The organism is Rhodococcus sp. WS3 (genome assembly GCF_003797085.1).
Classification (GTDB): domain Bacteria; phylum Actinomycetota; class Actinomycetes; order Mycobacteriales; family Mycobacteriaceae; genus Rhodococcus_F; species Rhodococcus_F globerula.
In genome coordinates this window covers 57,672-115,342 of record NZ_RKMA01000002.1, presented here as the reverse complement: position 1 = coordinate 115,342, position 57,671 = coordinate 57,672, and the positions used below count along the sequence as shown (strand labels likewise).

At 62.6% G+C, this 57,671-nt stretch carries 52 protein-coding genes and 2 tRNA genes (2 of these 54 cut by a window edge); 25 read left to right on the top strand and 29 right to left on the bottom strand.

Going from position 1 to position 57,671, the window contains the following annotated elements:
* The 3 genes in view from EEB13_RS14715 to pafA are tightly spaced (at most 43 nt apart) and all read right to left on the bottom strand, a layout consistent with a single transcriptional unit that may run on beyond the window.
* Window positions 1-427, bottom strand: partial view of a helix-turn-helix transcriptional regulator gene (locus EEB13_RS14715; RefSeq protein ID WP_045067826.1) — the 5' end (the start) only. Its footprint begins 551 nt before the window's first position; only the first 427 of its 978 coding nucleotides appear in the window; the start codon lies at window positions 425-427; its stop codon lies beyond the left edge, outside the window.
* A complete protein-coding gene (locus EEB13_RS14710) occupies window positions 427-1,437 on the bottom strand; it encodes a helix-turn-helix transcriptional regulator (protein ID WP_033231959.1) in 1,011 nt (336 codons plus the stop codon). The genes EEB13_RS14715 and EEB13_RS14710 overlap by 1 nt, the downstream gene beginning before the upstream one ends.
* Window positions 1,438-1,480: 43 nt before the next feature.
* Window positions 1,481-2,839 (bottom strand): Pup--protein ligase, encoded by a 1,359-nt coding sequence (gene pafA / locus EEB13_RS14705; RefSeq protein WP_181317503.1) that lies wholly within the window; start codon window positions 2,837-2,839, stop codon window positions 1,481-1,483.
* 143 nt (window positions 2,840-2,982) lie between these two features.
* Here pafA and EEB13_RS14700 point away from each other — a divergent pair, with 143 nt between their 5' ends.
* On the top strand, window positions 2,983-4,404 hold the full coding sequence (locus EEB13_RS14700) for a phosphatase PAP2 family protein (protein WP_181317509.1): 1,422 nt from the start codon (window positions 2,983-2,985) through the stop codon (window positions 4,402-4,404).
* A 10-nt stretch (window positions 4,405-4,414) separates the two neighbouring features.
* Here the strand turns inward: EEB13_RS14700 and prcA are convergent, their stop codons facing one another.
* From prcA to dop, 4 genes are all read right to left on the bottom strand, one after another.
* Complete coding sequence (gene prcA / locus EEB13_RS14695) at window positions 4,415-5,203, bottom strand: proteasome subunit alpha (protein WP_045067829.1); 789 nt, start codon at window positions 5,201-5,203, stop codon at window positions 4,415-4,417.
* The gene (gene prcB / locus EEB13_RS14690) at window positions 5,200-6,078 is read right to left on the bottom strand and encodes a proteasome subunit beta (protein WP_033231955.1); all 879 of its coding nucleotides are present in this window, start codon (window positions 6,076-6,078) and stop codon (window positions 5,200-5,202) included. The genes prcA and prcB overlap by 4 nt, the downstream gene beginning before the upstream one ends.
* Window positions 6,075-6,269 (bottom strand): ubiquitin-like protein Pup, encoded by a 195-nt coding sequence (locus EEB13_RS14685; RefSeq protein ID WP_033231954.1) that lies wholly within the window; start codon window positions 6,267-6,269, stop codon window positions 6,075-6,077. Before EEB13_RS14685 ends, prcB begins: the two co-directional genes overlap by 4 nt.
* Window positions 6,270-6,413: 144 nt before the next feature.
* The gene (gene dop, locus EEB13_RS14680; RefSeq protein ID WP_033231953.1) at window positions 6,414-7,913 is read right to left on the bottom strand and encodes a depupylase/deamidase Dop; all 1,500 of its coding nucleotides are present in this window, start codon (window positions 7,911-7,913) and stop codon (window positions 6,414-6,416) included.
* Between the two features lie 57 nt (window positions 7,914-7,970).
* Between dop and EEB13_RS14675 the strand changes: the two genes are divergently transcribed.
* The gene (locus EEB13_RS14675) at window positions 7,971-8,543 is read left to right on the top strand and encodes an NUDIX hydrolase (protein ID WP_033231952.1); all 573 of its coding nucleotides are present in this window, start codon (window positions 7,971-7,973) and stop codon (window positions 8,541-8,543) included.
* Window positions 8,544-8,712: 169 nt separating this feature from the next.
* Here the strand turns inward: EEB13_RS14675 and arc are convergent, their stop codons facing one another.
* Complete coding sequence (gene arc / locus EEB13_RS14670; protein WP_033231951.1) at window positions 8,713-10,488, bottom strand: proteasome ATPase; 1,776 nt, start codon at window positions 10,486-10,488, stop codon at window positions 8,713-8,715.
* A 192-nt stretch (window positions 10,489-10,680) separates the two neighbouring features.
* Between arc and EEB13_RS14665 the strand changes: the two genes are divergently transcribed.
* Window positions 10,681-11,199 carry a hypothetical protein gene (locus EEB13_RS14665; protein ID WP_033231950.1) on the top strand — a complete coding sequence of 173 codons (519 nt, stop codon included), beginning with the start codon at window positions 10,681-10,683 and terminating at the stop codon, window positions 11,197-11,199.
* Window positions 11,200-11,270: 71 nt separating this feature from the next.
* On the opposite strand, the gene EEB13_RS14660 is transcribed toward EEB13_RS14665, so the two are convergent.
* Window positions 11,271-12,284, bottom strand: coding sequence for a tRNA (adenine-N1)-methyltransferase (locus EEB13_RS14660; RefSeq protein ID WP_141485639.1), 1,014 nt, complete (start codon window positions 12,282-12,284; stop codon window positions 11,271-11,273).
* A gap of 87 nt (window positions 12,285-12,371) precedes the next feature.
* Here EEB13_RS14660 and EEB13_RS14655 point away from each other — a divergent pair, with 87 nt between their 5' ends.
* Together EEB13_RS14655 and EEB13_RS14650 are read left to right on the top strand one after the other, a co-directional pair.
* Entirely contained in the window at window positions 12,372-13,262 is an 891-nt protein-coding gene (locus EEB13_RS14655) for a RecB family exonuclease (RefSeq protein ID WP_187328561.1), read from the top strand.
* Complete coding sequence (locus EEB13_RS14650) at window positions 13,262-14,071, top strand: thioesterase family protein (RefSeq protein ID WP_141485638.1); 810 nt, start codon at window positions 13,262-13,264, stop codon at window positions 14,069-14,071. Before EEB13_RS14655 ends, EEB13_RS14650 begins: the two co-directional genes overlap by 1 nt.
* 208 nt (window positions 14,072-14,279) lie before the next feature.
* Here the strand turns inward: EEB13_RS14650 and EEB13_RS14645 are convergent, their stop codons facing one another.
* The 11 genes from EEB13_RS14645 to metH all read right to left on the bottom strand — a co-directional run bounded on the left by EEB13_RS14645 (window position 14,280) and on the right by metH (window position 27,878).
* The gene (locus EEB13_RS14645; protein WP_033231948.1) at window positions 14,280-14,867 is read right to left on the bottom strand and encodes a GTP-binding protein; all 588 of its coding nucleotides are present in this window, start codon (window positions 14,865-14,867) and stop codon (window positions 14,280-14,282) included.
* Entirely contained in the window at window positions 14,848-15,222 is a 375-nt protein-coding gene (locus tag EEB13_RS14640; RefSeq protein ID WP_033231947.1) for a DUF742 domain-containing protein, read from the bottom strand. Before EEB13_RS14640 ends, EEB13_RS14645 begins: the two co-directional genes overlap by 20 nt.
* Window positions 15,223-15,227: 5 nt before the next feature.
* On the bottom strand, window positions 15,228-15,644 hold the full coding sequence (locus EEB13_RS14635) for a roadblock/LC7 domain-containing protein (RefSeq protein ID WP_033231946.1): 417 nt from the start codon (window positions 15,642-15,644) through the stop codon (window positions 15,228-15,230).
* Complete coding sequence (locus EEB13_RS14630) at window positions 15,641-18,448, bottom strand: ATP-binding protein (RefSeq protein WP_261984554.1); 2,808 nt, start codon at window positions 18,446-18,448, stop codon at window positions 15,641-15,643. Before EEB13_RS14630 ends, EEB13_RS14635 begins: the two co-directional genes overlap by 4 nt.
* Before the next feature lie 340 nt (window positions 18,449-18,788).
* A complete protein-coding gene (locus EEB13_RS14625; protein ID WP_033231944.1) occupies window positions 18,789-19,583 on the bottom strand; it encodes an MHYT domain-containing protein in 795 nt (264 codons plus the stop codon).
* A gap of 993 nt (window positions 19,584-20,576) precedes the next feature.
* Window positions 20,577-21,428 (bottom strand): ATP phosphoribosyltransferase, encoded by an 852-nt coding sequence (gene hisG, locus EEB13_RS14620; RefSeq protein ID WP_033231943.1) that lies wholly within the window; start codon window positions 21,426-21,428, stop codon window positions 20,577-20,579.
* Window positions 21,429-21,500: 72 nt separating this feature from the next.
* Window positions 21,501-21,764 carry a phosphoribosyl-ATP diphosphatase gene (locus EEB13_RS14615; RefSeq protein ID WP_003944933.1) on the bottom strand — a complete coding sequence of 88 codons (264 nt, stop codon included), beginning with the start codon at window positions 21,762-21,764 and terminating at the stop codon, window positions 21,501-21,503.
* Window positions 21,765-21,822: 58 nt separating this feature from the next.
* The gene (locus EEB13_RS14610; protein WP_141485637.1) at window positions 21,823-22,737 is read right to left on the bottom strand and encodes a pseudouridine synthase; all 915 of its coding nucleotides are present in this window, start codon (window positions 22,735-22,737) and stop codon (window positions 21,823-21,825) included.
* A 4-nt stretch (window positions 22,738-22,741) separates the two neighbouring features.
* Window positions 22,742-23,602 carry a rhodanese-related sulfurtransferase gene (locus EEB13_RS14605; protein ID WP_045067834.1) on the bottom strand — a complete coding sequence of 287 codons (861 nt, stop codon included), beginning with the start codon at window positions 23,600-23,602 and terminating at the stop codon, window positions 22,742-22,744.
* A 15-nt stretch (window positions 23,603-23,617) separates the two neighbouring features.
* A complete protein-coding gene (locus tag EEB13_RS14600) occupies window positions 23,618-24,316 on the bottom strand; it encodes an HAD family hydrolase (RefSeq protein ID WP_045067835.1) in 699 nt (232 codons plus the stop codon).
* Window positions 24,309-27,878 carry a methionine synthase gene (gene metH, locus EEB13_RS14595; protein ID WP_072782539.1) on the bottom strand — a complete coding sequence of 1,190 codons (3,570 nt, stop codon included), beginning with the start codon at window positions 27,876-27,878 and terminating at the stop codon, window positions 24,309-24,311. Before metH ends, EEB13_RS14600 begins: the two co-directional genes overlap by 8 nt.
* Before the next feature lie 51 nt (window positions 27,879-27,929).
* Between metH and EEB13_RS14590 the strand changes: the two genes are divergently transcribed.
* From EEB13_RS14590 to EEB13_RS14555, 7 genes are all read left to right on the top strand, one after another.
* Complete coding sequence (locus EEB13_RS14590) at window positions 27,930-28,877, top strand: PAC2 family protein (RefSeq protein ID WP_033231939.1); 948 nt, start codon at window positions 27,930-27,932, stop codon at window positions 28,875-28,877.
* Window positions 28,874-30,055, top strand: a complete 1,182-nt coding sequence (locus tag EEB13_RS14585) for an MFS transporter (RefSeq protein ID WP_045067837.1) — start codon at window positions 28,874-28,876, stop codon at window positions 30,053-30,055. The genes EEB13_RS14590 and EEB13_RS14585 overlap by 4 nt, the downstream gene beginning before the upstream one ends.
* Window positions 30,056-30,202: 147 nt before the next feature.
* Window positions 30,203-31,288: a helix-turn-helix domain-containing protein gene (locus EEB13_RS14575; protein WP_033231937.1), complete on the top strand. Its 1,086-nt coding sequence runs from the start codon at window positions 30,203-30,205 to the stop codon at window positions 31,286-31,288.
* A gap of 33 nt (window positions 31,289-31,321) precedes the next feature.
* The gene (locus tag EEB13_RS14570; RefSeq protein ID WP_141485635.1) at window positions 31,322-32,830 is read left to right on the top strand and encodes a TIGR02677 family protein; all 1,509 of its coding nucleotides are present in this window, start codon (window positions 31,322-31,324) and stop codon (window positions 32,828-32,830) included.
* On the top strand, window positions 32,827-34,257 hold the full coding sequence (locus tag EEB13_RS14565) for a DUF2398 family protein (RefSeq protein WP_033231936.1): 1,431 nt from the start codon (window positions 32,827-32,829) through the stop codon (window positions 34,255-34,257). The genes EEB13_RS14570 and EEB13_RS14565 overlap by 4 nt, the downstream gene beginning before the upstream one ends.
* Window positions 34,254-38,432, top strand: coding sequence for a TIGR02680 family protein (locus EEB13_RS14560; protein ID WP_141485634.1), 4,179 nt, complete (start codon window positions 34,254-34,256; stop codon window positions 38,430-38,432). Before EEB13_RS14565 ends, EEB13_RS14560 begins: the two co-directional genes overlap by 4 nt.
* A gap of 104 nt (window positions 38,433-38,536) precedes the next feature.
* Window positions 38,537-38,941 carry a hypothetical protein gene (locus tag EEB13_RS14555; RefSeq protein ID WP_095887865.1) on the top strand — a complete coding sequence of 135 codons (405 nt, stop codon included), beginning with the start codon at window positions 38,537-38,539 and terminating at the stop codon, window positions 38,939-38,941.
* 57 nt (window positions 38,942-38,998) lie between these two features.
* Here the strand turns inward: EEB13_RS14555 and mshC are convergent, their stop codons facing one another.
* Complete coding sequence (gene mshC, locus EEB13_RS14550; protein ID WP_033231934.1) at window positions 38,999-40,240, bottom strand: cysteine--1-D-myo-inosityl 2-amino-2-deoxy-alpha-D-glucopyranoside ligase; 1,242 nt, start codon at window positions 40,238-40,240, stop codon at window positions 38,999-39,001.
* A 10-nt stretch (window positions 40,241-40,250) separates the two neighbouring features.
* Window positions 40,251-42,380, bottom strand: a complete 2,130-nt coding sequence (locus tag EEB13_RS14545) for an MMPL family transporter (RefSeq protein WP_033231933.1) — start codon at window positions 42,378-42,380, stop codon at window positions 40,251-40,253.
* Between the two features lie 87 nt (window positions 42,381-42,467).
* Here EEB13_RS14545 and EEB13_RS14540 point away from each other — a divergent pair, with 87 nt between their 5' ends.
* Window positions 42,468-42,911 carry a MarR family winged helix-turn-helix transcriptional regulator gene (locus EEB13_RS14540; RefSeq protein ID WP_033231932.1) on the top strand — a complete coding sequence of 148 codons (444 nt, stop codon included), beginning with the start codon at window positions 42,468-42,470 and terminating at the stop codon, window positions 42,909-42,911.
* A gap of 11 nt (window positions 42,912-42,922) precedes the next feature.
* Here EEB13_RS14540 and EEB13_RS14535 read toward each other — a convergent pair whose 3' ends face one another.
* The 4 genes from EEB13_RS14535 to EEB13_RS14520 are packed head-to-tail and all read right to left on the bottom strand — an operon-like array spanning window position 42,923 to window position 45,986.
* Window positions 42,923-43,729, bottom strand: a complete 807-nt coding sequence (locus EEB13_RS14535; protein ID WP_033231931.1) for an SCO1664 family protein — start codon at window positions 43,727-43,729, stop codon at window positions 42,923-42,925.
* Window positions 43,730-43,732: 3 nt separating this feature from the next.
* Window positions 43,733-44,332: a DUF3090 domain-containing protein gene (locus EEB13_RS14530; protein WP_033231930.1), complete on the bottom strand. Its 600-nt coding sequence runs from the start codon at window positions 44,330-44,332 to the stop codon at window positions 43,733-43,735.
* A 54-nt stretch (window positions 44,333-44,386) separates the two neighbouring features.
* A complete protein-coding gene (locus tag EEB13_RS14525) occupies window positions 44,387-45,082 on the bottom strand; it encodes a histidine phosphatase family protein (protein ID WP_033231929.1) in 696 nt (231 codons plus the stop codon).
* 58 nt (window positions 45,083-45,140) lie between these two features.
* Window positions 45,141-45,986, bottom strand: a complete 846-nt coding sequence (locus tag EEB13_RS14520; protein WP_080711626.1) for an undecaprenyl-diphosphate phosphatase — start codon at window positions 45,984-45,986, stop codon at window positions 45,141-45,143.
* Between the two features lie 242 nt (window positions 45,987-46,228).
* On the opposite strand from EEB13_RS14520, the gene EEB13_RS14515 reads away from it, so the two are divergent.
* From EEB13_RS14515 to EEB13_RS14495, 5 genes are all read left to right on the top strand, one after another.
* Window positions 46,229-47,164: an aldo/keto reductase gene (locus EEB13_RS14515; RefSeq protein ID WP_033231928.1), complete on the top strand. Its 936-nt coding sequence runs from the start codon at window positions 46,229-46,231 to the stop codon at window positions 47,162-47,164.
* 94 nt (window positions 47,165-47,258) lie between these two features.
* Window positions 47,259-47,942, top strand: coding sequence for a heme oxygenase (biliverdin-producing) (locus EEB13_RS14510; RefSeq protein WP_033231927.1), 684 nt, complete (start codon window positions 47,259-47,261; stop codon window positions 47,940-47,942).
* Window positions 47,939-48,949, top strand: coding sequence for a hemin ABC transporter substrate-binding protein (locus tag EEB13_RS14505; RefSeq protein ID WP_141485633.1), 1,011 nt, complete (start codon window positions 47,939-47,941; stop codon window positions 48,947-48,949). The genes EEB13_RS14510 and EEB13_RS14505 overlap by 4 nt, the downstream gene beginning before the upstream one ends.
* Complete coding sequence (locus EEB13_RS14500) at window positions 48,946-50,031, top strand: FecCD family ABC transporter permease (protein WP_033231925.1); 1,086 nt, start codon at window positions 48,946-48,948, stop codon at window positions 50,029-50,031. Before EEB13_RS14505 ends, EEB13_RS14500 begins: the two co-directional genes overlap by 4 nt.
* A complete protein-coding gene (locus tag EEB13_RS14495; RefSeq protein WP_141485632.1) occupies window positions 50,028-50,921 on the top strand; it encodes a heme ABC transporter ATP-binding protein in 894 nt (297 codons plus the stop codon). Before EEB13_RS14500 ends, EEB13_RS14495 begins: the two co-directional genes overlap by 4 nt.
* On the opposite strand, the gene EEB13_RS14490 is transcribed toward EEB13_RS14495, so the two are convergent.
* Window positions 50,902-51,303, bottom strand: coding sequence for a hypothetical protein (locus EEB13_RS14490; RefSeq protein ID WP_033232184.1), 402 nt, complete (start codon window positions 51,301-51,303; stop codon window positions 50,902-50,904). The two genes, EEB13_RS14495 and EEB13_RS14490, sit on opposite strands and share 20 nt — an antisense overlap.
* A 187-nt stretch (window positions 51,304-51,490) precedes the next feature.
* On the opposite strand from EEB13_RS14490, the gene EEB13_RS14485 reads away from it, so the two are divergent.
* From EEB13_RS14485 to EEB13_RS14475, 3 genes are read left to right on the top strand one after another with little or no spacing between them, the layout of a single operon-like run.
* Window positions 51,491-52,516: a lipoprotein gene (locus EEB13_RS14485; protein WP_033231924.1), complete on the top strand. Its 1,026-nt coding sequence runs from the start codon at window positions 51,491-51,493 to the stop codon at window positions 52,514-52,516.
* A 2-nt stretch (window positions 52,517-52,518) separates the two neighbouring features.
* Window positions 52,519-52,788 carry a DUF5703 family protein gene (locus EEB13_RS14480; RefSeq protein ID WP_033231923.1) on the top strand — a complete coding sequence of 90 codons (270 nt, stop codon included), beginning with the start codon at window positions 52,519-52,521 and terminating at the stop codon, window positions 52,786-52,788.
* A gap of 44 nt (window positions 52,789-52,832) precedes the next feature.
* Window positions 52,833-53,903: a quinone-dependent dihydroorotate dehydrogenase gene (locus EEB13_RS14475; RefSeq protein ID WP_033231922.1), complete on the top strand. Its 1,071-nt coding sequence runs from the start codon at window positions 52,833-52,835 to the stop codon at window positions 53,901-53,903.
* A 51-nt stretch (window positions 53,904-53,954) separates the two neighbouring features.
* Here the strand turns inward: EEB13_RS14475 and EEB13_RS14470 are convergent, their stop codons facing one another.
* Window positions 53,955-54,491 carry a YbhB/YbcL family Raf kinase inhibitor-like protein gene (locus EEB13_RS14470; RefSeq protein WP_045067848.1) on the bottom strand — a complete coding sequence of 179 codons (537 nt, stop codon included), beginning with the start codon at window positions 54,489-54,491 and terminating at the stop codon, window positions 53,955-53,957.
* Window positions 54,492-54,534: 43 nt separating this feature from the next.
* The gene (locus tag EEB13_RS14465) at window positions 54,535-55,887 is read right to left on the bottom strand and encodes a M20/M25/M40 family metallo-hydrolase (protein ID WP_045067849.1); all 1,353 of its coding nucleotides are present in this window, start codon (window positions 55,885-55,887) and stop codon (window positions 54,535-54,537) included.
* Between the two features lie 117 nt (window positions 55,888-56,004).
* Between EEB13_RS14465 and EEB13_RS14460 the strand changes: the two genes are divergently transcribed.
* The 4 genes from EEB13_RS14460 to EEB13_RS14445 form a co-directional block, all read left to right on the top strand.
* Window positions 56,005-56,090 (top strand) — tRNA-Leu (locus tag EEB13_RS14460).
* Between the two features lie 105 nt (window positions 56,091-56,195).
* On the top strand, window positions 56,196-56,717 hold the full coding sequence (locus EEB13_RS14455; RefSeq protein WP_141486170.1) for a hypothetical protein: 522 nt from the start codon (window positions 56,196-56,198) through the stop codon (window positions 56,715-56,717).
* A gap of 97 nt (window positions 56,718-56,814) precedes the next feature.
* Window positions 56,815-56,900, top strand: a tRNA-Leu gene (locus EEB13_RS14450).
* Window positions 56,901-57,081: 181 nt separating this feature from the next.
* A protein-coding gene (locus EEB13_RS14445) for an SDR family oxidoreductase (RefSeq protein ID WP_033232183.1) crosses the window boundary here: on the top strand, window positions 57,082-57,671 show its 5' portion. It continues 853 nt past the right edge of the window; only the first 590 of its 1,443 coding nucleotides appear in the window; its start codon is at window positions 57,082-57,084; its stop codon lies off the right edge, out of view.

Sequence of the window (57,671 nt, the reverse complement as noted above, 5' to 3'; positions counted from 1 at the left end):
CATCCACTTCCGGTTCGGCCTCATGCCCGTTACCCGTGGCGCGCGCTGCCGCAGAGCCTGCCGCCGCTTCGATCTTGGCAATTGCTCGTTGCGCCGCGGACGGATCGACCATGCCCGGCATCTCCACCAGCGAGCGCAACGCGATGAGCAACGCGGTCGCTTCGGTCGACGTCAACCGAAGGGGGCGGTCGATACCAGCCGAGAAAGTGACGTCGATGCTCTCCTCGGAAAATGACAGGTCGATCAGATCGCCCGGGCCGTACCCGGGCAGCCCGCACACCCACAACTGATTGAGATCGTTCATCAACTGCGTTGTGCTGACACCGAGTTCGGCAGCAGCCTCCGCGGCGCTCATTCCAGGGTTCGCGATGAAAAACGGAACAAGATTCAGCAATCGAGCAAGCCTCGACGACAGGCGATTGTTCATCAGTGAGTTTCCTTCTGCTCGGCAATCTCCGAGCGTGCCGCAGCACCTTGAAGTTTGGTGATCACGTCAGCCCGCAGGTCCGGCGGATCAAGCACCAACGCATCTGCCCCGTGTCCGGCGATCAATCTGGCAGTCCACTCCCACGATCGAACCGGGATCGACAGAACGCTTCCCTCGCGTTCGGTCAGCGTCCGATCCGTCATCGACGACGCCAACCTGCGCAGCTCGTGTGCGCGGTTCGCCGCCACCCAGACAGTCGCGGTACCGGTCACGACACCGGATCCGGTTACTCGGTCCACAACCTCGCGAAGATCAAGACCCTCCGGTTTGTGCACCGCGCCGGCTGGGCCGAATTCGCGAACATCGTCACCGATGCGGGACAGGCGGAACGTGCGGACAGCGTCCCGATCGACATCATGACCGACCAGATACCACTTGCCGTTATGCGTGACCACGCCCCACGGCTCCACTGTCCGCTCGATGAACGGTTCGTTGAGCGCAGCGCGATGCTGGAAATGAACGGCCCGGCCCGCGTCGACTGCGGCGAGCAGCTTCCCGAGAGCCGGTTCGGAACCACGTGAGCGAGCCGGAATCGCGGTAATCGGCGCGGCGGAAACATCCCCGTCGACCTGTACACCGGCAGCACGCAGTTTGAGCAAGGCACTCTGTGCGGCGGAAATCAGCTCGGGCGATTCCCACAGCTGCACGGCAACGGCAACGGCCGCCGACTCTTCGCTGGTCAAATCGACATCAGGAAGCTCATACGCATTGCGATTGATCCGATATCCCTCGACCGTCGAAAACCGCCCAGCCGGTCCCGTCTCCAACGGAACTCCGAGGTCACGAAGCTCGTTCTTGTCCCGCTCGAACATCCGGGAGAACGCTTCGTAGTTGGCGGAATCGCTGTAACCGGCTACTGAATCACGGATTTTCTCCGCAGTGAGGAACTGCCTGGTGGAGAGCAATGCAATCACCAAGTTCATCAACCGCTCGATTTTCGATGTCGCCACGCCGAAATCCTAGTGGCTCTGCGGTTGCCGACACGTCAGCGCACTACATCGACGCGATGAGTCGCTCAACTCTCTCGTCGACCGAACGGAACGGGTCCTTGCACAGGACTGTTCGCTGAGCTTGATCGTTGAGCTTGAGATGGACCCAGTCGACGGTGAAGTCACGCCCCGCGGCCTGCGCTGCAGTGATGAAATCGCCGCGAAGTTTCGCGCGTGTCGTCTGGGGTGGGTTGTCGACGGCGTCGTCGATCGTTTCGTCCTCCGTGACGCGCTTGACCAAGCCCTTCTTCTGCAACACGTCGAACACTCCGCGCCCACGCTTGATGTCGTGATACGCAAGATCGAGCTGCGCGATCTTCGGGTCCGACAGATCAAATCCGTGACGATCCTGGTAGCGCTGGAACAACTTACGCTTGATCACCCAGTCGATCTCGGTGTCGACCTTCGCAAAATCCTGGGCTTCGACGGCGTCGAGCATGCGGCCCCACAAATCGACAACTTGCTCTACCTGCGGATCCGGTTCGCGATTGCGCAGGTGCTCCACAGCCTTCGAGTGATACTCACGCTGGATGTCGAGTGCACTGGCCTGGCGGCCGCCGGCCAACCGGACCGGACGCTTTCCGGTGACGTCGTGGCTGACCTCTCGGATGGCACGAATCGGATTGTCGAGGGCGAAGTCGCGGAAGGAGACTCCAGCCTCGATCATCTCGAGCACCAAGGCGGCAGAGCCGACCTTCAGCATCGTGCTGGTCTCGGCCATGTTGGAGTCGCCCACGATGACGTGCAGGCGACGGTACTTCTCGGCGTCGGCATGAGGTTCGTCGCGGGTGTTGATGATCGGACGCGAACGTGTGGTGGCCGACGAAACGCCTTCCCAGATGTGCTCGGCACGCTGGGAAAGGCAGAACGTGGCTGCCTTCGGCGTCTGCAGAACCTTCCCGGCTCCGCAGATCAATTGACGCGTCACGAGGAACGGCAACAGCACGTCGGAGATGCGGGAGAACTCGCCAGCTCGCGCGACCAGGAAGTTCTCGTGGCAACCGTACGAGTTTCCGGCGGAGTCGGTGTTGTTCTTGAAGAGGTAGATGTCGCCACCGATTCCCTCTTCTGCCAACCGCTCTTCCGCATCGATGAGCAGTTCCTCGAGAACTCGCTCACCGGCCCGGTCGTGGTTGACCAGTTGGATGAGGCTGTCGCACTCGGCGGTTGCATACTCCGGATGAGAACCAACATCCAAGTACAGGCGCGCTCCGTTGCGGAGGAAGACGTTGGAACTACGACCCCACGACACGACACGACGGAAGAGGTAACGAGCAACCTCGTCGGGGCTCAGTCGCCTGTGCCCGTGAAAGGTGCAGGTAACGCCGAATTCCGTCTCGATACCCATGATTCGTCTCTGCACACTTCGACAGTACAACCAGAATGCCCGCTTCACCCGTGTTGACGAACTCCCGTGGCGTCACGACTCGACAACATCTCGAGTCGGCATAGTGTGGCGGGGTGAGCTACCTGCACCGAAAACTTGTCCGAACCGACGTCAAATGGATGGAAAGCACTGGCGCACTGAAGCCTTCCACGCTCGATTCCGTGATGCGGCGGCTCTCGCGAGCAGCCAACCACGGGTTCCTGTGGATGGCTATCGCCGGTGTCCTCGCGCTGATCGGCGGACAACCGCGCCGCGCGGCTGCCCGCGGAATGCTCGCATTGGCCGGATCGAGCGCACTGGCAAACGGTGTGTTGAAACCGCTTTTCCCCCGTCGGCGCCCACCCGTTCGCGCGTGGATCAACCCGAAGCGCGGAGTCGAGTTCCCGACGTCCTCGTCGTTCCCGTCGGGTCATAGCGCCTCCGCAGCCGCATTCACTACCGCGGTAGCAATGGAATCTCCGACAACCGGCGCAGTACTCGCTCCATTGGCCGCGGCCGTCGCCTATTCACGCGTGCACAACGGGGTCCACTGGCCTTCGGACGTGTTCGCCGGAATAGCCGTCGGAGGTGCCGTGGCAGCGGGAACGCGCAGGTGGTGGGCAGTACGCGACGAAGAACCCGCGGATCTTGGTCCCGAGTGTGTGGTACCTGCGCTGCCTGGAGGCGACGGACTGGTTGTCTTCACCAATCCCGGATCCGGCAGCGAAGACGACGGCATCGTGGATGCGATCCGGGAAGCCCTGCCCGCAGCAGTCATTATCGAATTCAACCCGGACATAGATTTCGACAAGCAGATCGAAGCGAAGCTTCGTGAGTCGAAACCGCGAGCGGTAGGTGTGTGCGGCGGCGACGGCACCGTCGTCACGGTCGCGGACGCGGCAACACGACACAATCTTCCGCTCGCAGTTTTCCCAGGTGGAACCCTCAACCACTTTGCCCGCGACGTCGGTGTCGCGGACGTTGCTGAAACGGTGACGGCGGTCGAGTCCGGACAAGCAGCGTTTGTCGATCATGCCGTGGTGACAACCGATACCGGGGTTACCGCTCGTTTTCTCAACACAGCCAGTCTGGGCGGCTATCCGGATGCGGTACGGCTACGTGAAAAGTGGGAACCGCGATTCGGCAAGTGGCCGGCGGCCGCCGCGGCGATGATCCGCGTGCTAGCCGCCGCAGAGCCGATGAGTGTCACCATCGACGGCACCAAGGCCAGTATCTGGATGCTCTTCGTCGGAAACGGCCGGTACTCCCCCGGCGACCAGGTCCCGATGTCGCGGCCCGAACTCAACCGTGGGCTGCTCGACGTCCGATACTTGCGAGCCGACCGGAAATTCTCCCGCGCCCGGTTGCTGTTTGCCGCTGCCACAGGAACATTGGGCAGCTCACCGGTCTACATCCACGCCCTGGCGCCGACGCTCTCGGTTCAGGTGAATGCCGAGTCTGTAGCGATTGCCACCGACGGTGAAGTTGTGGCAGACGCGCGCCGGTTCGATTTCAGTACCGAACCGGCCGCGGTTGCCGTCTACAGAATCTCGAAGGACTGAAAAACAGTTGCTATTGGGGTGCGTCGCCGTTTGACGGCGGCGCATCCTCAGTCTTCTCAGCCTTACTCTGGGGCTCTGCTGCCGATGGCAGCATGGCTTCGAGTGCTGCTCCCGAGATTCGCTTGAACGCACGGCGCGGACGGTTGTTGTCGAGAACTGCAACTTCCAGTGCCTCGACAGTCAGCACCCTGGGCTCGGCCTCGGTTGTTCCGACGGGCGCCGGCCCACCCTTCTGCAATGCTCCAACTGCGATACGTATAGCGGACTCCAGATCGAGGTCTCGCTGATACGACTCGCGCATCGCGGTAACGATTGGCTCTGTGGTGCCGCCCATGACCACAAATTCCTGCTCGTCGGCAATCGAACCGTCGTACGTGATCCGATACAGCTGAGCCGGCGTGTTGCTACCGAAGCGGCCGATTTCCGCAACGCAGATCTCGACCTCGTACGGTTTGGGTTGCTCGGTGAAAATTGTGCCCAGAGTCTGGGCGTACGCATTGGCGAGCGAACGGCCTGTGACGTCACGACGGTCGTACGAGTACCCACGCATGTCCGCGTGCACAATGCCCGCACGACGGAGATTTTCGAATTCGTTGTACTTGCCGACGGCCGCAAAACCGAGACGGTCGTACAACTCACTGACCTTGTGCAAAGCCGTCGACGGATTCTCCGCGACAAACACCACACCGTCGCGATACGTCAGTACGACGACGCTTCGTCCACGGGCAATTCCTTTGCGCGCCAATTCCGAACGATCACGCATGATCTGTTCGGCTGATGCGTAATACGGCATCGTCATAGCGCAGAACCCCCTTCCGGATTACCGAGCGCCGTACGCGCCGCAACAATGTCCCTGGCGATTTCGGCCGCCCGCTCCGTGGACAGTTCCACGGCTCCTGCTGCGGTGATCGTGACTGCGGTCGGATAAATTCCGCGCGTGACGTCTGGTCCACCCGTCGCCGAATCATCGTCGGCGGCGTCGTACAGAGCCTCTACCGCCAAGCGAAGCGCAGTGGCCTCGTCGATGCCCGGTGAATACAACTTCTTGAGCGCCGACTTCGCGAACAATGATCCCGATCCGACAGCGTGATAGCCGGCACGTTCCTCGTACCGCCCACCAACGACGTCGTACGAGACGATGCGACCCGCCGTCGTAGGGTCGACGGCGTCCACGTCGTAGCCGACCAGCAGCGGTACAACTGCGAGTCCCTGCATTGCGGCGCCGAGGTTGCCACGCACCATCGACGACAGACGATTTGCCTTGCCGTCGAACGTCAGTGATACGCCTTCGATCTTCTCGTAATGCTCGAGTTCAACCGCGAACAGGCGCACCAGTTCGATCGCGATGCCGGCGGTCCCGGCAATCCCCGCAGCCGAGTAGTCGTCCGTGATGTACACCTTCTGCACGTCACGGCTGGCGATGAGGTTGCCCATGGTCGCCCGGCGATCGCCGGCAAGCAACACGCCACCGGCGTAACTGATCGCGACGATGGTGGTCCCGTGCGGAGCAACATCACCCCCGCCCATGGTTACACCTCCCCTGTCAGCGAATCGGTTCTGCGGAAGATGCTCCGGTGCGTGCACTCGAAGATATTCCGAGAATGACGACAGATTGGAGCCGAAGCTCAACCGTGTGTCCCCGTCGGTTATCCGGGGCGCGCGATCCACCGTCACTGGCCGCCCTTCTGCACGTAAGCGCGGACGAAGTCCTCGGCGTTCTCTTCCAACACGTCGTCGATTTCGTCGAGTAGGTCGTCGGTTTCTGCAGCGAGCTTCTCGCGACGTTCCTGGCCGGCACTACCGTCGCCGCCAGTGGTGTCGTCGTCTTCGCCGCCACCGGCACGCTGCGTCTGTTCTTGAGCCATCGCCGTCGACCTCCTTGTGTGAAGGGAGCTCTCACGAGCATCCTGTTCTGCCCAGCAGTCTCGGTTACTGATCCGCTCGGACCTTTACCCTACCGAGCGACACCGTCACGCGCCGGGAGACTCGGCCGCGATTAGGCACCAAAATCAATGTGTCAGCTGATCCACCAACTCCGCAGCGCTGTCGACGGAGTCGAGCAGAGCACCCACATGAGCCTTACTGCCGCGCAGTGGTTCCAGGGTCGGTATCCGGATCAGCGATTCACCACCGAGGTCGAATATCACCGAATCCCAGCTGGCAGCAGCAATATCGCCACCGAATCGCCGTAGGCATTCACCACGGAAATACGCACGCGTATCGGTCGGCGGATTGGACACCGCGTCGAGCACCTGCTGCTCGGTAACCAGTCGTTCCATCGATCCGCGGGCAACCAATCGGTTGTACAAACCCTTGTCCAAGCGGACATCGGAATACTGCAGATCCACCAAATGCAGGCGCGGCGCAGACCACGCGAGACCTTCACGGTTGCGGAAACCTTCGAGCAGGCGCAGCTTTGCCGGCCAGTCCAGGATGTGTGCGCAGTCCATCGGATCGCGTTCGAGAAGATCGAGAACCATGGCCCACTTGGACACGATGTCGTCGGCGCGCGCATCCCGATCAGTTTCCCGATCGAGGAACTTCGCGACGCGTTCGAGGTAAATACGTTGCAGCGCAAGCCCAGTCAACTCGCGCCCGTCGGACAAGGCGACGGTCTTGCGCAGGGTCGGATCATGGCTGATGTGGTGAACCGCGGTGACGGGGCGCGCCAACTGCAGATCCGTCAGATCGACGCCCGCTTCGATCAGATCGAGAACCAGCGCCGTGGTCCCCACCTTGAGGTACGTGGACATCTCCGCAAGGTTCGCGTCACCGATAATGACGTGCAGACGGCGGTACTTGTCCGCGTCGGCGTGCGGTTCGTCGCGGGTGTTGATGATTCCGCGTTTGAGAGTCGTCTCCAGCCCGACCTCGACCTCGATGTAATCGGCTCGCTGCGACAGCTGGAAACCTGCCTCGTCCCCGGACTGGCCGATGCCCACGCGACCGGAACCGCAAATGACCTGGCGTGACGCGAAGAAGGGCGTCAAACCGGCAACGATGTCCGTGAACGGGGTCGCCCGGGAGCACAGGTAGTTCTCGTGGGTGCCGTACGAGGCACCCTTGCCGTCGACGTTGTTCTTGTACAACTGCAGGCGCGGCGCGCCGGGAACACTCGAGGCGTGGCGAGCAGCTGCTTCCATGACCCGCTCACCGGCCTTGTCCCAGATCACCGCGTCGAGTGGATCGGCCACTTCAGGTGCCGAATACTCGGGATGTGCGTGATCGACGTACAAGCGGGCACCGTTGGTGAGAATCATATTTGCCGCACCGATTTCGTCGGCGTCGATCACCGGAGCCGGCCCGCTGAGTCGCCCCAGGTCGAATCCACGGGCGTCACGCAGGGGCGATTCCACCTCATAGTCCCAGCGTGTACGCCTCGCTCGGGGTACACCCGCGGCGGCGGCGTACGCCAGTACCGCCTGGGTGGATGTGAGTATCGGATTCGCCGAAGGCTCACTGGGTGAAGATATTCCGTACTCGACCTCGACACCGATAATCCGCTGCATACGTTCGAGACTATGCGATCGAGCGTCAGTACTTGCAGTGGTGGCACAGTAGGAGGAATGCAGCATCCACCTGACACCGACACAAAACGATCAGATGAGGTTGTTGCGGTGTACGACCAGTTCGGTAAACCGATCGGCCAGGCGCCTCGCAGCCTTGTCTATCGAGACGGACTCTGGCACGCCAGTTCAGGAGTTCTCGTGCGCTCCACGGACGGCGAGCGCGTGTACGTTCATCGCCGAACTACAAGCAAAGCGGTCTTCGGTGGCCATCACGACTGCATCGCCGGCGGCGTCGTCGACCCCGGTGAATCACCACTCGACACGGCTGTGCGTGAAGTCGGTGAAGAACTCGGAATCTTCGGCACCGAGGACACTCCACTTGCGCTGACGGAAATCGCCAGAATCTCCTGGGACGGAGAATGGGGCGGTCACGCATTGCGATGTCATTTGTTTGCCTTCGAGCTCCGCTACGACGGTCCCGTCATCCATCAACCGAGCGAAATTTCCGACGGAGGGTGGTGGACCCTGGCTGAGCTCGACGCGCATCTGAAGGACCCGTCGTGGCCCTTCGTGCCCGATACCCGGGTGTTGTTGGCCGACTACCGATGGAGCCAACTCAGCAGCGAATGATCGGGACAGGTTCGGGTTGGGCGTGCGTATCGGCACACGACCAGCGCTGAGATGTCACATCTGGCCATTTTCGACGCGGTTGTGTGCAGTCAGGATCGAGCTGGCATGCGCTCGAATACAGATCGGGCCGGCACTCTTGCGAGTGCCGGCCCGATTCTGCTGCGGCGTCCTACAGGTACTGGCCCGTGTTGGACTCGGTGTCGATAGCGCGGCTGGCACTGGCGTTCTTGCCGGTGACAAGGGTGCGAATGTAGACGATCCGCTCACCCTTCTTACCCGAAATACGGGCCCAGTCATCAGGATTGGTGGTGTTCGGCAGGTCTTCGTTCTCGGCGAACTCGTCGACGATCGAATCGAAGAGATGCTGAACCCGCAATCCCGGTGCACCGGTATCGAGTACCGATTTGATGGCGTACTTCTTCGCCCGGTCGACGATGTTCTGGATCATGGCACCGGAGTTGAAGTCCTTGAAGAACAGGACTTCCTTGTCACCGTTTGCGTAGGTGACTTCGAGGAAACGGTTCTCCTCGCTCTCCGCGTACATGCGATCCACAACGCGAACGATCATCGCCTTGAGGCATGCTGCGCGATCGCCACCGAACTCGGCGAGGTCGTCGGCATTGATCGGCAGACCGTCGACCAGGTACTTCGAGAAGATGTCCTGCGCGGATTCGGCGTCGGGACGCTCGATCTTGATCTTCACGTCCAGACGACCCGGCCGCAGAATGGCAGGGTCGATCATGTCCTCGCGGTTGGACGCACCAATCACGATGACGTTCTCGAGGCCTTCCACACCGTCGATCTCACTGAGCAACTGCGGAACCACTGTCGTTTCCACATCCGAGGAGACTCCTGAACCGCGGGTACGGAAAATGGAGTCCATCTCGTCGAAGAACACGATGACCGGGGTGCCTTCGGACGCCTTTTCGCGGGCCCGCTGGAAAATCATCCGAATGTGGCGTTCGGTTTCGCCGACGAACTTGTTCAGAAGCTCGGGGCCCTTGATGTTGAGGAAGTAGGACTTTGCGTCCTTGCTGTCCTGCCCGCGGGCTTCGGCGATCTTCTTCGCCAACGAATTGGCGACTGCCTTCGCGATCAGGGTCTTACCGCAACCGGGCGGACCGTAAAGCAGTACACCCTTCGGTGGACGCAGTGAGTACTCGTGGAACAGGTCCTTGTGCAGGAAGGGCAGTTCGACGGCGTCCCGGATCTGTTCGATCTGCCGACCGAGGCCACCGATGTCGTCGTAATGCACGTCCGGCACCTCTTCGAGGACCAGATCTTCGACCTCGGCCTTGGGAATACGCTCGAACGCATAACCGGCTTTGGCGTCGACCAGCAGGGAGTCGCCCGGGCGCAGCTTCCTGGTCGGGGAATCGGCGTCATAGGCGATGATGTCGGCCTGGGGATCGGCGAACACCGCTGCCAAGGGCGCAGCAAGCCACACGATTCGCTCTTCGTCGGCGTGCCCGACTACCAGCGCCCGCAAGCCGTCGTCGAGTACCTCACGCAGAGTGCTGATTTCGCCGACCTGCTCGTAACCACCGGCTTCCACGATGGTGAGGGCCTCGTTGAGCCGCACGGTCTGACCCTGAGTGAGCGTGTCGGTGTCGATATTCGGTGAACACGTCAGACGCATTTTGCGGCCGGACGTGAAAACGTCCACCGTTTTGTCTTCGTGAACTGCGAGCAGCACGCCGTAGCCACTCGGCGGCTGACCGAGTCTGTCGACCTCTTCGCGTAAAGCGATCAGTTGTTGACGGGCCTCCTTGAGAGTGTCCATCAACTTGCCGTTTCGGATTGCGAGCGAGTCAAGTTTCGACTCCAACTCCCGCACCTGCTCCGGCGACTGTGCGAGTTGACGCCGCAGAACCTGCAATTCCACTCGTAACGCGTGAAGCTCTTCTGCTGCCGCAACCGAATCCGGGTTCTCTGTCGAGCTCATATGCGTCTCCTCCCAGTGCGATAGATCAACGCTACCGGCATCGCGGCCCAAGTGTCGCCAGACACGGTGCGCGAGTTCGATTTCACAGCCGCGACTGCCACACCGAGACCGCTCCTGAACCAAAAGTAAGCCATGTTAGCCTTGCCTACAATGCCGAGACAGTGCCTGTCTCCCCCAACGAAAGGTCACGCTGTGATCATCCGCAAGACACTCGTCAGCGCCTGTGCCGTCGCCGCTGTCCTCGCTCTCGGAGCCTGCAGCTCGGACGACAGCTCCGACTCGTCGGCCACGTCCACCTCTGTTGCTGCAACGTCGAGCGCTTCTGCCGCCTCGAGTGCAACGACGTCCGCAGCCGCGGCCGCAGCAGCTCCGACGGCAGACGAGCTGAATGCACAGCTGGTTGCGCTTATCGATCCGGCCAAGCCGATCGCCGAGAAGACCGCCCTTGTGGTCGACGGAACGAACCGTCAGGCCAACATCGAGACCATGGGTACCGCTCTGGGTGGCAACCCGGCGTACAAGATCACCTTCACCGTCGAGAACGTCAAGGTCGACGGCGAGACGGCCACCGCCGACGTTGCAGTGGTGAGCCCGCACGGCGCGATGCCTGCCGCTCCGTGGACGTGGGAACTCGAAGACGGCACCTGGAAGCTGTCCGACACCTCCGCATGCGTGCTCCTGGAAATGGGCCGCGCTTCCTGCGCTGGATAATTTCTCCGCAAACAAAACGAGCGGCGATCCGATTTTTTCGGATCGCCGCTCGTTTTGTTTGGAGGCAGTGGCTACTTGGCGGCAGTGTTCGAGCCCTTGCCGGCGCGGCGCTGAGGCTTCGGGGTCACAGTGCCCTCGGCCAGACGACGCGCACTGATCAGGAACGCGGTGTGCCCCTGCATGCGGTGCTCGGGACGAACGGCCAATCCGACGACGTGCCAGCCGCGGACGATGGATTCCCACGAGCGCGGCTCGGTCCAGCATTCCTGCTCACGCATCGCCTCGACCACCTTGGACAGCTGCGTCACCGTCGCGACGTACACGATCAGAACGCCGCCGGGAACCAATGCCCTCGACACGGCGGGCAGAACATCCCACGGCGCGAGCATGTCGAGAACCACCCGGTCGACCTTGCCGCCGTGCGCTTCCGGATCGAACTCCGCGAGATCCGCGATCGTCAGTTCCCAGTTCGGCGGACGCTCACCGAAGAACGTCTCGACGTTGCGAACCGCGTGTTCGGCATGATCGTCGCGCACCTCGTACGAGATGACCTTGCCTTCGGGTCCGACCGCACGAAGCAGTGAACACGTCAACGCGCCGGAACCGGCGCCTGCCTCGAGTACCCGGGCACCCGGAAACACGTCGCCCTCGTGGACGATCTGCGCCGCGTCCTTGGGGTAGATAACCTGCGCGCCTCGTGGCATCGACAGCACGTAGTCGACGAGCAGTGGACGCAAGGCGAGGTACGGCGTCCCGTTGACGGACTTGACGACGCTGCCCTCGTCCGCGCCGATGAGGTCGTTGTGCACGATCCCACCCTTGTGGGTGTGGTACTCGCGGTTGGCCTCGAGCACGATCGTGTAGTGCCGTCCCTTGCCGTCGGTCAGCTGGACGCGGTCGCCGACACGGAACGGCCCGGAGGGGCGCTTACCGGGTGCTGTTTCCTCGGCCTCTGCAACGACCTCGGCTACTGCCTGGTCATCTGCTACAGCAACTACAGCGTCGAGTTCCGGTTCGGTGACAGCAGACTGCGCAACCTCATCCAACTCGGTCGTGATTTCTTCGGGTTGCGTATCGTTCACCATGCGTGAGTAATCCCTGTTCGTTTTGCTCCGGCGTCCTCGCCACCGGCCCCGACGGAGTTGTCGGGCCAAGCGTCTAGCCTGCCAGGTGTGAGCTCTGTAGAACTGCCAGCCCCCTCCTTAGCGGGTGGAACATCACACGATCGTCCGCGTAGTCGGCCGGCGCTGTCGCCTTCTCGTGCGGGTGACTACAAACAGTGTCCGCTGCTCTATCGGTTCAGAGCCATCGATCGAATCCCGGAAACACCGACAAGAGCACAGGTCAGAGGCACTGTTGTCCATGCTGCCCTGGAAGCGTTGTTTGCGCTACCCACCGGTCAACGGGTTCCGGATCGAGCTGCGGAGTTGGTTCGCCCCGCTTGGGAGCGGGTGAGCACCGACTCCCCCGACGCGGCCGAGTTGATTCCCGACGAGGACCTCGACGGTTTTCTCTCCGAAGTGGGCAAGCTGGTTCAGACGTATTACAGCCTCGAGGATCCGACGCGGTTCGACGCACAAGCCTGCGAGGTGTACGTCGAGACCGAACTCGAGAACGGCGTTCGACTTCGCGGATTTGTCGATCGCATCGACGTCGCCCCCACCGGCGAAGTGCGCGTCGTCGATTACAAGACCGGCAAGGCCCCGCGAGAATTCACGGAGTCCAAAGCGCTGTTCCAGATGAAGTTCTACGCACTGGTCCTACTGCACACCCGTAATATCGTGCCCGCTCAACTCAAGCTGATCTATCTGGCGTCGGGATCGATCCTCACGTACACCCCGGATCACGACGAACTGGTGCGTTTCGAGCGGACATTGTCCGCTATCTGGAAGGCAATCCTGGCGGCAGGTGCCACGGGAGACTTCCGACCCAAACCTGGCAAACTGTGCGACTGGTGCGATCACAAGGCCTTGTGCCCCTCGTTCGGCGGCACACCGCCGCCGTACCCTGGGTGGCCGGACTTGCGGGACGCAGAAGTTGTTGCGGCAAAGGAGAATACGTAATGGCAGACACTTCGTACTACCAGTTCTTGGGCACTACCGCGGAAGGCCACGAACGCTTCGCGACTACGCAGGCAACGGTCAGTATCTGGGGTCCGACGCTCCAACACGGCGCTCCCCCGTCGGCACTGTTGGTGCGTGCACTCGAGCGTTGTGGCGCCCGCGAGGGAACTCGCCTGACTCGGGTGGTCGTGGAGATTCTCGGGCCGATCCCGATCGCGGACATCGAGGTTCGCTCGTGGATCGAACGACCCGGTCGCAGAATCGAATTGATCGTCGCCGAATTGTGGGCAACCGCGCCCGACGGATCGTCACGGGCCGTGGCACGTGGTACGGCGTGGCGCATGGAAACCACAGACACCACCGACGTTCTCCACGTGGTCGATCCACCGCTGGAACCGCGCGAAACCGGCACGCCGGGTGTTCTGGGTGGCATGTGGAACATCGGCTATCTCGAGACGCTCGATTGGTCGTGGATTGCCGAAATTGGTTGCGAGGGAACAGGAAAGGTGTGGGCACGGCCGAAGCCCGTATTGGTCGAGGGTGAAGAGATGACAGCCCTGGAGAGGCTGTTTGCGATTGCCGACATCTCCAACGGCGTCGGAGCGAAACTCGACCCCGCGCACTGGACGTTCCTGAACACCGATCTGACGGTGCACATCTTCCGGGTTCCCGAGGGCGAATGGGTCGGGGTTTCCGCGGAAACCACCACCGGACCCGATGGCGTCGGAATGTGCGCCGGAGTGCTCTACGACGAGCAGGGTGCAGTCGGGCGCATCGCCCAGACCTTGCAGATTCGAGCCCGCTCCTGATTGCCGCAAGCGAGACAGCAGCGCGTCGACTATCAACGCCGGTCGACTTCGACGGCCACACAAATTAGGGGACCGACGACGCCGGCAAAACGCCAACTGCAACATCGACACTTACACATCGATCATACATGTAAACATTGCGATGTGGTAACCAACTGGTCAGTAACCTCTGACGCCGGTCACTCCGTTCGGGAGCGATAGCGCAAAGTTAAGCGGGCGCAGTGGCAGCAAGACGTGCGAGCGAGTATTCAGTGACGGTGATCAATGCCTGCACCGCGGACGCGCGGTCGCGGGCGTCAATCTCGATCATGGGGATTTGGTCGGATAACGCCAGCGCCTGACGAAGATCGTGTGCCGAGTGAATCGGGGCTCCGTCGAAACGGTTGACTGCCACGATGAACGGCAAGCCGCGGGCTTCGAAGAAGTCGACAGCAGCAAAGCTGTCTTCGAGACGGCGCGTGTCGATGAGGATGACTGCTCCGATAGCGCCGGTGATCAGGTCGTCCCACATGAACCAGAATCGCCGCTGGCCCGGTGTGCCGAACAGATAGAGAACCAGGTCGTCGGCCAGCGTAATGCGGCCGAAATCCATTGCGACTGTTGTGGTGTCCTTGTTCGGTGTCGCGCCGAGGTGGTCGATGCCGTCACTGGCGTCGGTCACCATCGCTTCCGTGCGCAGGGGGACGATTTCGGAGACCGTCCCGACAAGCGTGGTCTTTCCGACGCCGAATCCTCCGGCAACTACTATTTTTGTCGATGTGACGCGAGATGGCGCGTCAGAGTGCCCGAAGTCCACGGAGGGTCCTTTCGATCAGGTCGAGGCGTTCGACCGCAGTCGCATCGCTTCGCAGAGTGGCTTGCACTTCCAATGCCCCGGCAACAACAAGATCTGCGACCAGGACCCGAGCCACCCCGATCGGAACCCCGAGGTATGCCCCGATTTCCGCGATCGAGATTCGCTGCCCGCAGAGAGCGACAATCGACGCGCGAATATCCTCGGGTGCAAGGCTTTTTGCGATGGCATCCTCTACCGTTGCGACGATCGCTTCGAGCGGAAGGTCGATGGACGGCTTCGTCCTGCCTTCGGTGAGTGCGTACGGTCGAACGAGACTCGGTTCAGGATCAACGTGCTCGGAGTGATGATGTGGCATCGAGTTCACATATCCCGACCTGATCTGGGAGCGATGTCCATGGTTGTTCCGACGCGATCGACCAGGGTTGCCATTTCGTAACCGATCTGACCGATGTCGCATCCCGCAACGGCAAGTGCAGCGAGGTAGGCGCCGCTACCGACGCCCATGAGGAGGAGGTACCCGTTCTCCATCTCGACCACCGATTGCAGAACGGCACCGCCGTCGAACAACCGTGATGCACCGGCGGAGAGGCTGGCGAGTCCCGAAGTCACAGCGGCCAATTGATCAGCTCGATCGAGCGGAAGGTGGGTGCTCGCTGCACTCAACAATCCGTCGGCCGAGACGATGATCGCGTGGCTCACTCCCGGCACGTCTCGGGCGAAACCCGACACCAACCAGTCGAGTGCGCGAGGAGTTTCTGGGGCTCCGACAGTACTCACTGTTCTCCTTCGTCTTCCTGCACATGCGTGGTCGAGTGCAGGGATGTGGTGTTCTCACTGTTAGCGTGCCGCCGTCCGCGGCTGACGCCGGATTGGTAGTCGCTCCATCCCCGTCTGATGTTCTCCGGCTCGGTGCTCTTACGGTGGGATCCGGAACGGAAAGTGGCAGTAGTGGTTCCAACCGTTCCGGGAACCAACCGCGCACCGCGGTCCCTCATCGGGAGACCCGAATCGGAGATCCTGGTGACGGGCATGTCCGTTGACGCGCGGGCAGCAACCCAACCCTCGTCTGCTTCGGTTGTCCAGATGATTCCGCTTGCGGCACTGGAGTTGTCGTCTGTGGGATCGACCAGCCACTCGGACACCATCCGGGCAAAGATCGGGGATGCAATCGGTGGAGTCTCGGAGGTAGCGTCGGGAGCATCCGCGCCGAATACACCCACACGCGACGGTGTCGAATCGCGCGGGCGGGAGGAGAAGAACGCCGCCGTGTTGGTCGGATTGGGGGCGCCGAACAGGTGCCTCGGCGCAGGTTCTCGGGCGGCGGACACGCTGGTATCCGGTTGAGTGGCAGTAGTTTCCGGGTCGGCTGGCGTTGTAGCTGCCGGTTCGGTGGCGAGGGTGCTACCAATGCCGGGTACCCCACTGTTCCCTGGAGTGCGGCGAGGAAGCGTATTCCCCGCGGGAAGCGCACTGGCGTGCGGCTGTGAAACGACTGCAGCGGGAGCGCCTGAAACAGGTGGCGGCAAGGTGACCGCACCGATGTTTCGAGGTTGACTGTTTCGAGGTTGACTGTTTCGAGGTTGGCGCTGCGGCAGCCCGCTCGCTGATACTGCCGGTACATCGGCCGCCGGACTTTCGGGGCGATCGACAGGCACCGGCGAAGCTGCGCGGACCGGAGCAACACGCGGCGCCATCGGCGTTCGAACCACATTGTCGCGTGGTGCGTCGAGCAGTGCCACCGGCAAGTGAACCATGGCGGTAATGCCACTGTGTTCGGATGTGCTGCCCGACGGGCGTAGACGCACTGAAATATTGTATCGACGGCTGATACGACTGATGACAAAAAGTCCCATGTGGCGGGCGGTATCTGGGCTCATCTCGCCTCCCGAAGACAGGCGCCTATTGGCATCGAGTAGTTCGGCCGACGACATTCCGATACCGAGATCGGCAATCTCCACCAGCACGGAACCGTCGTTCGTGCGTGCGGCGTCGATCGTCACCGTTGTTTCGGGCGGCGAGTAGCGCAGAGCATTATCGAGGAGTTCGGTGATGAGGTGCACGACATCTGCACTGGCCTGGCCACTGACAACAGCAGACAGAATCTGTCCGAGTTCGACACGCAGATAGTCTTCGACTCCGGAAACCGAAGCGCGTAGAGCGTCGGCAAGAGCGATCGGTGCGGTTCGTACGCGTCGCCCTTCGGTGCCGGACAGGATCAGGAGATTGTCGCTGTTGCGTCGCATTCGGGCGGCAATGTGGTCGAGACGAAAGAGATTCTCGAGGCGATTCGGGTCGTCTTCGTCTTGTTCAAGTTGCTCGATGAGACCGAGTTGCTGTTCGACGAGGGACTTGTTGCGGCGGGAGAGCGTTTCGAACATGTCGTTGACCTGGCGACGGAGTGTTGCCTGCTCGCCGGCCAAAGTGATGGCCTGCCCGTGCATGTCGTCTACAGCGCGTGCGAGTTGGCCGATTTCCTCGTGGGTGTCAACAGGTACTCGAGGTACTTCGAGGTCGCTTACCTTCTCGCCGGCGCGGATTCTTTCGATCGCCTCGGGTAGTCCCCGTCGCGCTGCGTGGAGAGCGGCGAATCGCAGGCGTCGGATGGGTTCGACCAGCGAGCGGCTGATGATGAGCGCGAGAACAAGGGCTGCGAGGACAGCGCCGAGAACGAGCGCGGTGTCTCGAAGGGCGGCGGATCGGGCTGAGTTGGCTTCGGTGCCCACTGTCGCGGCGAACTTGCTTGATGCCGCGTTGGCCAACGTGTCGTAATGATCACGACTTGTCTGCAGCCCGACGTCGATCTGGCTGCTCAGCGGGGACGTCGATGCTGTGGCACCGATTTCGTCGACGCGCCCCTGTGCGGACGCGCGAAGTGCGCTCACAGCGGCGACGGTATTCAGAGAGCTCTCCGATTCATCGCGCGGGAGCACTACACCGCGCAGGGCCGCGAGTTCTGCGCCCGCAACGCCAACCAAAGCGGTTCGAGCTTGCTGATCGAGGCGCCCGGAACCGAACAGAATGCGCTGGTCGGCGAATGCTCGACGAGCTGACCACAAGGCAGAGAACTCGCCTCCACTCTGACGCATGACCGGCTGCGGGGAATCGCGCATGATGTCGGCGAATATGGTCCAGATGTCGATGGATGCTTCGTTGACGCGGGTGACCAGTCGAGCGGGTGCGACTGCGCCGGCGGAAACTTCGTCGATGATCGACTGGCTGTTCTCCAGAGCGCGGGTGACCTGGTCACCGATTGCCCCGTCAGTGTGGAACATTCGACCGGCCGCGGCGAACTCTGCCATGGCCGCTGTCGTTGCTGCCGTGGCGGTCTCGAGTTCGGTGCCGGAGGAGGACGCGACTGCAAGGTCGTCGAGCGCCTCTTCGAGCCGGAGAGCCGCGGGGGAAGCAAGCACGCGTTCCGAGGACGACGTCAGTTTTGCAGCAGTGGAAAGCTCGCCCTGGATCCGAAGTGCGCCGAGCAGGATGGCAACGAGCATCGGAACTGCAAAGACGGCGACAACCTTCCAACCTAGGCGCCATTCGCCGATCGACCACCACGAGGTTGTGTGTGCATCGTGTTTCATGCGGACCAATGCCTCTTCGCGTCTGCTATTAAAGTCTGTCAACCCCCCGATCAGGGAATCGCCCGAGCTCCTTCGACTACGTGCAATCGAAGGAAAGCGATTGAACGGTAACAGAATGATCTTTATCGCATTGCGCCGATAGTCCCTATTGTCCAGATTTTTTGTCTGCTATGTAGGTTTTATGTCCATTTTCAAGGCACGACGATAGGGATCAGCGGGCGACGCCGACATTGAGATTGAAATCAACCTCATGTCAGCACCGCCCGACTAAAGATGGATGAGGCCCGAAAAGTCACATCCGAAAATCTGTTCGGCGAGGCCCTGACCTGAATCCTTCGGTTCAGTCTCTCACTGCAAATTCCCGCGCTTCCGATGCCAATTCATCGGCCGCGGAATCCATATGTGCGGTCACAGGATCCGGAGCGGTCAAGACTGCCACAATCGGAATAGCCAGTGCCAAGAGACCGAGCACGAAGACGGGAAACAGGAACGAGAACACCTCGAGACCCTCGGGAGTAGTTGCCGACGGATCGTGAACAACTTCTACAGCGGCCATTCCCGTGTAATGCATGCTGACTACTGCAACGCCCATGATCACGCCGGCGAATAAACGCAGCACCGTGGATTCCACAATCATCGTGAACCACAACGCAACGGTGCCGGCAACGACGGCAATCAGGAGCGAGAGTGCGACAAAGTACACGTCGTAGTGGATCTCGCCCTGAAAGCGCAAGGCGCGCATACCTGTGTAGTGCATGACATTGACCGCGACGCCCATGACGAGGCCACCGGCGAGGAGTCGACTCAACCGGAACTCGGTGCCGATGATCACCAATCCGACGAAAACCGCGGTCACGGAAATCAGTGCCGAGACCACTGTCCACATCAGGCTGTATCGAATGGGGCTTCCCGGCACGGAGAACCCGAGCATCGCGATGAAGTGCATCAACCATATGGCGACACCACCGATCGACAGTGCAGCCATGAACAACCAGCGCATCCGCGATTCGCGGGTCGTGGCATTCATGGAATGACGCGTGCACGCCAAGCCGATAACCGATCCGGCGACGGAAACAACGAAGGCGAGTGCGAGCAGCCAGATTCCCATCGAGAAGTGGTGCATTTCATCCGACATGCCAGATCCTTAGGATTGTTGTTGACACTTTCAATTGATGCACTCTCTCACAGAGATTTCAGGTGGCAGCAGTACCACTACCAGACGAGGCGCAGCGTGCAGGACAATCACGATGTACTGATTCGATAAACGATTTTCGAAGAAACGAGCAATACCGATGCCGCTTCGTAACGACTTCGAGCCCACGCGGACAAATTGCGGCGAATTCGCCCGCTACTCGTGGACTCAATGCTCGAATGCTTCAGTGTGATTGGCACCACATTCTGTTGTGGCTATCGAATTCCAATTTCTGCAGGTATATCGAATCGTCCGAAGGCTATTACTCACGCCCGATTCTGCTCAACTGAAACGAAGAGCAACGACCATTTGTGATAACGACCGCCGCCATGATGGTGCGGCTAATTCAAACGACGGAAGAGAATTGGGGATGACCACGATAGAGACTGCGTCCACACGCCCACCACATCTATCGGGCGCTCGAACATGACATTGGCCAATTCGATCCTTGCTTCTCAACCCTTCCATCAAGATCTTGAATTGCGTTCAGCCCCAGAGCGATTCGATGCCGATCATTGGTCCGATTGGTCACATCCGGCACTGGGTGGCCGTGACTACAGACCGGATGGCCGTTAGACAGCCACCGATCGACCCGGCAACACGTCAAGTCTCGAACAGTGGGCGATGCAGACTCTCGGCGACCTCCGGATTCGAGTGGCGTTACCGCCTGCTCCACATCGCAAGCCTAGGATTGCGGGTCGAGTTGGATACGTCCAATGGCGACAAGACCCGTCGCCCGGCCGCGCGACGCGACAACGCACTGCATGCTTGTTGTAAGACCATTCTCGTAGACAAGATGGACGCTCTCAGTTTGCTGCGTTGAATGACCTGACACACACAGGCACTACAGACGAGGGCGGTATGCGTCCAGGCGATACAGATTCGCGCCCGTTCCCGATGTTCCGGAACGGGCGCGAATACACGAGAACTAACTGATCAGAACGCGCGTACCGAACGAATGTTGGACGCAAGAATGGCCCGGGCGCCAAGTTCAGCGAGAGCATCCATTACCTGGTTGTGTCCCTTGATGGGAACCATGGCGCGCACGGCGACCCATTCCGGATCGGCCAGCGGAGACAGAGTCGGAGATTCCATGCCCGGCGTCATCTTGATTGCTTCGTCGAGAATGCCGCGCGGGCAGTCGTAGTCGATCATCAGGTTCTGCTGAGCGAACACGATTCCGCGAACCCGCTCGATCAACTGGTTACGGGCCGCGTCGTCCTGCGGGGCGCCGGTGCGCTCGATCAGGACACCTTCCGAGTCGCACAGAGAATCGCCGAAGGCAACAAGGTTGTGCTGACGCAGAGTGCGGCCGGAACCGACCACGTCGGCGATGGCGTCGGCGACACCGAGCTGGATCGAGATCTCCACGGCGCCGTCGAGGCGGATGACGGAAGCGTCGATGCCGCGAGCGGCGAGGTCACTGCGAACCAGGTTCGGGTACGACGTCGCAATACGGAGGCCGGCAAGATCTTCGACGGTCCAGTCCTTGCCGGCAGGTGCGGCGTAACGGAAGGACGAGCGACCGAAACCGAGCGCCAAACGCTCCGAAACCGGTGCGCCGGAATCTCCGGCGAGGTCACGACCGGTGATGCCCAGATCGAGTTCACCCGATCCGACGTAGATGGCAATGTCCTTGGGGCGCAGGAAGAAGAACTCGACCTGGTTGGAGGGGTCCAGAACCGTGAGGTCGCGGGAATCCGTGCGACGACGGTAGCCCGCTTCGCTGAGGATTTCGGCGGCGGACTCGGACAGCGAACCCTTGTTGGGAACTGCGACGCGCAACATCAGTGAACGTCCTTTCGGAAGGTGTGGTCAGACGTGGGAAAAGGGAACCGGAATTGTCGGGTCAGATCCTCTTCACAGATGTCGGTACACGTCTTCGAGGGTCAGCCCGCGGCCGACCATCAACACCTGAGTCCAGTACAAGAGCTGAGAAATTTCTTCGGCTAGCTGCTCATCGCTCTGGTACTCCGCAGCGATCCACACTTCACCGGCTTCCTCGATGACCTTTTTGCCCTGTGCGTGAACACCGGCATCGAGGGCGGCGACGGTGCCGGACCCCTCGGGACGGGTAGCAGCACGCTCGGTCAACTCGGCGAACAAGGATTCGAAGGTCTTCACAGGTAGCTATTCTTTCACGAGTGCGGAACGGATTTTCACAGGCCTACAGGCTGGCCCGTCACAAGCCCTGATCGAGAGCGCGTGTGCTGACGAACCGGCGAGTGTGGCCGGTGATCGGGTCCGGGTATTCCAGTGCCCGGGCGAGGAGTCGCAACGGTGTGGAGAAGTCACCAGGTACCGCCGGACGGTAGTGCGGGTAGTAGTTGTCACCGAGGATGGGAATGCCCATCGAGTTCAGATGCAGTCGTAGTTGGTGGGTGCGCCCGGTTTTCGGGAACAGCCGGTATCGACCGAGCGTGCTACCAGCAGAATCAGTGAGTAGCTCGACCAACTCGACTCGGGTTTCACTGTTCGGTTCGCCCTCGACTTCGGTGGCGGTCATCTCCCCGTGCACCTTGTTGATCCGGCTACGGACGATGCGTGGAAACGTCAATTCCGGATCGAATCCCGCTATAGCTTCGTACTCCTTGACGATCTTCTGCTCCGCGAAGAGTTCCTGATAAGGCCGTCGCAGGTCCGGAGTCACGGTAAACACGATGACACCGGCGGTCATGCGGTCCAGTCGATGTACCGGCGCCAGATCAGGGAGATGAAGGTCACGACGTAGACGGACGACCGCGCTTTCGACGATGTGCGCGCCGCGCGGGATGGTCGCGAGGAAGTGCGGTTTGTCGATGACCAGGATCTGCTCGTCGCGGTACAGGATCTCGATCTCGTGCGGGACCGGGATTTCGGGTGGTGGTTCGCGGTAGAAGTAGACGAAGCGGGTGGGCTGATACGGAGTCTCGCTCGAAATGATCCGCCCGTGCTCGTCGACGACGTCACCAGCAGCGACGAGGGCGTTCCACAGCTCGTGCTCGCCGGGAAACTCACCGACCAGAAACTCGAGGACGGTACGCGCGTCGGACGTCCGGGGCATCCGCAACCGATCCGGCCCGAGCCCGTCTCGGATCGGCAGCGGAGCCTTTGGCACGCCTCTAGACCTGTTCGAGATCGGGTGAGCAACTCTCGCACAGCAATTCGAGGGTGCGTCCGTCGCCGTCGATTCTGTTGCGGAAACGTGGCGTCGGCGTTCCACAGTCGACACACACACCGAGAACCTTTGCCTCGGGCGAGAATTCGATGTTCATCCGCTTGTCGAAGACGTACAACGATCCGTCCCACAGGCCCTTGTCGCCGAACGTCTCGCCGTAACGCACGATCCCGCCGTCGAGTTGGTACACCTCACCGAAACCGCGTGAGCGCATCAACGACGACAACACTTCGCAGCGCACTCCCCCAGTGCAATAGGTGACCACTGCCTTGTCCTTGAGGTGGTCGTACTTGCCGCTGTCGAGTTCGCTGACAAAGTCCCGTGTTGTCGTCACGTCCGGAACAACGGCGTCGCGGAAGCGTCCGATTTCGGCCTCGAAGGCATTACGGCCGTCGAAGAAGACAACGTCGTCACCGCGGTTGTCGACCAGTTCGTGCAGTTCCTTCGGCGCCAGGTGGACGCCGCCGCCCACCACACCTTTGGCATCGACCTCGAGTTCGTCAGGCGCACCGAAAGTCACGATTTCGCTGCGCACCTTGACGGACAGGCGCGGGAAATCGTTGCCGAGTCCGTCCGACCACTTGATGTCGGCCATGCGGAACGGTTCGTACCCGCGGGTGCCGCGGACGTATCGCTTGACGTCCTCGATATCGCCGCCCACCGTCGCGTTGATTCCGTGCTGCGAGATCAGGATTCGGCCGGTCAGATTGTTCGACTCGGCGAGGCTGTGCTGCCACAACCTGATCGCTTCGGGATCGGCCAACGGCGTGAACTGGTAGAACAGAACAATTTTCGGAATGGACACTTTTGCTACACCAGCCTAACGTGCCGCACGCGCATGAACGTCGTGGAGATCATGAATCGACAAGTCCGTCAACGACTCCCGGAAGATACGTCCCGGCCCCGCCGGAACATCGACTTCACAGGGAACAACAAGCACGCCGCAGCCCGCAGCGGTGGCCGCAGCCGTGCCTGTCGGCGAATCCTCGATCGCCAGACACTGTGACGGTTCCAAACCGAGAAGCGCAGCACCCCTCAGATACGGATCCGCGGCAGGCTTGCCGTTGGCTACCTCGTCGCCGCAGACGCTGTGGTCGAAGAACTCTCGTCCGAGCATCCCGAGTGCGCGATCGACCAGTACCCGCTCGGTATTGGTGACCAGAGCCGAGAGAAGTCCCCCGTCGCGAACAATCGCCAGTGCATCCTGCGCGCCGGGACGCCAGGTCACACCGTCCTCGAACAGATCGCCGACGCGGGCGTACATCCAGTCCTTGGCCTCGGCGACTGCCTCCGGGTGCTGCTCGAGCCCCAGCGAATCGAACACCGTTGCCAGGGCAAACGGGCTCGACGCGCCGATGACGGCAACGCGCGTCGCCTCCGTCATCGGCCCGCCCAGGCGCAGCGACAGCTCACGCAGCGCAACGTCCCACAACTTCTCCGAATCGAGCAAGGTGCCGTCCATGTCCCACAGGACACCACCAAGCGTCGTCTCGGATACCTCGGTCAACAACTCAGACATTGAAGTACTTGGCTTCCGGGTGGTGCAGGACAAATGCGTCGGTGGACTGTTCCGGATGCAACTGCAGTTCCTCCGAGAGGTGAACGCCGATGCGCTCCGGCTCGAGCAACGCGACCAACTTGGCGCGGTCCTCGAGATCCGGGCAGGCCCCGTATCCGAAGGAGTAACGCGCGCCGCGGTATTCGAGGTCGAAGTAGCCGGACACGTCGGTGGGATCCTGCTCGGCAACCGAATGACCGCCAGGCAGAACCAGTTCTTCACGGACCCGGCGATGCCAGTACTCGGCAAGTGATTCCGTCAGCTGAACACCGATGCCGTGAACTTCGAGGTAGTCACGGTACGAATTCGACGCGAACAGCTCGTTGGCGAAGTCCGCGATCGGCTGCCCCATGGTGACCAACTGGAACGGGAGAACGTCCACCTGACCGGTCGCTTCTGCTTCCTTACGCGAGCGCACGAAGTCCGCGATGCACAGGAAACGGTCCCGGTGCTGACGCGGGTAGGTGAACCGGAATCGTTCCGGCGCATCCGGTTTCGGCTCGGTGAGCACGATGACGTCGTCACCCTCGGACACGGCCGGGAAGTAGCCGTAGACCACGGCGGCGTGCGCGAGAATGCCCTCGGCCGTCAACCGGTCCAGCCAGTACCGCAATCGCGGCTTGCCTTCGGTTTCGACCAACTCTTCGTACGTCGGACCGTCGCCCTTACGCTGACCACGAAGTCCCCACTGCCCCAGGAACAGTGCGCGCTCGTCGAGCAGACCGGCGTACTCGGACAGTGCCACGCCCTTGACGATGCGGCTGCCCCAGAACGGCGGGGCCGGGACAGGGATGTCGACTGCAACATCGGACCGTTCCGGCAGAACGACGGGAGCTGCTTCGGCCTTACGCTTTTCGGCGATCCGCTTGGAACGCTCATGACGAGCCTTCCGCTCGGCAACCTTCTCGCGCGCGGCGATCGCCTCAGGGCTGTCCGGCGCGGGTCCGCCGCCACGCTTTTCGGTCATGATCTGATCCATCAGATTCAGACCCTCGAAAGCGTCGCGTGCGTAACTCACGGTTCCGTCGTACACCTCTTGAAGGTCGTTCTCGACGTACGAACGCGTCAGCGCCGCACCGCCCAGCAACACCGGGAACTGTTCCGAGACACCGCGAGAGTTCAGTTCCTTGAGGTTGTCCTTCATGACCACTGTCGACTTCACGAGCAGTCCGGACATGCCGATGACATCGGCCTTGTGCTCGATCGCAGCATCGAGAATGGTCGCGATGGGCTGCTTGATGCCGAGGTTCACGACGTCGTAACCGTTGTTACTCAAGATGATGTCGACAAGGTTCTTGCCGATATCGTGGACGTCGCCCTTGACCGTCGCAATGACGAGGCGGCCCTTGCCGTCGTCGTCCGTCGCTTCCATGTGGGGCTCGAGGAACGCAACTGCCGCCTTCATGACTTCAGCGGACTGCAGAACGAACGGCAACTGCATCTGTCCGGAACCGAACAGTTCACCGACGGTTTTCATACCCGAAAGCAGTGTCTCGTTGATGATTTCGATCGGGGACTTGACCGTCATCGCTTCGGTGAGATCGTCGTCGAGGCCGTTGCGCTCGCCGTCGACGATGCGACGCTCGAGGCGATCGAACAATGGCAGACCGGCAAGTTCCTGAGCGCGTGACTCACGGGCCGACGCTGCCGAGACACCCTCGAACAGTTCCATCAACTTCTGCAGGGGGTCGTACCCTTCGCTGCGACGGTCGTAAACCAGGTCGAGTGCGGTCACACGCTGTTCTTCCGGGATCCGTGCCATCGGCAGGATCTTGGAGGCGTGCACGATCGCGGTGTCGAGGCCGGCCTCGGTGCATTCGTGCAGGAACACCGAGTTGAGCACCTGCCGAGCGGCGGGGTTCAAGCCGAAGGAAATATTGGAAATACCCAGTGTGAAGTGCAGTTCCGGGTACGCGGCCTTGAGCTGACGGATCGCTTCGATGGTCTCGATGCCGTCGCGGCGCACTTCTTCCTGACCGGTGGAGATCGGGAAGGTGAGAGCGTCGACGATGATGTCGGACTCTGCGAGACCCCAGTTGCCTGTGATGTCCTCGATCAGGCGCTTGGCGATCGCGACCTTGGTCTCGGCCGTGCGCGCCTGGCCCTCCTCGTCGATGGTCAACGCGACAACGGCAGCGCCGTGCTCCTTGACCAGCGTCATGATCTTGTGGAAACGAGACTCGGGACCGGCGCCGTCCTCGTAGTTGACGGAGTTGACGGCACAACGTCCACCGAGGTGCTCGAGTCCGGCCTGCAGAACTGCAGGTTCGGTGGAGTCGAGCATGATCGGCAGCGTCGACGCCGTTGCCAACCGGCTGGCGAGTGCGGACATGTCGGCAGCGCCGTCGCGGCCCACGTAGTCGACGTTGAGGTCGAGCATGTGCGCGCCGTCGCGAGTCTGATCCTTCGCGATGTCCAGGCACTTCTGGTAATCCTCGGACAGCATTGCTTCACGGAAAGCCTTGGAGCCGTTGGAGTTCGTGCGCTCACCGATCATCAGGATGCTGGCGTCCTGTTCGAACGGGACAGCCGAGTACAACGACGACGTGCTGGCCTCGTGAATCGGGGTGCGCTGCGCCTTCTCCACGAGGCGAACCGCGTCGGCAACTGCCCTGATGTGGTCTGGGGTGGTTCCGCAGCAGCCACCCACCATGCCGAGACCGAATTCGGAGACGAATCCGCTGAGGGCTTCGGCCAATTCGTCTGCGGTCAGCGGGTACTCGGCACCATTGGGGCCGAGCTGCGGCAAGCCGGCGTTCGGCATGACGGAGACCGGCAGCGTCGAGTACTTGGACAGATGGCGAAGGTGCTCGCTCATCTCTGCCGGACCGGTTGCGCAGTTGAGTCCGATCATGTCGATGCCGAGCGGCTCGAGTGCCGTCAACGCGGCACCGATCTCGCTGCCGAGGAGCATGGTTCCGGTGGTCTCGACCGTCACGTGCGTGATGATCGGAATCCGCAAGCCCAACTGTTCCATCGCCCGCTGACTGCCGAGAATCGCAGCCTTGACCTGAAGGAGGTCCTGGCAGGTCTCGACGAGGATGGCGTCGGCGCCGCCTTCGATCATGCCGAGGGCGGATTCGGTGTACGCGTCACGCAGGATGGCAAACGGGGCGTGGCCCAGGCTGGGCAGCTTGGTTCCCGGGCCCATCGAGCCGAGAACAAAGCGGGCCATACCGTCGCGGCCCGGCCCCATCTCGTCAGCTACCTCACGAGCGAGGGCAGTGCCCTTCTCGGAAAGCTCACGGATTCGATGCGAGATGTCGTAGTCGGCGAGGTTGGGCAGGTTGCACCCGAAAGTGTTGGTCTCGACAGCATCGGCACCGGCGGCAAAGTACGCGCGGTGGATGTCTTTGAGCACGTCGGGGCGGGTGTCGTTGAGGATCTCATTGCACCCCTCGAGTCCGAGGAAATCATCTAGTGTGAGGTCCGCGGCCTGCAACATGGTGCCCATCGCTCCGTCGCCGATGACAACGCGCTGATTCAACGCATCAAGCAGGGCAGAGTTAAATGGGGCAGACATGCCGTCCAGAGTAGTGGGCGCTCTCCGATGCTCTGGCCGTAGGCTGGGTGGGTGAGTCCAAGTGAGTTCCCCGTCACTCCCGACGGCCCGGTCGATTTCGATGATTCCGCGGCCTTCGAGAGCCCTGATCGCCCCCAAGGCGATATCCCCGTGCTCCGCGATCCCATTCTCGTGGCAGCCTTCGAAGGCTGGAACGACGCAGGTGACGCCGCCAGCGGCGCCGTCGAGCACCTCGAACTGATCTGGGATGCCCAACCGCTCGCGGAACTCGATTCGGAGGACTACTACGACTATCAGGTCAACCGCCCGACCGTACGGCAGGTCGACGGCGTCACCCGAGAAATCGTGTGGCCTGCCACACGTTTGTCCGTCTGCTCACCGCCTGGCAGCGAGAGCGACATCGTTCTGCTTCACGGTATCGAGCCGAACATGCGTTGGCGCAGCTTCTGCGAGGATCTCCTCGAGCTGATCGACCAACTGAACGTCAAGACGGTGGTCATCCTCGGAGCACTTCTCGCAGACACCCCGCACACCCGTCCGGTACCGGTGACCGGAACCGCATACAGCAGCGAATCCGCAGCTCGATTCAACCTCGAGCAGACTCGCTACGAAGGCCCCACCGGTATCACCGGAGTTCTTCAGGACGAGTGCGTCCGGGCCGGCGTACCAGCCATCTCGTTCTGGGCAGCGGTGCCGCACTACGTGTCTCAGCCGCCCAACCCCAAAGCCACGGTGGCACTGCTGCAGCGCGTCGAAGACGTTCTCGACATCGAGGTTCCCCTGGGCGAACTCCCCTCTCAATCCGAGGACTGGGAAGAAGCGGTCAACGAAATGACTGCAGACGACGAGGAGATCGGCGAATACGTACGGACTTTGGAAGAGCGCGGCGACGCTGAGACAGACATCACAGAAGCAATCGCCAAGATCGACGGCGATGCGATCGCTGCCGAATTCGAGCGTTACCTGCGGCGGCGAGGCCCCGGTAGCTTCGGGCTGTGAGCAACACTTCTCCCGACGAAAACACGCACAACCCCAGACCGCTTCGCCTTCGCCTCCAGTTGATCGCGCTGTACGCCGGCGGGTTTCTCGGCCCGTTCGGCGGCGGCGTGGTGGCGTCCGTTCTCCCCGAGATCGGCGACGACCTGGGGGTCGGGGCGTCCGCGGCCGCGTCGTCGCTCACTGCGTACCTTCTGCCTTTTGCGGCATTGATGTTGGTGTCGGGAACTCTCGGCTCCCGGTGGGGCAAAGTGCGGACCGTCCGCATCGCGTATGGCGTGTATGTGGCCGCGTCGTTGGCATGTTTCCTGGCTCCGACGCTGGACATCTTCCTTGCAGCCCGGGTCCTGCAAGGTAGCGCCAATGCCTTCACAACTCCCCTCTTGCTTGCATCATTGGCAGCAGCGACGCCACAGGCCCGACTCGGCCGCGCGCTGGGCGCCTTCGGTGCGTTTCAGGCCGCCGGCCAGTCGTCCGCTCCCCTGATCGGCGGCCTCGCAGCCGAATTCGATTGGCGCCTCGCATTTCTCGTCATCGCGGTTGTAGCTGGAGTTCTGGGCGCCGTCGGGTTACCCAAAACCACGGCGCCTCCGTCTGCCGCGCCCGCCAGACTCCGTGACGCACTGCGTCCGGAAGTGCTGCGGATCGGCGTTGCCGCCCTCCTTGGTTGGGGCGCACTCGGCGGTCTGAGCTTCCTCCTGGCATTCCGGTTCGAGGACGAGTTCGGTCTCTCGCCCACAGCCCGCGGTCTGATGCTGACGCTGTTCGGTTTGGCCGGCATTATCGCCGCCCGACGAGCGGGAATCCTGATCGACCGCATCGGCGCCCGGAAGGCAGTGACCATCGGCGCAATCAGCGGCGCTGTACTCGTTGCAGTCGTAGGACTCGCGTCCGCTATCCCGGCGATTGCGATCGCCTGGTTTATTGCCGGTGTGTCCAGCCAGTTCGTACTCGTCGGCGTCAACGCGGCGGTGCTCGGCTCGCAGGGTCCGAATCGCGGCGGCGCGGTATCCGTCGTCCAGGCAATGCGCTTCGGCGGCGCGGCACTCGCTCCCCTCGCTCTCACCCCGATCTACGACGCCTCGTCCATCGCAAGTTTCCTGATACCCGCCGCTCTACTTGCTGTTGTGGCTCCGCTGATCATGCCTCGGCAGAAACCGTCGAATACCGCGGAGGCTTAGCCCCCTCCGTCGATGATTTTCTGATCCTTTGGGTTGCTGAAGTGCGGCGACTTGGTGAATTGAGGTCGTTGGTTCGGATAGAACTGACGACAAATATTCGGAAAATTTGGTGTTTCCGTCAGCGACAGATATTGATACAATGGAACAATGAGCGAATCCGAGTCGGAACCCGAGCGCCCCATCGACATTTTTCGGCGATCCGTCGCGATCATCGAAGAAAATCTGCCCGCCACCTGGTCACTGTCGACGCAACGCTCCCCCGATCTGTCCGAAGCACCCATTCGCCTCGACCTGCGCTCCCCTGACGGGTCGGTCGCGAAGTTCGGCGTCTACGCCGCACATGGAGTTCTCAGCAGCGACGTTCCCGGTATCGCCGACCGCTTCCCCACCGGGCAAACCGGGTTCGTCTGCGCCAAATATCTATCCGAACCGGTGCGCCGCCAACTCGACGCCCATGCACTCTCCTACGCCGATGCGACGGGCAACGTCTCACTCACCGCCGATCGCCCTGCCGTCTGGGTGCGAGGCAGGGGCGCCGACGCCGATCCGTGGCGCGGCCCCGGCCGGCCGTCGGGCCAACTGGCCGGCGATCCGTCGGCGCGGGTCGTGCGGGCGCTCGCAGATTTTGCTCCACCCCTGGCGATCACCGCTCTGGTCCGTTTGGCCGGGGCATCAACGGGCGCAACGTATCGAGTAGTGCAAACCCTCGCGGATCGGGAATTGGTGACCAGACTCCCCCGCGGCGGCATCGCCGACGCCAACTGGCAGAAAATGCTCCGGGAGTGGGCACAGGAATCCATCGCCAAAGCACCCACACCGCACGGCTTTCACGCTCCAGACGGACTTGAAGCGCTCTTCGATCAGCTCCGCCAACTCAGCGGACACATCTATGCGGCAACGGCATCCGTCGCTGCCGCGCCGTTCGCCCGGTATGCGCCCACTCAGCGGGCTCATTTCCACGCCGACAACGTCGACCAATTTGCCGACGCGTTGGGCCTACGGCGCGTCGAGACCGGTGCCGATGTGTGGGTCACCGCTCCCCTGTCGCCGTCGGTGTTCGACCGAATTCTCACCCGCGACGGCATCCGGATCGTGTCTCCGAGTCAGGCCTACGCCGATCTTCTCGTCGGTCCGGATGCCGACGAAGCAGCGGCCGATCACCTGATGGGCTGGATGATCGAGAACGAATCGCAGTGGCGACGCGCCGCCTCCCCAGCCAAGGATCGACCGTAGGGAAATTCGGACGACACTCTCGCCTACGCTGTCATGGTGAATGAAACGCATATCGCGGGCGTAGCGACGGCGTACGCGGATACCCATCGACTGAAATTGTTTTCGTTCACGGTCGCCGAGAAGCGCGCCGAGTACCTGTGGGTACTTCGCGCATTCGACCACGCCCGCGCCAATTACACAGTCCTGCTCCATGCGGGGACGGTCGCTCAGATCCTCGAGAAGATCGGTGGCTCGGATCCCGCCGCTCAGCTGTCGTCGACCGAGATTGCGCCTCTGCTGGACCAGTTGCACGTGTGGGAGATTCTCGAACGCAGCTACGACGGCACACGCGCCGCGTCGTTGGCCGAGTATCGGAACCGCCATTTTGTGTACCAGTTCGGCCAGGCCGGGTATCAGGTGTACCGGTCCGTCGAGGACGTTCTTGCCGCCAGGCTCGACAATTCGTCCCTCTCACGACTGGCGCTGGCGGACCTTCTGGCCGACATGTCGGAACTGGCCGAAGCCAATCGAACGGCAGACGGCGACCTCATCTTCCGCAAACTCAAACGCCTCGACTCGACACTGTCCGACATGGCCGATCGAGCCGCGCACTTCTATCTCACGCTCGGCGATCTGGTTCGGACGACGGAAGTCACGCCGCAGGCATTCCTGAACCACAAGGACGCCCTGCTGACACACATGCGCGAATTCAGCTCCGACCTCGCGCGGTACGCCCCGAAACTCAAGGAAGCCATCGAGCACGTCGAATCGACGGGTGTCGACCGGATGATCCGGCTCGCCGCCGCAAGCGACGAGCGAGTGTTCGTTCCGATCGGCGAACGCGAAGACGACTGGATGGCCCGCTGGCGCGGCTTGACCGCGTGGTTCGTCTCCGCCGAGACCGGAATCAGTGAGTCCGAGCGACTGCGCGAAGGAACGATGAGCGCGATTGCCGCAGTGCTTGCTCTGTTGCGCCGCGTCACGGAAACCCGTCGAGGCGGGGTCAGCCGCGAAAGTCAGCTGCGCCATCTCGCGGGGTGGTTTGCCGCCACACCGTCCGAAGACGCGGCTCATGCACTGTTCCAGGCCGTGTTCGACCTCGGTCGCCCGCGCCACCTGTCGATGGTCCACCCGGACGCCGACATCATCTCGCACCACCGATCCTGGTGGGAGGCACCGCCCGTCGAGATCGCCCGCACCCTGGCGGAAACAGGGCGCCCACCGTCGCCCGGCTTGCCCAGCAAGGTCGCCCGCAACGACGGAAGTATCCGACGGCTGCGCGAAGAACAGCTCGCGGCGCAGCGAACCCGCAGTGCCGCAGCACAATCCCTGGCCACCAACGGTGTGTATCAACGTGAGCTCAACGAGCAGGAGACCGAAGTTTTGCTGAGTTTGCTCAATGCCGCACTCACGGCCCGCGTGCCGGTCGTCGGCCGCGTCAAGAGTTCCACCGGTAGCGAGAACGGGGTGAAATTGACGCTGAGCCCGTCGGACGGTTCCACCACCATCACCACCGCACGTGGCCGGATGCACCTCGACGGCATCGAGGTCAGCGTTCGATGAGAGCTCGCGAGATCACTCCCCTTGCGCTCGATTCGTATCAACGCGCGGCAAGGGTCATCCTGTCGAATCACCTGGTCACCACGTCGTATCCGGATCGGGCGGCGTTGCCACTGCTACGCCGGTGGGCCACCGAACTGCGAGATGACCTCCTCGACCTCTTCGGTTACCGCCTCGAGGTCACCGAGACAACGGCTCGGTTGTTCACGGTCTCCGATCGCCTCAACCCGTCGGCACCCGCCCAGACGGCAACCGAGCGCACGTTCGACCGCACCCGCTATTCGTACCTGGCCCTGTGCCTCGCCGCCTTGGGCCGCGCCGGCAACCAGATCACGTTGTCGGAGTTGGCAGATCACGTGGCCGCCGACGCCGCACAGGTGGACGGCGTCGAACTGTCCACCGATCGCGGCGCCGATCGCGACGCGTTTGTCGACGCCGTCGGCTGGCTCGGTGTGCGCGGCGCCATCGCACTCGCCGACGGTGACGCCAACGGCTGGGCATCCAATCCCGAAGCGGGAGAAGCGCTCTACGACATCGACCGATCCGTCGTCGTGGCACTGTTCCGCCCACCGCGCGCGCTGCAGCACCTGCATTCCATTCGCGGACTCCTCGCTGCCGAAACATCCCAGGCGGCTGAGGAAGACGGGGTTCCCGTGGACGCCAAGGCAATCGGGCGGCGAGTGCGTCGGGCTCTCGTCGAACGCCCAGTGGTGTTGGCCGGTGAACTCGATCAGCATGAACTGATCGCGTTGGCCCAACCCAAGACCGCATCCGACGTCGAAATGTTGACCGGACTCGTTGCCGAGCGCCGGGCCGAGGGAATCGCGATGATCGACCCCACCGGGCGCCTGTCTGACGTGCGTTTTCCCAGCACCGGCACGATCGCCCAGGTCGCACTGCTGCTGGCCGGCGAAATCGCCGATCGGATACTCGACGTCGACGCGCCGGAACTGCCGAAACTCCCGCTTCCTCCCGAGTCCGACGACCACCTCATCGAGCAACTCGATGCGGCGATCCCCGAGGCCGGAATCTTCGAGGATCTTGCCGACGAGGATGCCGAGCCTGTCGAACCTGCTGCAGAGCCTGCCGATCCCGAGGAACCGGCGACATATCCCCTGATCGACGACACGTGGCTGGCTGACAAGATCACCGAATTGGTGGATCAGTTCGGCCGAACGTTTGCGGCGCAGTGGCAGGCGGACCACAACGGACTGCGTAAACAGTCACTCGGCCTGCTGCAGCGACTGCGCCTGACACACGCGGTACCCGGCGGAGTGCTCGTTCTGCCCGTACTCGCGCGCTACCGCGACGTTGTGGTCAATGTCCGCGAACGCGATCCCCTCATCGACTTTGCGGTCGACAACTCCGCACCCGAGCCCAGTTCCGAATTTTCCGGCAGCACAGAAGAACCAGAGGTAGAAAACGCATGAACAGCGCCCGTTTCCGACCTACCCGGGCCGGCATCATCAACCTCTGGGATTACCGCGACCAGGAATTCTCCTTCGCCGACGGCCGCCTGGTCCTGCGCGGACCCAACGGATCCGGCAAGACCAAGGCACTCGAGGTGCTGTTCCCGTTTGTCTTCGACGGCCGCATCGAACCGCGTCGCCTCAATCCGTTTGCCGGCGAAGAACGCACCATGAAGTCGAACCTGCTCTATCGCGGGCAGGACACCGCACACTCCTATGTGTGGATGGAGTTCTGCCGCGGCTCACTCGACGACCCCGAAGCCGTCACCGTCGGCATCGGCATGCGTGCGAGCCGAACCAACGACAAGGTCACACGCTGGTACTTCGTCGCCGACGGCCGAGTTGGTGTCGACTTCTCGCTGATCGGCGCCGACGATCGCCCGCTGACAAAGAAGCAGTTGGCCGAGCAACTGGGCAGTGACGCGATCACGGACCGTCCCCTCGACTACCGCACCGCCATCGACGCGCGCATGTTCGGCCTCGGCGTGCAGCGTTACGACCAGCTGATCAACCTGATCCTGACGCTGCGCCGGCCGCAGCTCGCGAAGAACCTTGACCCCAAGGGTCTTTCGCAGGCACTCACCGACGGACTGCGCCCCCTCGACGATCAACTGGTGCTCGAAGCTGCCCGCTCGTTCAGCGACATGGAAGAAGTGGGCCGCGCGCTCGAGGGGCTGGCCGCTGCCGACGGCGCGGCCCAGACTTTCATCGGCGTCTACACCAAGTATCTGCGCCAGCAGTCGCGGGGCGAGATCGAACAGGTCGGGGCCCGCCTGGCCGCGGTCACCAAAGGTGTTGCCGCCATGGACGAATCGGCTGTTGCCCAGCTGCGGAGCCGAGAAGCGCGCACAGCAGCCGAAGAACGGTTCAATGCCGCCGAACAGGCACTCGATCACGCCCGCGCCAATGTCGAAGCGCTGCAACGCTCGAGCGCGTACGAAGGCAAGCAGCAGCTCGACGACCTCGCGCAGGCCGTCGCAACTCTGAAACTGTCCACCGAGCAGCAGGCCGACAAGTCCCGCAAGGCGCAGGCAACATTGGCGCAGCGCGGCGACGAAGCCGAAAAGGCCACCGCGTCGGTACGCCGCGGTGCCGAAGCGCTCTCGCGGGCCGAGGACGAACTGCGCGTCGCCGCCGAAGACGCCGGTATCGGCTGGACACCGCTGCCGGACGGTTCCCGCAGCGATCAGATCACCGCTGCCGTGCGTGGCCACGCCGAAGAGCGCGACGGAGACGTTCGTGTTGTGCGCGCCGCCCTCGCCACCGTGGAGAAAGCCACCACCGAGCGGACCCGCGCCGAGAATTCGTCGCGTCGTGGCCAAGAGCTGCTGGAATCAGCCAAGGCTGCGGTCCTCGAGGGCGAAGCCGCCGTCGAATTGGCTCGCAGTGAATGTGCGACCGGCCTTCGCTCGTGGTGGACCGGGCATTCGGAGCGCTACGCCGCTGCCGGCGCCGATACCTCACTGTTCGAGGCACTGGACGGTGCTCTGTCGGCAGTCGGTGACGAAGACGCTCCAACGCTGGCTGCCGTACTCGCCGAGCACACCGAGGCCGGAATCGAAGCCTTGCGGGAGCGTCGACGCAGTGCGGAAGCGGAAATCTCAGCCGCCCGCGCCTCAGTCACCGCACTGAAAGCCGAACGCAAGGCCGTCTCGGCCGAGCACGACGATGCTCCGCCCGCATTCCACGCCCGCACCGACAGCCGCAAGGACCTGCCAGGTGCGCCCTTCTGGAGCCTTGTTCGGTTCGCCGAGTCTGTCGAACCCGACGTGGCCACGGGAATCGAATCCGCACTACAAGCGGCAAATATGTTGGACGGCTGGGTAGTGCCAGGCGAGCAGCTGCCTGACTTCGTCAGCGAGCAATTCCTCACAGCACTCCCGACAAAGCAGCGGCCCAAGGGACGCACCCTCGCCGATGTTCTCGAGGTCGAGGGCAACTCCGACGTCCCCGACGCACAGGTCAGGGGAATTCTCGCCTCGATCAGCCTGGTCGAGAACGCGGACACCACCACCACCGCCGCAGTTGCTATCGGCGTCGACGGCCGATTCTGGCAGGGTGTTGTCCACGGACGGCACGTCAAGACCGACGCCGAGTACATCGGTACGACGGCCCGCGCGCGTCGTCGCGCTGCCCGGATCGCCGAAATCGACGTTGCCCTCGACGAACTTGCCACGGCAATCGACACCGGCACAGCACTCGTGGCGCACACAAACGAGCAGTTGGCTCAACTTGCCGCGGCCGCAAAGGAACTCCCCAAGACCGGCTCGATTCTGCGCGCGCTCAAAGCCGTCGCCGAATCGGCGGGCGCTCTGCGCACACGGTCCGAAGCAACAGACAGCGCGCAGCGTGAACTCGACGCGGCGATAGCGGATCTCGCGGCCAAGGAAAAGCAGTTGCGCTCGACGGCGTCGACGCATCGCACCCCGCACGCCGGCCGGGAACTCGACTCGTTGGCGGCGGCGATCCGTCACTTCGAGAAGCAAGGCGACGTCGCCCTGCGATGCCGGCGCGAGTACGCCAAAGAGGTGGAACTCGAACGCGAATCGATCGACCGGCTCGACGAATCACGCACCAACGCCGAGGAATTTGCCGAAGAAGCGGCCATCGCGGAGGAGAGCCTGCTCCAGCAAGTCCAACGCCTGGAAACCCTGCGCGACACCCTCGGCGCGAGTGCCGAGCAAATCGATCTCGACCTCGCCAAGGCGCGCGCCAAGATCGAGGAATGCAAAGTCGACCAACGCGCCGCCCGTAAGGCCTACGACGCGGCCGTACTCCACATCGGCACCGCGGAGGGCGCTTACAACACCGCCGTCGAGACCTTGCGACACACCCTCACCGAAACGCGCAGCGACGCAGAGCAACTCGCGCCGTACGCGCGACCCGATCTGCTCGAGCTGCTCGGCATCACCGAACCGCTGAGTTGGCCCGCGAGTTCCGCGGCGTGGATGAGCCCCGATCAACTCGTCTACCGGATCCAGAACGAGGACCGCACCGACGACGCCCCGCACCCGCCGGTACTGCCCGAAGACGTGGACAAGCTGTACCGGGCACTCGACGCGGCGACCTCGACGGTTCGCGTCACCGACGGTGCGCGCAAGGCAACCCGCACGGCCCTGACGTCCGCGCTGCAGGAATTCGACGCCCAACTTGCTGCCGCCGGCCAGGATTACCGCCTGCAGTGGGACGCACCGGACGGGCTCACCGTCGTCCGCGTGCAGGACGAGCAGGGACACTCCTCGATCGGCGAGTTCGCAACCCGCATCCACGAAGCGCGCGGAGATCAGGAGCAGCTGCTCACCGAATCCGAGCGTCGCATTCTCGAAGACGCACTGCTCACCGGTCTGGCCCAACAGATCCACGAGCGTACGGTCGACGCCCGCGAACTCATCGCGCAGATGGGCACCGAGATGCGCGAGCGGCACATGTCGTCGGGCAACACCATCGGCGTCCACTGGGTTCTGGCCGACAACCTCGACGACAGCTCCCGCGCCATCTCCAAACTGCTCGATCGAGACGCGTCGGCGCTGGGCGTGGACGAGTTGGCGACACTGCGCGCACATTTTGCGACGCAGATTCGCACTGCCCGGGCGGCACATCCCGAGCGGTCGTACCCGGAAATCCTGTCGTCGGCACTCGACTACCGGCAGTGGCGGTTCTTCTCCTTCACCCTCATCAGCGGCGAAGGCAAGGAAGATCGACTCACCGTCGCTCGGCACAGCGCGCTGTCCGGCGGCGAGCAGTCGGTGTCGCTGCATCTGCCACTCTTCGCGGCAGCGCACGTCATGCTCGATTCGGCCGATCCGCATGCGCCGCGGCTACTTGCACTCGACGAGGCATTTGCCGGCGTCGACGACAACGGTCGAAGCGAGTTGTTGGGATTGAGCGTCCAGTTCGACCTCGACCTCTTCATGACGGGATACGACCTCTGGATCACGTACGCCGACGTCCCCGGGTGCGCACACTACGACCTGGCTCACTCGACGGCCGAGCAAGCCGTCAGCGCCGCGCTACTGGTGTGGTCGAACGGTGAACTGCTCGCCGAACACGACGGAACGGACTTGGCCAGAGCGCTCGGATCTCCGCTGCGCCGTAGGGTGCCCACCCCGGCCGAAGGTGCGCTCGACTACGCCTAGCACTGTGCGCCTCGAGGTCGATGGAATGGGAAGCGCCCGGGTTGGGTACCACCGCACCACCCGCGCTTTTCATCCATGGGCCGAACCTTGCGAGCGGAGACGACATGAAGAAAGCCATCGCGACAATCATGATCGCGGGCGCAGCGTCGATGATGTGCGCCTGCGGAAACGACGACGGTGACCAGAACCAGGGCAGCGGTCACGCCACCGGTCAAGAAACCATGCGAATGCCCGCCGGAACGTCGACGGGCGAGATGAGCGCTGTCGATCAGGGAAAACTCACTGCATTTGTTGTGGCATTTCGCACCCGCTACCCGGATCTTTCACAGGATCGAGACGATGCCGACATCAAAGAGATCGTCCTCGACACGTGCGACGACATCGCCGAAGGTGCCTCGGAACAACAAGTCAGCGACGAAATCCGCGATCAGGCCGAACACAACGGCGTAGTCCCGACCCAAGCCCAGGTCGACGAGATCTACGACATGGTGACGCCGGCGTGCCCGTGAAAGCACTGTGCGCCTTTGTCAACCGCCCGCGGTTGACAAAGGCGCACAGCTAGTACATCAGCGCAGCGAAATCCCCAACAGGGCGTCGACGGCATCGGCGAACTCGCCCGGTGCCTGTGCGTCGGATCCGCCACCTTCGAGTGCACGACGCGCCCAACCGTCGAGGGCGTCAAGAGCCTTCGGGGTGTCGAGGTCGTCGGCGAGATGCTGACGCAACCGTGCAACTGTGTCGGTGACGGACGCAGCGGAACTCAGGGCCGCGGCAGCACGCCACACCTTGAGACGATCCTGCGCATCCTCGAGGACCTGTTCGGTCCACGCCCGGTCCTGACGGTAATGGCCGGACAGCAGTCCGAGACGGATCGCTGCGGGGTCGACCCCTTCGCCACGAAGCTTCGAGACGAACACGAGGTTGCCGCGACTCTTCGACATCTTCTCGCCGTCCAGACCGATCATGCCGGTGTGAACGTAGTGACGCGCGAAACGACGGTCACCCGTGGCACATTCGGCGTGCGCTGCCGAGAACTCGTGGTGCGGGAAGATGAGGTCGCTGCCGCCGCCCTGGAGGTCGAAACCCGAGCCGATGCGGTTGAGTGCGATAGCCGCGCACTCGATGTGCCACCCGGGGCGGCCCGGTCCGAACGGTGACGGCCAGGACGGCTCACCCGGGCGCACAGCCCGCCACACCAGTGCGTCGAGCGGATTGCGCTTGCCGGCGCGATCCGGATCGCCGCCGCGCTCGGCGAAGAACTTCTCCATGGTCTCGCGGTCGTAGCCGGACTCGTAACCGAACTGTTCGGTGGCGTCGGCCCGGAAGTAGACGTCGGGGAACTCGGCGTCCTCGACGATGTAGGCCGCGCCGGATGCGACGAACTTCTCGACGAGTTCGACAACTTCGTTGATCGATTCGACAGCGCCGATGTAGTCCTTGGGAGGAAGCACGCGCAGCGCCTCCATGTCTTCACGGAAGAGCGCCGTCTCGCGCATTCCGAGAACAACCCAGTCTTCACCGTCGCGGTTGGCGCGTTCGAAGAGCGGGTCGTCCACGTCGGTCACGTTCTGGACGTAGTGAACGTCGTGTCCGGCGTCGCGCCAGATACGGTTCACGAGGTCGAAGGTGAGGTACGTGGCGGCGTGCCCGAGGTGGGTCGCGTCGTACGGTGTGATGCCACAGACGTACATCGTGGCGGTCTTCCCGGGGGTGACTGGACGAACCTGACGGTCGGCCGTGTCGTACAGCCGCAACGGCGGCCCCTGACCGGGTACGGACGGGAGTGCGGTATCGGACCAAGACTGCATACTGGCGAGCCTAGTGGAGACTGGTCGAGGGCTCGGAAGGTGCTGGCTGATCCGGTGTCGGTTCCGGCGTGGACGCCAGCTTGCTCGGCCACCAGATCTTCTGCCCGATGTCGTACGTCAACGCCGGGACCAGCAGTGATCGGACAATCAACGCGTCGAGCAGCACACCGAACGCAACGATGAAGGCAATCTGCGCGAGGAACAACAGCGGAATCACAGCCAACGCCGAGAAGGTTGCTGCCAGAACAACTCCGGCTGAGGTGATGACGCCGCCGGTGACGGTCAGTCCCCGGAGCGCGCCTGCCCGTGTACCGATCTTCTGTGCCTCCTCCCGAACCCGGGTCATCAGGAAGATGTTGTAATCGATCCCGAGTGCGACGAGGAACACGAACGCGAACAACGGCACCACCGGATCTGCGCCGGGGAATCCGAAGACATGCTCGAATACGAGCGACGAAATACCCAGTGTCGCAGCAAAAGAGAGCACTACGGTGCCCATGAGCAGCAGCGGCGCAAGGAGTGATCGAAGCAACAGCGCGAGGATCGCGAAGACCACGAGCACTACCACCGGGATGATCAGCGTGCGGTCGCGCGTCGACGTGGTCTTGGTGTCGAGATCCGTAGCGGTGACACCACCGACCAAGGCGTTGGCCCCCTCGACGGAGTGGACTGAATCACGTAGTCGCACAATCGTGTTTTCGGCCTCGATCGAATCAGCGGCATCGGTCAGCGTCGCCTCGAGCGAGACACGGCCGTCGACGACAAGCGGCACTCCCCCGTTCTGAACAACAGTGACGTCACTGACGCCGTCGACTCGGCTTGCCGCGACAACGGCATCCATCTGGTCTGCATCAGCGATCACAATCGCCGGGGAACCTGATCCGGCGTCGAAATGCTCGCCGAGAATCTCCTGACCCGCAACCGAGTCGACCTCGAGCAGAAAGACGTCAGACGACGCCACTCCGCTGGCCTTGAACTGCGGCATCATCAGCGCGAAGATCACCAGCACCAGCGTCGACGCCACCCAGAAACGACGCGGATGCCGCCCGATGCGAGCGGCAAGTCCGGCCCAGAAACGGTGATCGTCTGCCTCGTCGTGGTGGGCGACGTCGGCGTCGAATTTCGGCTTGGTCGGCCAGTACGCGGTACGGCCGAACAATACGAGAATGGCAGGCAGGAACGTCATCGATGCGAGGAACGATGCGGCGATACCGATGGCCGCGACGGGTCCCAATCCGCGGTTCGAGTTCAGATCCGACAACAGCAGGCACAGAACGCCCGCGATCACGGTACCGGCTGACGCTGCGACGGGTTCCAGCGTGGCACGCCACGCCACCCGCATCGCCGAGTATTTGTCCTGCTCGATGCGCAGTTCCTCGCGATAGCGTGAGACCAGAAGCAGCGCATAGTCTGTCGCGGCGCCGAACACCAGGATGAACAAAATGCCCTGGCTCTGACCGTTCAACGCGATGACGTCGGCGTCGGCCAGCGCGTACACCAACAGACTCGACAAGCCGAGCGCAAAGACCGCCGAGAAAATAACCACGAACGGCAGGATGGGACTGCGATACACCACGATCAAGATCAGAATCACCACTGATCCGGCCACCAGCAACAAGAGACCGTCGATGCCCGCAAAAGCGGCGGACAAGTCGGCGACCTGACCGGCCGGACCGGTCACCAGGACGGTCATTCCCTCCGGCGCGGATTCGAGCGCGGCACGCAGTTCCTTCACCGAGGTCTTGACCTCGACTGTGCTGTCGATCGGGAGGAACAGCTGCAACGCCTGACCGTCCGCCGACGGAATCGCGGGCGAGCTCGCGTCACCGAATCCTTCGGTTCCGACAAACTCTGCGACCGTGTCCGTCAGGAAGGCACTGTCGCCGCCCTGCAGCCCACCCGAACGTTCTGCGACGATGATCGCCGGAACAAATCGTGTGTCGGTGAAACCTTCCTGGAGCTTGCCGACCTCGGTCGCTTCCGCCGATGCGGGCAGGAAGGACGTGTTGTCGTTCTGCTGCACTGTGCTCAGTTTTCCGGCAAACGGTCCACCGAAGCCGCCGATAGCCAACCAGCCGATTACCAGCAGAGCTGGCACAATCCATCTCAGGCGACGACGCGTACTCGTGGGTGTGCTCACGGTTTCTCCAGAGTTCGGTTTGGCTGATGCGTGATGGTCCCCTATTTTGTTCAGCAAGCTGAACAATTGCAAACGGAAGGCAGGAGCGTGACCGAGGATGGGCTCGAAAACTGGCCGACAGGCCGCTTGCTGTCGACTGCGGCGCGCCTCGTCGAACACTCGTGGGAGCAGGTCCTACGCAGCCAGGACATGACGCACGCCGGACTTATCGTCTTACATTCCATCGCCATGTCCCCCGCGTCGCAGCGAGACATCGCCAAGAAGGCTCGGGTAACCGACCAGACCATGAGTCGGACCGTCGATCGCCTCGAGCGTGCCGGCTACGTCACCCGGGATACCGATCCGCGCGACGAACGACGACGCCTCATAGCCATCACGGCGTCCGGGCAAGCGACCTATGAACGCCTACTCGAACTCGAAAAGGACGAAGCCGCTCTGGCCTTCGGCGCCGGAGATGTGTCGGCATTGCGCGAACAGCTACTACGGCTGGTTCGGTCACCGGAACTCAATCCCAAGTACAACGAAAACTAGTACAACGAAAACTAGAAAGCCGGCCACGGGATCGTTCGATGCCCGTTCGGCACAGGCATGACTGCTGACAACGTCAGCTCACGCGCCCGCTGCGCCAGCGCCGCAATTTCGTCGTCGGTAACCAGTTCCGACAGTTCATCACCGAAACTGCCGTCGACAGTTGCCGCAAATTCCGCGACATCCGCGATCAAGGGCCCGGGAACTTGTTGGCCTGCCCATCCCCACAGGACAGTGCGTAGTTTGTTGTCCGTGTGCATGCAGATTCCGTGATCCACGCCGTAGACGGAGCCGTCGATCCCTTCGAGTGCATGACCACCCTTGCGATCCGCGTTGTTGATGAGGACATCGAGCACTGCCATCCGCTGAAGCCGCGGATCATCGGCGTGAATGAGCGAAACCGGTTCCCCCGCAGAATCGAACGCCTGAAGAACCTCGAACCATCCTGACGGGACATTGTCCGGGCTGCAGAGATCGACGATGTCCGGCGTACCGAGCACGTCAGCGTGGCGGTCGACGGTGTCGATCCATTTCTGCACCATTCCTGGCCCAAAAGGTCCGTCGCGCAACACTGTTCGCGGGATGACACCCCACCCCAGCGCCTCCGACACCCGATACGACGCCACTTCGCGCCCCGCCAAGGTGCCGTCCGGGAAGTCCCACAACGGGCGCTCGCCGCGCACCGGCTTGTAGACGACCCGCATCGACTCGTCGCCGAGAACAGCGTCGCAGACCAAAGTTGCGTTGCTGGCAGTGGTGATCTGACCGATCACCGTCAGCTCACCTTCGAGCTGGACATCAGGGCCAGGCGAGCTCGACACCGCTCAGTCCTCGTCGGTGTCGGCGTCGTCGATCGCGAACCCGAACGAATCACCGCGGCGATATCCGTTGGTCCGGACACAGATATGTCCGTCCGGAGCGAGGGGTTCGCCGCACAGCGGACATGGCGCACGGCCGGCGGCAATCACTCGCTCGGATCGCAGTGAGAATTCGCGCGCCTGCTCCGGAGTCAAGAACACGCGGACCGCGTCGGGTCCGTCGTCCGAATCGTCGAGCACGACCGACTCGTCGAACTCGGTTTCGCTCACTGCAAGAAGTTCCACCACAACGGCGCCGGCATCTGCATCCCAGCCCAAACCCATCGTCCCGACCCGGAATTCGGCATCCAACGGAGTAACAAGCGGACTGAGGTCGGTGATATCACCGGCTTCCGGCGGAACCTCGGTGCCGAAACGGCGATGTACCTCTTCGAGGAGTAGACCCATCCGGTCTGCCAGTACCTGAACCTGCTGCTTTTCGAGCAGCACGCTCACTACTCGCGCCTCGTGCACGGCTTGGAGATAAAAAGACCTGTCACCGGGTTCTCCCACGGTCCCTGCGACAAATCGGTCAGGGGTGCGAAATACGTGAATCGCGCGCGACATTGCACCTCCTCGAATTCGAGCGGAACTTCCCTGGGTACCCATTATCCGTCACGATCACACTCCGACCTCGCCGCCAGGCACGGATTCCTGTTCGGGAGCGGAGCCATTGGTCGACGCCTTGGCCTGACCGATCGCCGCCAGCGCATCTCCGGTGTCGTTGACCCGCAGCACGAAGGGCGAGGTCGCGGAATATCGGATCACACTCATCGACGCCGGTTCGGCAACGATGCGCTGGAACGAATCGAGATGCATCGCGTACGCGTCCGCCAGTACGGATTTGATGACGTCGCCGTGTGTACAGGCAATCCACACGACGTCTTTGCCGTGCTCCTCGGCAAGCCTTCTGTCGTGTTCACGAATCGCGGCAACGGCCCGCGCTTGCACTTGCGCCAGCCCTTCACCATCGGGGAAGACGGCACCCGACGCGTGCCGCTGCACAACTTTCCACAGCGGTTCCTCGAGCAAATCCTTGAGGGGGCGGCCCGTCCACTGCCCGTAGTCCACCTCGACGAGGCGTTCCTCGACAACGGGAGTCAATCCACGGTCCGCAGCGATGGGACCCACCGTCTGCTCACATCGCAGCAGCGGAGACCGCACGATCTCGGCAATGTCGAGACCCACCAACCTGTCTACGACGGCCGCTGCCTGTTTCCGGCCGTGATCGTCGAGTTCGACGCCCGGCGTGCGACCGGCAAGTGTGTGGGCCGTGTTGGACGTCGACCGCCCGTGCCGCAGAAGGACAACTGTCATGCCATAACCCTAATGGGGCGGCGCAGAGCGCGGCGGGCGGTCGACGTCGAAACCGGCGTTATGTCGCGGACACAACCCCTGTGGCCAGCAACGCAAGGACGACTACGCCGAGAGCGATTCTGTAGCCGACAAACCAGTACATCGAGTGATTGACCACAAACTTGAGCAACCACGCGATGGCCGCATAGCCGACCGCAAACGCGATCACCGTCGCGACGAACAGCTGGGGGCCACTGGCGTTCAGTCCCTCACCCGCAGGTTCGAAGGCATCGGGAAGGCTGAACAGTCCCGACGCCAGCACCGCCGGGATCGCCAGCAGGAACGAATAGCGTGCGGCGGCCTCACGTGTCAGTCCGAGAAACAGACCGGCGCTGATGGTTCCACCCGAACGCGACACTCCGGGGATGAGGGCGAGCGCCTGCGCCGAACCCATGATGATGCCGTCACGCGCTGTGAGGGACTCGATGGGTCGGGACTTACGTCCGTAGTACTCGGCGGCGGCGATCACGAGCGCAAACACGATCAGCATTGTGGCGATCAGCCACAGATTTCGTGCGCCGGTACGGATTTGGTCCTTGAACAGGAACCCGAGAATACCGACGGGCAGCGTGCCGATGATGACGTACCAGCCCATCCGGTAGTCGAGGTCGCCGCGATGCTCGGCGTGGAACAACCCTCGGAACCACGCGGTGATGATCCTCACGATATCGCGCGCAAAATAGATCAGGACCGCGAGTTCGGTGCCGAGCTGAGTCACCGCGGTGAAGGACGCACCGGCATCACTTCCGAAGAAGATCTCCGAGACGATGCGCAGATGCCCCGACGACGAGACGGGAAGAAATTCGGTCAATCCCTGCACGAGCCCCAGGACCATGGCCTGTAGCCATGTCATCGCCTCACCCATCAGAGAACCGCCCGGACTGATGCGAACTGCACTGATTCGAATGGGATTACTACACAACAGTTTCGTGGGGCGAGTTCACTTTTCACTGGCGTCACGCTACCGGTGCACCGCCAGACGTGCCGCGCCCGGCACGCTGATGCCCGAATCCCCCGAGTTCGGTCGGGTGACCACTAGTCTGCACGTGGTGAGAACTCCCGGGTGCGACGTACGCTCCCGGGTCGGGCGTGAGATGGACGGCATTGATGAAACACAGATCAGTCGGAACGAGCGGACTTCGGGTGTCGCGACTTGGACTCGGCACGCTCACCTGGGGACGCGACACCGACGGGGACGAGGCCGCCGCACAACTTCTGGCATTTGCGGAAGCCGGCGGAACCCTGGTGGACAGCTCCCCCGCGTACGGTGACGGCGCGGCTCAACGACTCCTCTCCGAACTTCTCGACGACGTCGTCCCCCGCGACGAACTGATCGTCAGCTCGAGCGCGGGGATCCATCCCAACCCGATCGGCACGGATCGCGTCGACTGCTCGCGGCGAGGCCTGCTCCGCCAATTGGACGCCACACTGCGCGAACTCGGCACCGACTACCTCGACATGTGGCAAGTCGCGACTTGGGATCCGCTGACCCCGGTCGACGAGGTCGCTGCAACTCTCGACTACGCGGTCTCGAGCGGCAAAGTGCGCTATGTCGGCGTGCGCGGCTACCTCGGGTGGCAGTTGGCTACGGCCGTCGGCGCCTGTGGCACAACATCTCTCACCGCCACTCAGGCGGAGTACTCCCTTTTGGCGCGAGGCGTCGAAGAGGAATTGTTTGCTGCCGCATCACACCACGGCGTCGGAGTCTTTGCCGCTGTCCCCCTCGCCGGCGGTGTCCTCACCGGTAAATACCGCGGCGGGATTCCCGTCGATTCCCGCGGCGCCGACGACGCTCATTCCCACCACGTGCAGAGCTACCTCACGGATTCGTCGGTCCGGGTTGTCGACGCCGTCGTTACAGCCGCCGACGGTCTGGGTACCTCACCGTTGGCTGTTGCTCTCGCCTGGGCTCGCGATCGCCCCGGAGTTGCCAGCGCCGTCGTCGGTACTCGGGATCTCGCGCAATTGACGGGTGTACTGGTAGCCGAGGAGTTGGAGTTGCCTGCGGCGATCGCTGCTGCACTCGACGACGTGAGCGCGTAACTTGCGGTCTCACTCGACGAAATACCCGAATTACCCATTTAGCGAGGGCAGGCTAACCTAGTAGATAACACGTTCCTTAGCTAGAGGAGAACCTATGACCACGCTTGACGTAGACCACAGTCCCGCCGACGCGTCGGCCTTCTCCGAACGCATCAAGGCGGAGACCGATGCAGCGCACCGCGAAACCGAGCAGTCACGGTTTGTCGGCGCTCTCCTCGGCGGCGAACTGACCACCGCCGGATACGCGGCGCTACTGGGACAGACGTACCTGGTCTACACAAGCCTCGAAGAAGCCGGCCGTGCACACGCGGACAACGCGCTGGTCAACCCGTTCCTCTCCGACGATCTTCTCCGCGTCGCGGCGCTCGAAGCCGATCTCGAGTTCCTGAGCGGACCGAACTGGCGTGAGAGCCTGGAGGCCCTGCCGGCAACGCAGCGTTACGTGGCGCGTTTGCAGGAAGTTGCCTTCGACTCGCCGGCCGACTTCGTCGCGCACCACTACCTCCGGTACATGGGCGACCTGTCCGGCGGCCAGATCATCCGCCGCATGCTCGAGCGTGCGTACGGTTTCGAGACCGACGGCCTGCGTTTCTACATCTTCGACGGCATCCCCAAGCCCAAGCCGTTCAAGGACACGTACCGCGCAAATCTCGACGCGCTCTCGATTTCTCCCGAAGACCAGCAGAAGTTCATCGACGAGGTCAACCTGGCCTACCGCCTCAACGGTGATCTGTTTGCCGACCTCGAGGGCAACATCGAGAGCTACCTCGTCAAATGAGCAAGCGGTGGGCCGCTGCCGCACTGGTTGCGGTTGCCGGTTTCGGATTGGTCGCATGTGGGTCGGCGGAAAACGACGGGGACGGCTCGACGCAGGCCCGCACGGCGGTACTCGAGGATTCCAGCCCCACACCGGTAAGAGAAAATCCGGTCGCCGCGTTGCCCACCACAGTCACCGGCTTCGACGGCGTCCCCGTCACGATCACGGACAACAGTCGAATCATCGCTGCCGACAGGTACGGAACCTTTGCCGCAACCACGGTCGCACTCGGACTCGGGGACAACCTGGTCGGGCGTGACACGTCCGCCAAGTTCCCGGCTGTCGAAGACGTACCGGTAGTGACCGTAGGTGGTTCGTCGCTCAGCGCCGAAGCGATCCTCGATCTCAACCCGACCGTCGTTCTCACCGATACCAGCATCGGCCCACAGAGTGTGCAGGACCAACTGCGGGCAGCCGGGATTCCGGTCGTCTTCTTCGATCCCACCCGCACCCTCGAAGGTGTCCCGGCACAAATCCAGGCAGTCGCCGACGCCCTCGGTGTACCGGAACAGGGCAAGGCCTTGGTCAACCGGACCGAAGGCGAAATCGCCGCTGCGCGCGACCTGGTCCCCGATGACAGAGATCCCCTGAAGATCGCGTTCCTCTACCTCCGCGGATCGGCGATCACCATGATCGGCGGTGACGGATCCGGAGCCGATTCACTCATCGAAGCACTCGGCGCCGTCGACGCCGGAACAGCGTCGGGCATCACGCAGAAATTTGCTCCCATCACCAGCGAAGCACTCATCGCGGCAGCGCCCGACGCGTTCTTGATGATGACCGACGGTCTCGCGTCCATCGGCGGGATCGACGGTCTCGAGAAGATCCCGGGCATCGCCCAGACCCCGGCCGGAAAGAACCAGCGGGTCGTCGACATGGAAGACGGCGTGCTGCTCAGCTTCGGCCCCAACACCGGGCGAGTGATGCAATCGCTCGCCGAAGCAATCTACGGACCCGCTGATTCGTGAGTACAGAAACAGATAAAGCAGTCGAGAAATCGGCACCACGACCGACATCGCGCTCACGGGTGAGCGGGGTGTTGATCGGGCTCACAGTCGCTTTGGTTATCGTCGCCGTGCTCTCCGCGTGTATCGGTCAGGTGCCGACCTCGCCGCTCGAGGTACTCGGCAGCATCATGCACCGCATCGGTCTGGACATCGGCCCGATGCCCGCCCACCCCAGCGGTGAAGTCACGCTCTGGGAAGTGCGCTTCCCTCGCGTCGTTCTGGCTATTTGCGTCGGCGCAGCTCTCGGATGTTCCGGCGCCCTGCTTCAAGGCGTCTTTGCCAATCCACTGGCCGAACCGGGTGTGATCGGCGTGTCCTCTGGCGCAGCGGTAGGCGCCAGCGCGGTCATCGTGGTCGGCGGCAATTTCGTCGCAGGCTGGGCCATTGCAGCCGCAGCGTTTGTCTGCGGACTCCTGACCACGGCAATCGTCTACCTGTTCGCGCGCCACGAAGGCCGGACCGAAGTGGTCACCCTGGTCCTGACCGGTGTGGCGGTCAACGCGTTTGCCGGCGGACTCATCGCCTTCTTCACCTTCATCGCCAGCCCGTCGGCACGCGATCAGATCGTGTTCTGGCAACTCGGCAGCCTCAACGGCGCCACGTGGAATTCGGTCTTGGTGGTCGCACCGATGACCGTTGTCGGAATCGCCGCGACTATGGCGATCGCATCGCGTCTCGATCTCCTCGCCCTCGGCGAACATGCCGCCAGGCACCTGGGCGTCAACGTCGAACGGCTGCGACAGCTGGCGGTCTTGATCGTCGCCCTTCTGGTGTCGGCGAGCGTTGCCTTCACCGGCATCATCCTGTTTGTCGGACTGGTTGTCCCCCACCTCATGCGCATCGTCGTCGGTCCAGGTCACCGCGCGCTCATCCCGGCAAGCGCACTGACCGGCGCGTTGGTTCTCCTACTTGCCGACCTCGGATCCCGGTCCCTGATCGACAACGCCGACCTTCCGCTCGGCATGCTCACGGCACTGGTCGGCGGACCCTTCTTCTTCTGGCTCCTCCGACGCACCCGTTCACAACAAGGTGGGTGGGCATGAGCAGCATCGCCCGGAACTGGCGCGAACTGTTCGGACGAACGTCACCCGAACCGTCGAGTCCGCAGATCGGTGACATCACGCTGCAAGCGCGGGACATCACCGTCGAGCGCGGTGGCAGGAACATCCTCGAAGGCGTCAGCGTCGACGTTCGCGCCGGCGAGGTAGTTGTTCTCGTGGGCCCGAACGGCGCAGGCAAGTCGACGCTCCTCGCGGCACTGTCGGGCGATCAGCCCGTCGTCGCCGGCCGCGTCGACGTCGATGGAACCGACCTGAATCACTGGACACCCTTGGACATGGCCAGGCGACGTGCCGTACTCCCCCAGAAACACACCATCGGCTTCTCGTTCACCGCTGCGCAGGTTGTCACGATGGGCAGGGCGCCGTGGGCCGGCACCGCCCGCGAGGAACGCGACGGCGACGCCATCGCGGCGGCAATGAAAACCTGTGACGTCGAAGCGTTTGCCCATCGGCCGTTTGCCGCGTTGTCCGGCGGCGAACAGGCTCGGGTGGCGCTAGCCCGCGTTCTGGCGCAGGAAACGTCGACGGTTCTGCTCGACGAGCCCACGGCCGCACTTGATCTCGGGCATCAGGAAGCCGTCATGTCCGTTGCACGCAGCCGCGCGGCCGACGGTGACGCCGTCGTTGTCGTTCTCCACGATCTGGCGTTGGCCGCCGCCTACGCGGACCGGATAGTCGTCCTCGAGAACGGCCGCATTGCCGCCGACGGTCCACCTGCGTCGGTTCTACGTGAAGATCTGCTCACCCGCGTCTACGGCTATCCCGTCGAAGTGTTCGCCCACCCACGGAGCGGCGCGACGCTGGTGATCCCGCGGCGCGATTCCCGCAGCACGCAGCATCAGCAAGCCGGCGTCAACGAACGGAATCGATGATCGAACCGAGCCGATCGAGCACTCCGCGCAACGTGGTCACACCGGAACCACGAGCCGGAGAATGTGACGAATCCGACTCAGCGGAATGTACTGCGTCTCGCACCACAGCAGAAATGCTGCGTTCATCGGTCAGGTCGATATCGGTCACCGAACGATTGGCCGTGGCAATCACGTCGTCAGAACTCGGCACGGTGCGCTCGCAATAATCGCGATACACCTCGACGTACAGCACACTCTTGCGGACACGAAACGCGAAAGTTCGCCCCTCCGACCTGCCGAAACCGTGGGCATATGGTCCTACCGAAATATCTTCGATCTCGAAATCGCCGAAAGATCCGCCAGGTCGTTCCGCAGCGGATTCGGTGGGTTCGACAGGAATCACAGTGATCTCCTCGAGGATTACCGCGTGGGCGGAAATCCGTATTTGTACGGTATCGCGTGCGAACAGCAGACGGAATGACCGTTGCACTTCGATGCAATGAAAACCGATTCGCAGCGATCAGGGATGATCGAGTACAGGCGCGTTCCGCTGAAACACCGTCTCGAGTAGAAAACGAGGATTCAACACCATGACTCGCATTGGGCTCCGCACCACCACAGCAGCGATGGGGGCGGCGTTGATGCTGGTGACAGGATGTTCTTCCGAAAGCGACGGCACCAAGCTCCAGACAATTGATCCGGCCACCGCCGTCGTATCGCCTGCCACGACAAGTTCTCTGGACGGCGTCGTTCATCCGTATTCGGGTCGGATCGATTCCATCACATTTGATCCGGTTACGCGCAACGTACTTCTCGTATCGCAGGATCCGCCCGCCGTTCGGATCGTCGCGGCCGACGAGGTCGAGTCCGCTGGCCCGGCTGCGGCCGGTCGCGACATCAGCATCGACGGCAACATCCGGGACGTGTCGATCGCGTCCGACGGAAACGCACTGCTGTCCATGGACAACCAGGTTGTGAAGCTGAATCTGACGTCCGGCGAACAAACGTCCTTCGCCTCCCCCGACCCGGCCAACTCCGCTGTCGAGTTGCCCGACGGCCGCATCGCGATCGGAACCGAGCGAGGCACAGTTCACGTTGTCGATCCGAGTTCTGATAAGTCACAAACTATTTCAGGCCTTGCATCGGTCGACGAACTTGCCGTCACCGGCGACAACCTGAGCGCCCTCGATCATCGTCAGACCTCACTGACGGACATCAACCTCGACGAAGACCGACTCGGCGCAGCCCTGCGCGCCGGAGAAGGTGCGACGCACCTCGTGACCGACCATTTCGGTCGCATTCTCGTCACCGACACCACCGGCGACGAACTGCTGGTCTTCACCGCCGATTCTCTCATTCTGCGCCAGCGATTCCCGGTCGGCGATTCGCCGTACGCAGTGGCATACGACGAGACCGCCGATCGTGTGTGGGTGAGCTTGACCGGGACCAACGAAGTTGTCGGACTCGACCTCTCGTCGGGCATCCCGGTCGAAACGAACCGATTCAACACCGTTCGTCAGCCCAACTCTCTCGCGGTCGATTCGAGCACCGGAACTCTCGTCGTCGGTTCCGCAACCGGGGACGGCGTGCAGGTCATCCCCACTCGGAACGGCTGACGATGCAGCGGCACAACGGTGGATCGCCACATCTGCGACGCACTCCGTCACCACAGTGGGACATGTCCGACGATGTGTTCGACTATCTGCCGCTGCAACTTCCGCCCCACGTCTCACGAGTGACGGCGTCGATGCGCCTGGCAATTTCCGCGGAGTTCGGCGGTTGGGAACTCTCGCAGGTGCGGCTCTACCCCGACGGCAGTCGCCGGGTACTCCTGCGGCGCAAGAAGACACCGTTGCACGTGGACAACCCGGACGGCATTGCTCACTGAGCCGCCCGTTTCATCGAAGATCTCACCAGACAAGCAGGAGAATCGTGTACCAACTGCTCTTGAGCCTGATGTTTCGGCTACCCCCGGAGCGCATCCACCACCTGGCCTTCACCGCGATGAAACTGGTGACTCGGTTTGCACCGATCCGGTGGCTCGTGGCGAAGGTTCTTGTTCTCGACGATCCGGTACTACGTAGTCAGGCATTCGGACTGACATTTCCCGCCCCACTCGGTTTGGCCGCGGGCTTCGACAAGGATGCAACCGGCGTCGACGCCTGGGGTCCGCTCGGTTTCGGATTCGCTGAAATCGGCACCGTCACCGCGCAGGCTCAGCCCGGCAATCCGCAGCCACGACTGTTCCGCCTGCCTGCCGACCGTGCACTGATCAACCGGATGGGATTCAACAATCACGGTGCCGGACATGCCGCGAACTTCCTCCGTCAGCGCCGAGTCACTGTGCCGATCGGCGCGAACATCGGCAAGACCAAGATCGTCGACGCCGCGGACGCGCCCGCCGATTACACCGCCAGCGCCCAATTGCTCGGGCCGCTCGCCGATTTCATGGTCGTCAATGTCAGCTCCCCGAACACCCCCGGGTTGCGTGACCTGCAAGCCGTCGAGTCGCTGCGCCCGCTCCTGCAGGCCGTGCTCGATACGGTCCATATCCCGGTGCTGGTGAAGATTGCGCCTGATCTGTCCGACGAGGACGTCGACGCCGTCGCAGACCTGGCTATCGAACTCGGGTTGGCCGGCATCGTGGCCACGAACACCACAATTCGCCGTGACGGTTTGAAAACCCCGGACGCGGAGGTGGCCGCGATCGGCGCCGGTGGACTCTCGGGCGCTCCCGTCGCGGACCGTTCACTCGAGGTACTTCGCCGGCTTTACGCGCGGGTTGGCGACAAGCTCACCATCATCTCTGTCGGCGGTATCGAAACAGCTGACCAGGCGTGGGAGCGGATTCTTGCGGGTGCAACCCTGGTGCAGGGCTACACCGGCTTCATCTACGGCGGCCCGTTCTGGGCGCGCAGCATTCACAAGGGAATCGCGAAGCGTGTTCGCGCGGCTGGTTTCTCGTCGATCAGCCAGGCCGTCGGGGCGGAAAACCCCCGCTGAACGTTGTGCGCCTTTGTTAACCGCGGGCGGTTAACAAAGGCGCACAGTGTGTTATGCGACCTCGAACGTCCCGGTCAGCGTTGCACGCGCAATTGCGTGCTGGAACACGTTGAACCCGAGGAATGCCGGCGAGGAATCAGCCGTGACTCCGTCGAGCTTGTCCACGTCGAGCGCGTGTACCGCGACGATGTAGCGATGCGGGCCGTGCCCGGGAGGCGGGCCTGCACCGATGAAACCGAATCCGCCGCCGTCGTGGCGCAGAGTCACCGTTCCCGCGGGAAGGTCAGTGCTGTCCGCACTGCCGATACCGGCAGGCAGTTCGGTGACCGAAGCGGGAATGTTCGCTACGGCCCAATGCCAGAATCCCGACGCCGTCGGAGCATCCGGATCGAACACGGTGACCACAAAGCTCTTCGTCTCAGCGGGGAAACCCGACCAGGAGAGCTGCGGCGAGATGTCCTGCCCACCGGGGACGCCGAAAGCGCCACTCGCCTGCGCAAGTTTCAGCGGCTCACCGGCCGTGATGTCTTCACTGGTCAGCTCGAAGCTCGGGAGCTTCGGCAATGGTTCGTACGGATCGTAAGCCATGCGAATCCTCTCTGTTTCTTGTACTCGGTGACTGTCCACGCGTTCAGGAATTGCGGAGAAAATGTTCCAGCACGCGTGTTCCGAACAGTAGTGCGTCCACCGGCACCCGCTCGTCGACGCCGTGGAACAGCGCGGTGAAATCGAGTTCCGGCGGCAACTGCAGCGGCGCAAACCCGAAGCACCGAATCCCGAGCTTCGCGAAGGCCTTTGCGTCGGTGCCCGCGGAGAGCATGTACGGCACAGTGCGCGCGCCTGGGTCATGGGCCAGGATTGCGTCGTTCATCGCGTCGACAAGATGACCGTCGAACGTTGTCTCGTACGAGTCGAGTTTCGTGATCCACTCTCGGGTGACGTCGGGTCCGATCAGGGCGTCGACGGTGCGCTCGAACTCGGCTTGACGGCCGGGAAGCACACGGCAGTCGAAGACAGCCTCGGCTGTCTGAGGAATGACATTCGCCTTGTAACCGGCTTTGAGCATGGTCGGATTGGCGGTGTCGCGGAAGGTTGCACCGATGATGTTGGAAATACTGCCCAGCTTCGCGAGCGTTCCGTCGATGTCCGGTGACGTCGGGTCGAAGTCGAGCCCGGTTTCTTCGCCGACCGCAGTCAGGAACTCCGCGACCGAGTCGGAGATCACGATCGGGAATTCATGCGCGCTCAGGCGGGCCACCGCACCGGCCAACGTTGCCACGGCGTTGTCGTCGTGCAGGAAGGAACCGTGTCCGGCTCGGCCTTTTGCGGTGAGCCGCATCCAGCCAAGTCCCTTTTCCGCGGTCTCCACGACATACAGCCGACGGTCGGTTCCGTCCGGACGCGGAACGGTCAGCGAGAATCCGCCCACTTCACCGACCGCTTCGGTGACGCCTTCGAACAGATCCGGACGGTGCTCCACAAGCCACTGGCAGCCGTACTTGCCGCCCGCCTCTTCATCGGCGACAAAGGCAAACACAAGATCACGCGGCGGCACTGTTCCCTCTGCCTTGAACTGCCGCGCCAGGGCCAGGATCATCCCGACCATGTCCTTCATGTCGACGGCGCCACGTCCCCAGATGTAACCGTCCTGCACGGTGCCGGAGAAGGGGTGAACACTCCAGTCGGCGGGCTCGGCCGGGACGACGTCCAAGTGCCCGTGCAGCATGAGAGCCCCACGGCCGGACTCGGCGCCTTTCAACCGGGCAAACACATTGCCGCGTCCGGGCGCGCCGGATTCGACGTACTCGGTCTCGTATCCCACTTCCTGAAGTTGGGCGGCGACCCATTCCGCGCACGCCCGTTCACCCTTGGTTGTTTCGAGTTCTCCCGTATTGGATGTGTCGAACCGGATCAGTGAGCTGACAAGTTCGACAACTTCGCTTTCGGCGCGAGAAGGACCTGAGTTATTCGGCGATAAGGACATGTCACTTTCCTACCACCGAAACACCCGCCGCGGCGGCATGGACGTGGTCCGACCTGGCGATTTGGGCAACCTCACCGAATCGGATACTCTTTCCCAGCACCGAGAAATCGGGGCCGAGTCCGAGTGGCGGAATGGCAGACGCGCTAGCTTGAGGTGCTAGTGTCCTATTAACGGACGTGGGGGTTCAAGTCCCCCCTCGGACACTCGAATAAACAACCAATGACTCCAGCTGATCAAGCTGGGGTCATTTTTTGTTCACTATGTACCGAATGCCGGAAATCCGGACATTCCGTGTGCTTGACTCGTTTATGCGCAAATCACTGCTGGTCGCAGCGTTGCTCGGTACGTCCGTGATTGTCATGGCAATGCCGGCGGGAGCCGCTACGCAGACCTGGGACGGTGACTACTCGGTCAAGCGGTTCGCAGCCTCGAAAACCGGCACCAGTCTCGCGGCGAGTCAGTGGGAACCGGACTTCTCCGATATCTACACTTTCGACACCGATTGCTCCGCCGAACCCTGTGTCGCCACCGTGATCGCCGGGCCGGCGCCGGCTAATCCGACTTTGCCTCAGCCTGCGCAATACACGTGGGACGGCACCAGTTGGGTTCATCCGTACGACTGGGAATGGGACTGCTATCAGGGTGAGGGTGTACCCAAAGTGATGGCGCCGGCTCATTCCTTGGCCTATTACACGCCACAGCCAGACGGCACCCTGGTCGGTTCGTGGCGCACCGACATCTACGGCGGGCCCTGCGACGGTTCGGTGATCATGGACGTCGCGGCCTACCCCGTCGCTCCGAATCCGGGACCATTCGGCAGCGGCAGCTGACACGCCTGAACAGGACAAACGTCCACACCGCCGACGCGATTTGGGAGAGCGGGACAGCATCGGATACTCTTTCCCAGCACCGAGAAATCGGGGCCGAGTCCGAGTGGCGGAATGGCAGACGCGCTAGCTTGAGGTGCTAGTGTCCTATTAACGGACGTGGGGGTTCAAGTCCCCCCTCGGACACTCTGTGTTGAGACAGACAGGAAAAGCTCCGGTTCATTGAACCGGAGCTTTTCTCGTAAAAGGCCAAGTTCCCACACCGGGAACAGACCGCGCGAGCGGCGATCGAGATGGAACAGAAGTTCACGTGGATACAGACACACGGCAGTTCGACGTAACGGATACAGAATCTGCGGGAGCAGAACTGGCCGGACTCGACCCCGCAGAACTCGAAATCTGCTTGAAGGTTCTGCGCGAAGCAGCCGAACTCGACGACGAGCATCCCGACTCGATCATCATGCAGCGTGCCGTCGGCCATCTGTTCAAACGACTCAAGAAGAAGCGTCGCCTCGCCTCGCGTGCGGCGGTCAACGACGCCGACCGCAGTGTCGTCGCCGCAACGGCGACGGGATCACCGGATCGAATCGACGACGAAACCGCCGGCATCCCCATCACGTCCAACACTGCCGGGGCAATCGCGGGCACCCTTATCAAGGCGCGTCCCTGCTACATCTGCAAGCAGCGCTACACCCAGGTCGACGCGTTCTATCACCAGTTGTGCCCGGACTGCGCCGCAACGTCCCGCGCCAAGCGTGACGCCAGCACAGACCTGACCGGACGCCGCGCACTCCTGACCGGTGGCCGCGCCAAGATCGGCATGTACATCGCGCTACGCCTCCTGCGCGACGGCGCCCACCTGACGATCACCACGCGATTCCCCAACGACGCGATCCGGCGCTTCAAAGCGATGGAAGACAGCGCCGACTGGATTCACCGCCTTCGCATCGTCGGCAT

Coding starts and splice junctions, on each gene's coding strand:
- EEB13_RS14575 (WP_033231937.1), top strand. CDS start 30,203: ATGAGCGAATCCGAGTCGGAACCCGAGCGCCCCATCGACATTTTTCGG.
- hisG (WP_033231943.1), bottom strand. CDS start 21,428: ATGTTGCGCGTCGCAGTTCCCAACAAGGGTTCGCTGTCCGAGTCCGCC.
- EEB13_RS14565 (WP_033231936.1), top strand. CDS start 32,827: ATGAGAGCTCGCGAGATCACTCCCCTTGCGCTCGATTCGTATCAACGC.
- EEB13_RS14525 (WP_033231929.1), bottom strand. CDS start 45,082: ATGACAGTTGTCCTTCTGCGGCACGGGCGGTCGACGTCCAACACGGCC.
- EEB13_RS14455 (WP_141486170.1), top strand. CDS start 56,196: ATGCGCAAATCACTGCTGGTCGCAGCGTTGCTCGGTACGTCCGTGATT.
- dop (WP_033231953.1), bottom strand. CDS start 7,913: ATGCAGCGGATTATCGGTGTCGAGGTCGAGTACGGAATATCTTCACCC.
- mshC (WP_033231934.1), bottom strand. CDS start 40,240: ATGCAGTCTTGGTCCGATACCGCACTCCCGTCCGTACCCGGTCAGGGG.
- EEB13_RS14675 (WP_033231952.1), top strand. CDS start 7,971: ATGCAGCATCCACCTGACACCGACACAAAACGATCAGATGAGGTTGTT.
- EEB13_RS14640 (WP_033231947.1), bottom strand. CDS start 15,222: ATGCCACATCATCACTCCGAGCACGTTGATCCTGAACCGAGTCTCGTT.
- EEB13_RS14630 (WP_261984554.1), bottom strand. CDS start 18,448: ATGAAACACGATGCACACACAACCTCGTGGTGGTCGATCGGCGAATGG.
- EEB13_RS14480 (WP_033231923.1), top strand. CDS start 52,519: ATGCAGCGGCACAACGGTGGATCGCCACATCTGCGACGCACTCCGTCA.
- EEB13_RS14470 (WP_045067848.1), bottom strand. CDS start 54,491: ATGGCTTACGATCCGTACGAACCATTGCCGAAGCTCCCGAGCTTCGAG.
- EEB13_RS14485 (WP_033231924.1), top strand. CDS start 51,491: ATGACTCGCATTGGGCTCCGCACCACCACAGCAGCGATGGGGGCGGCG.
- EEB13_RS14685 (WP_033231954.1), bottom strand. CDS start 6,269: ATGGCTCAAGAACAGACGCAGCGTGCCGGTGGCGGCGAAGACGACGAC.
- arc (WP_033231951.1), bottom strand. CDS start 10,488: ATGAGCTCGACAGAGAACCCGGATTCGGTTGCGGCAGCAGAAGAGCTT.
- EEB13_RS14625 (WP_033231944.1), bottom strand. CDS start 19,583: ATGTCGGATGAAATGCACCACTTCTCGATGGGAATCTGGCTGCTCGCA.
- metH (WP_072782539.1), bottom strand. CDS start 27,878: ATGTCTGCCCCATTTAACTCTGCCCTGCTTGATGCGTTGAATCAGCGC.
- EEB13_RS14505 (WP_141485633.1), top strand. CDS start 47,939: ATGAGCAAGCGGTGGGCCGCTGCCGCACTGGTTGCGGTTGCCGGTTTC.
- EEB13_RS14515 (WP_033231928.1), top strand. CDS start 46,229: ATGAAACACAGATCAGTCGGAACGAGCGGACTTCGGGTGTCGCGACTT.
- EEB13_RS14700 (WP_181317509.1), top strand. CDS start 2,983: ATGGAAAGCACTGGCGCACTGAAGCCTTCCACGCTCGATTCCGTGATG.
- EEB13_RS14650 (WP_141485638.1), top strand. CDS start 13,262: ATGGCAGACACTTCGTACTACCAGTTCTTGGGCACTACCGCGGAAGGC.
- EEB13_RS14570 (WP_141485635.1), top strand. CDS start 31,322: ATGGTGAATGAAACGCATATCGCGGGCGTAGCGACGGCGTACGCGGAT.
- EEB13_RS14465 (WP_045067849.1), bottom strand. CDS start 55,887: ATGTCCTTATCGCCGAATAACTCAGGTCCTTCTCGCGCCGAAAGCGAA.
- EEB13_RS14510 (WP_033231927.1), top strand. CDS start 47,259: ATGACCACGCTTGACGTAGACCACAGTCCCGCCGACGCGTCGGCCTTC.
- EEB13_RS14660 (WP_141485639.1), bottom strand. CDS start 12,284: ATGGTGAACGATACGCAACCCGAAGAAATCACGACCGAGTTGGATGAG.
- EEB13_RS14495 (WP_141485632.1), top strand. CDS start 50,028: ATGAGCAGCATCGCCCGGAACTGGCGCGAACTGTTCGGACGAACGTCA.
- EEB13_RS14560 (WP_141485634.1), top strand. CDS start 34,254: ATGAACAGCGCCCGTTTCCGACCTACCCGGGCCGGCATCATCAACCTC.
- EEB13_RS14530 (WP_033231930.1), bottom strand. CDS start 44,332: ATGTCGCGCGCGATTCACGTATTTCGCACCCCTGACCGATTTGTCGCA.
- EEB13_RS14600 (WP_045067835.1), bottom strand. CDS start 24,316: ATGTCTGAGTTGTTGACCGAGGTATCCGAGACGACGCTTGGTGGTGTC.
- EEB13_RS14555 (WP_095887865.1), top strand. CDS start 38,537: ATGAAGAAAGCCATCGCGACAATCATGATCGCGGGCGCAGCGTCGATG.
- prcA (WP_045067829.1), bottom strand. CDS start 5,203: ATGACGATGCCGTATTACGCATCAGCCGAACAGATCATGCGTGATCGT.
- EEB13_RS14520 (WP_080711626.1), bottom strand. CDS start 45,986: ATGGGTGAGGCGATGACATGGCTACAGGCCATGGTCCTGGGGCTCGTG.